Origin of the sequence: Desulfosporosinus metallidurans (genome assembly GCF_001936615.1) — a bacterium.
GTDB lineage: Bacteria > Bacillota > Desulfitobacteriia > Desulfitobacteriales > Desulfitobacteriaceae > Desulfosporosinus > Desulfosporosinus metallidurans.
In genome coordinates, this window is the sequence record NZ_MLBF01000032.1 from 1 (window position 1) to 54,623 (window position 54,623).

General features: G+C 44.5%; 49 protein-coding genes, 3 pseudogenes and 1 other annotated feature. Of the genes and pseudogenes, 6 read left to right on the forward strand and 46 right to left on the reverse strand.

Features of this window, described 5'->3' with window-relative positions:
• The 4 genes and pseudogenes from DSOL_RS16705 to DSOL_RS16725 form a co-directional block, all read right to left on the reverse strand.
• Window positions 1-352 (reverse strand): DUF2284 domain-containing protein (locus DSOL_RS16705; RefSeq protein WP_218959006.1); only part of this gene is annotated, 352 nt, incomplete at its 3' end.
• A 194-nt stretch (window positions 353-546) separates the two neighbouring features.
• On the reverse strand, window positions 547-951 hold the full coding sequence (locus tag DSOL_RS16710; RefSeq protein WP_139314503.1) for an MFS transporter: 405 nt from the start codon (window positions 949-951) through the stop codon (window positions 547-549).
• Between the two features lie 349 nt (window positions 952-1,300).
• Window positions 1,301-1,474 (reverse strand): annotated as a pseudogene (locus DSOL_RS16720) (B12-binding domain-containing protein); the annotation flags it as partial.
• Window positions 1,475-1,588: 114 nt separating this feature from the next.
• Window positions 1,589-2,266: pseudogene (locus DSOL_RS16725) on the reverse strand (dihydropteroate synthase); the annotation flags it as partial.
• Window positions 2,267-2,322: 56 nt separating this feature from the next.
• On the opposite strand from DSOL_RS16725, the gene DSOL_RS29575 reads away from it, so the two are divergent.
• On the forward strand, window positions 2,323-2,616 hold the full coding sequence (locus DSOL_RS29575; protein ID WP_075365970.1) for a helix-turn-helix domain-containing protein: 294 nt from the start codon (window positions 2,323-2,325) through the stop codon (window positions 2,614-2,616).
• A 150-nt stretch (window positions 2,617-2,766) separates the two neighbouring features.
• Here the strand turns inward: DSOL_RS29575 and DSOL_RS16735 are convergent, their stop codons facing one another.
• The 15 genes from DSOL_RS16735 to DSOL_RS28950 form a co-directional block, all read right to left on the reverse strand.
• On the reverse strand, window positions 2,767-3,108 hold the full coding sequence (locus DSOL_RS16735) for a DUF6951 family protein (RefSeq protein ID WP_075365971.1): 342 nt from the start codon (window positions 3,106-3,108) through the stop codon (window positions 2,767-2,769).
• Window positions 3,109-3,169: 61 nt separating this feature from the next.
• Window positions 3,170-4,591: an MFS transporter gene (locus DSOL_RS16740; protein WP_075365972.1), complete on the reverse strand. Its 1,422-nt coding sequence runs from the start codon at window positions 4,589-4,591 to the stop codon at window positions 3,170-3,172.
• 51 nt (window positions 4,592-4,642) lie between these two features.
• Complete coding sequence (locus DSOL_RS16745; protein ID WP_075365973.1) at window positions 4,643-5,497, reverse strand: methyl-accepting chemotaxis protein; 855 nt, start codon at window positions 5,495-5,497, stop codon at window positions 4,643-4,645.
• A 140-nt stretch (window positions 5,498-5,637) separates the two neighbouring features.
• Window positions 5,638-6,993 (reverse strand): MFS transporter, encoded by a 1,356-nt coding sequence (locus DSOL_RS16750; RefSeq protein ID WP_075365974.1) that lies wholly within the window; start codon window positions 6,991-6,993, stop codon window positions 5,638-5,640.
• 272 nt (window positions 6,994-7,265) lie between these two features.
• Window positions 7,266-7,409 (reverse strand): hypothetical protein, encoded by a 144-nt coding sequence (locus DSOL_RS28055; RefSeq protein WP_170871541.1) that lies wholly within the window; start codon window positions 7,407-7,409, stop codon window positions 7,266-7,268.
• 20 nt (window positions 7,410-7,429) lie between these two features.
• The gene (locus DSOL_RS16755) at window positions 7,430-8,584 is read right to left on the reverse strand and encodes a uroporphyrinogen decarboxylase/cobalamine-independent methonine synthase family protein (protein ID WP_075365975.1); all 1,155 of its coding nucleotides are present in this window, start codon (window positions 8,582-8,584) and stop codon (window positions 7,430-7,432) included.
• A 1-nt stretch (window position 8,585) separates the two neighbouring features.
• A complete protein-coding gene (locus tag DSOL_RS16760; RefSeq protein ID WP_075365976.1) occupies window positions 8,586-9,224 on the reverse strand; it encodes a cobalamin B12-binding domain-containing protein in 639 nt (212 codons plus the stop codon).
• 57 nt (window positions 9,225-9,281) lie between these two features.
• Window positions 9,282-10,094 carry a methyltetrahydrofolate cobalamin methyltransferase gene (locus DSOL_RS16765; protein WP_075365977.1) on the reverse strand — a complete coding sequence of 271 codons (813 nt, stop codon included), beginning with the start codon at window positions 10,092-10,094 and terminating at the stop codon, window positions 9,282-9,284.
• A gap of 282 nt (window positions 10,095-10,376) precedes the next feature.
• A complete protein-coding gene (locus tag DSOL_RS16770; RefSeq protein WP_139314504.1) occupies window positions 10,377-12,227 on the reverse strand; it encodes an ASKHA domain-containing protein in 1,851 nt (616 codons plus the stop codon).
• 44 nt (window positions 12,228-12,271) lie between these two features.
• Complete coding sequence (locus tag DSOL_RS16775) at window positions 12,272-12,970, reverse strand: GntR family transcriptional regulator (protein WP_075365979.1); 699 nt, start codon at window positions 12,968-12,970, stop codon at window positions 12,272-12,274.
• Window positions 12,963-13,643 (reverse strand): cobalamin B12-binding domain-containing protein, encoded by a 681-nt coding sequence (locus DSOL_RS16780; protein WP_075366009.1) that lies wholly within the window; start codon window positions 13,641-13,643, stop codon window positions 12,963-12,965. Before DSOL_RS16780 ends, DSOL_RS16775 begins: the two co-directional genes overlap by 8 nt.
• Window positions 13,644-13,929: 286 nt before the next feature.
• Window positions 13,930-14,709 carry a tryptophan synthase subunit alpha gene (gene trpA / locus DSOL_RS16785; RefSeq protein WP_075365980.1) on the reverse strand — a complete coding sequence of 260 codons (780 nt, stop codon included), beginning with the start codon at window positions 14,707-14,709 and terminating at the stop codon, window positions 13,930-13,932.
• On the reverse strand, window positions 14,702-15,886 hold the full coding sequence (trpB, locus tag DSOL_RS16790; protein ID WP_075365981.1) for a tryptophan synthase subunit beta: 1,185 nt from the start codon (window positions 15,884-15,886) through the stop codon (window positions 14,702-14,704). The genes trpA and trpB overlap by 8 nt, the downstream gene beginning before the upstream one ends.
• Window positions 15,887-15,960: 74 nt before the next feature.
• Window positions 15,961-16,214 (reverse strand) — a binding site (T-box leader).
• Window positions 16,215-16,254: 40 nt separating this feature from the next.
• Window positions 16,255-16,977 (reverse strand): efflux RND transporter permease subunit, encoded by a 723-nt coding sequence (locus DSOL_RS28945; RefSeq protein WP_083642672.1) that lies wholly within the window; start codon window positions 16,975-16,977, stop codon window positions 16,255-16,257.
• Window positions 16,881-18,068 carry an efflux RND transporter periplasmic adaptor subunit gene (locus DSOL_RS28950; protein WP_486598769.1) on the reverse strand — a complete coding sequence of 396 codons (1,188 nt, stop codon included), beginning with the start codon at window positions 18,066-18,068 and terminating at the stop codon, window positions 16,881-16,883. Before DSOL_RS28950 ends, DSOL_RS28945 begins: the two co-directional genes overlap by 97 nt.
• Before the next feature lie 784 nt (window positions 18,069-18,852).
• On the opposite strand from DSOL_RS28950, the gene DSOL_RS29580 reads away from it, so the two are divergent.
• Window positions 18,853-19,167: a pyridoxal-phosphate dependent enzyme gene (locus DSOL_RS29580; RefSeq protein WP_075365984.1), complete on the forward strand. Its 315-nt coding sequence runs from the start codon at window positions 18,853-18,855 to the stop codon at window positions 19,165-19,167.
• The gene (locus DSOL_RS16810) at window positions 19,094-19,651 is read left to right on the forward strand and encodes a PLP-dependent cysteine synthase family protein (protein ID WP_075365985.1); all 558 of its coding nucleotides are present in this window, start codon (window positions 19,094-19,096) and stop codon (window positions 19,649-19,651) included. Before DSOL_RS29580 ends, DSOL_RS16810 begins: the two co-directional genes overlap by 74 nt.
• Before the next feature lie 193 nt (window positions 19,652-19,844).
• Here the strand turns inward: DSOL_RS16810 and DSOL_RS16815 are convergent, their stop codons facing one another.
• The 19 genes from DSOL_RS16815 to DSOL_RS16905 form a co-directional block, all read right to left on the reverse strand.
• Window positions 19,845-22,958, reverse strand: coding sequence for a molybdopterin-dependent oxidoreductase (locus DSOL_RS16815; protein ID WP_075365986.1), 3,114 nt, complete (start codon window positions 22,956-22,958; stop codon window positions 19,845-19,847).
• A complete protein-coding gene (gene nrfD / locus DSOL_RS16820; protein ID WP_075365987.1) occupies window positions 22,951-24,252 on the reverse strand; it encodes an NrfD/PsrC family molybdoenzyme membrane anchor subunit in 1,302 nt (433 codons plus the stop codon). The genes DSOL_RS16815 and nrfD overlap by 8 nt, the downstream gene beginning before the upstream one ends.
• 47 nt (window positions 24,253-24,299) lie before the next feature.
• Complete coding sequence (locus tag DSOL_RS16825; RefSeq protein ID WP_207649641.1) at window positions 24,300-24,968, reverse strand: 4Fe-4S dicluster domain-containing protein; 669 nt, start codon at window positions 24,966-24,968, stop codon at window positions 24,300-24,302.
• Window positions 24,969-25,181: 213 nt separating this feature from the next.
• Window positions 25,182-26,588, reverse strand: coding sequence for a sigma-54-dependent transcriptional regulator (locus tag DSOL_RS16830; protein WP_235838859.1), 1,407 nt, complete (start codon window positions 26,586-26,588; stop codon window positions 25,182-25,184).
• Window positions 26,589-26,608: 20 nt separating this feature from the next.
• Window positions 26,609-28,735: a PAS domain-containing sensor histidine kinase gene (locus DSOL_RS16835; protein ID WP_075365988.1), complete on the reverse strand. Its 2,127-nt coding sequence runs from the start codon at window positions 28,733-28,735 to the stop codon at window positions 26,609-26,611.
• A 21-nt stretch (window positions 28,736-28,756) separates the two neighbouring features.
• Entirely contained in the window at window positions 28,757-29,758 is a 1,002-nt protein-coding gene (locus tag DSOL_RS16840; RefSeq protein ID WP_075365989.1) for an ABC transporter substrate-binding protein, read from the reverse strand.
• Window positions 29,759-29,896: 138 nt separating this feature from the next.
• Window positions 29,897-29,998: an SHOCT domain-containing protein gene (locus DSOL_RS30080; protein ID WP_427854422.1), complete on the reverse strand. Its 102-nt coding sequence runs from the start codon at window positions 29,996-29,998 to the stop codon at window positions 29,897-29,899.
• Window positions 29,995-30,165, reverse strand: coding sequence for a hypothetical protein (locus DSOL_RS29750; RefSeq protein WP_345788394.1), 171 nt, complete (start codon window positions 30,163-30,165; stop codon window positions 29,995-29,997). The genes DSOL_RS30080 and DSOL_RS29750 overlap by 4 nt, the downstream gene beginning before the upstream one ends.
• 1,341 nt (window positions 30,166-31,506) lie before the next feature.
• The gene (locus tag DSOL_RS16855) at window positions 31,507-31,779 is read right to left on the reverse strand and encodes a hypothetical protein (protein WP_235838860.1); all 273 of its coding nucleotides are present in this window, start codon (window positions 31,777-31,779) and stop codon (window positions 31,507-31,509) included.
• A gap of 11 nt (window positions 31,780-31,790) precedes the next feature.
• On the reverse strand, window positions 31,791-32,063 hold the full coding sequence (locus DSOL_RS30085; RefSeq protein WP_083642679.1) for a transposase domain-containing protein: 273 nt from the start codon (window positions 32,061-32,063) through the stop codon (window positions 31,791-31,793).
• Window positions 32,045-33,034, reverse strand: coding sequence for an IS66 family transposase (locus tag DSOL_RS16865; RefSeq protein ID WP_075365991.1), 990 nt, complete (start codon window positions 33,032-33,034; stop codon window positions 32,045-32,047). Before DSOL_RS16865 ends, DSOL_RS30085 begins: the two co-directional genes overlap by 19 nt.
• Window positions 33,035-33,368: 334 nt before the next feature.
• Window positions 33,369-35,192, reverse strand: coding sequence for a glutamine--fructose-6-phosphate transaminase (isomerizing) (gene glmS, locus DSOL_RS16870; protein WP_075365992.1), 1,824 nt, complete (start codon window positions 35,190-35,192; stop codon window positions 33,369-33,371).
• 646 nt (window positions 35,193-35,838) lie between these two features.
• The gene (gene glmM / locus DSOL_RS16875) at window positions 35,839-37,176 is read right to left on the reverse strand and encodes a phosphoglucosamine mutase (protein WP_075365993.1); all 1,338 of its coding nucleotides are present in this window, start codon (window positions 37,174-37,176) and stop codon (window positions 35,839-35,841) included.
• A gap of 83 nt (window positions 37,177-37,259) precedes the next feature.
• Window positions 37,260-38,861, reverse strand: a complete 1,602-nt coding sequence (locus DSOL_RS16880) for an NAD(P)/FAD-dependent oxidoreductase (protein ID WP_075365994.1) — start codon at window positions 38,859-38,861, stop codon at window positions 37,260-37,262.
• A gap of 5 nt (window positions 38,862-38,866) precedes the next feature.
• Window positions 38,867-40,105 carry a CdaR family protein gene (locus DSOL_RS16885; protein ID WP_075365995.1) on the reverse strand — a complete coding sequence of 413 codons (1,239 nt, stop codon included), beginning with the start codon at window positions 40,103-40,105 and terminating at the stop codon, window positions 38,867-38,869.
• A 3-nt stretch (window positions 40,106-40,108) separates the two neighbouring features.
• The gene (cdaA, locus tag DSOL_RS16890) at window positions 40,109-40,921 is read right to left on the reverse strand and encodes a diadenylate cyclase CdaA (protein ID WP_075365996.1); all 813 of its coding nucleotides are present in this window, start codon (window positions 40,919-40,921) and stop codon (window positions 40,109-40,111) included.
• Between the two features lie 209 nt (window positions 40,922-41,130).
• Window positions 41,131-42,159 (reverse strand): DUF1786 domain-containing protein, encoded by a 1,029-nt coding sequence (locus tag DSOL_RS16895; RefSeq protein WP_075365997.1) that lies wholly within the window; start codon window positions 42,157-42,159, stop codon window positions 41,131-41,133.
• 28 nt (window positions 42,160-42,187) lie between these two features.
• A complete protein-coding gene (locus DSOL_RS16900) occupies window positions 42,188-43,336 on the reverse strand; it encodes a DUF362 domain-containing protein (RefSeq protein ID WP_075365998.1) in 1,149 nt (382 codons plus the stop codon).
• Window positions 43,337-44,068 (reverse strand): PIG-L deacetylase family protein, encoded by a 732-nt coding sequence (locus DSOL_RS16905; RefSeq protein ID WP_075365999.1) that lies wholly within the window; start codon window positions 44,066-44,068, stop codon window positions 43,337-43,339.
• A 328-nt stretch (window positions 44,069-44,396) separates the two neighbouring features.
• Here DSOL_RS16905 and DSOL_RS16910 point away from each other — a divergent pair, with 328 nt between their 5' ends.
• Window positions 44,397-45,314 (forward strand): CAP domain-containing protein, encoded by a 918-nt coding sequence (locus DSOL_RS16910; protein ID WP_075366000.1) that lies wholly within the window; start codon window positions 44,397-44,399, stop codon window positions 45,312-45,314.
• Window positions 45,315-45,457: 143 nt separating this feature from the next.
• On the opposite strand, the gene wecB is transcribed toward DSOL_RS16910, so the two are convergent.
• From wecB to DSOL_RS16935, 5 genes and pseudogenes are all read right to left on the reverse strand, one after another.
• Window positions 45,458-46,546: a non-hydrolyzing UDP-N-acetylglucosamine 2-epimerase gene (wecB, locus tag DSOL_RS16915; RefSeq protein ID WP_075366001.1), complete on the reverse strand. Its 1,089-nt coding sequence runs from the start codon at window positions 46,544-46,546 to the stop codon at window positions 45,458-45,460.
• A gap of 19 nt (window positions 46,547-46,565) precedes the next feature.
• Window positions 46,566-46,637 (reverse strand): annotated as a pseudogene (locus tag DSOL_RS30090) (hypothetical protein); the annotation flags it as partial.
• Window positions 46,638-46,712: 75 nt separating this feature from the next.
• Window positions 46,713-47,417: a glycosyltransferase gene (locus DSOL_RS16925; RefSeq protein ID WP_075366002.1), complete on the reverse strand. Its 705-nt coding sequence runs from the start codon at window positions 47,415-47,417 to the stop codon at window positions 46,713-46,715.
• Complete coding sequence (locus DSOL_RS16930; protein WP_075366003.1) at window positions 47,417-48,337, reverse strand: NAD-dependent epimerase/dehydratase family protein; 921 nt, start codon at window positions 48,335-48,337, stop codon at window positions 47,417-47,419. The genes DSOL_RS16925 and DSOL_RS16930 overlap by 1 nt, the downstream gene beginning before the upstream one ends.
• 87 nt (window positions 48,338-48,424) lie before the next feature.
• Window positions 48,425-49,483, reverse strand: coding sequence for an NAD-binding protein (locus tag DSOL_RS16935; RefSeq protein ID WP_075366004.1), 1,059 nt, complete (start codon window positions 49,481-49,483; stop codon window positions 48,425-48,427).
• A 195-nt stretch (window positions 49,484-49,678) separates the two neighbouring features.
• Here DSOL_RS16935 and DSOL_RS16940 point away from each other — a divergent pair, with 195 nt between their 5' ends.
• A complete protein-coding gene (locus DSOL_RS16940) occupies window positions 49,679-50,674 on the forward strand; it encodes a glycosyltransferase family 4 protein (protein WP_075366005.1) in 996 nt (331 codons plus the stop codon).
• Here DSOL_RS16940 and DSOL_RS16945 read toward each other — a convergent pair.
• The gene (locus DSOL_RS16945; protein ID WP_075366006.1) at window positions 50,660-51,250 is read right to left on the reverse strand and encodes a methyltransferase domain-containing protein; all 591 of its coding nucleotides are present in this window, start codon (window positions 51,248-51,250) and stop codon (window positions 50,660-50,662) included. The genes DSOL_RS16940 and DSOL_RS16945 overlap by 15 nt on opposite strands.
• Window positions 51,251-51,382: 132 nt before the next feature.
• Between DSOL_RS16945 and DSOL_RS16950 the strand changes: the two genes are divergently transcribed.
• On the forward strand, window positions 51,383-52,369 hold the full coding sequence (locus DSOL_RS16950; RefSeq protein ID WP_075366007.1) for a glycosyltransferase family 4 protein: 987 nt from the start codon (window positions 51,383-51,385) through the stop codon (window positions 52,367-52,369).
• Window positions 52,370-52,900: 531 nt separating this feature from the next.
• Here the strand turns inward: DSOL_RS16950 and DSOL_RS16960 are convergent.
• Window positions 52,901-54,031: a glycosyltransferase family 2 protein gene (locus DSOL_RS16960; RefSeq protein WP_075366008.1), complete on the reverse strand. Its 1,131-nt coding sequence runs from the start codon at window positions 54,029-54,031 to the stop codon at window positions 52,901-52,903.
• A 171-nt stretch (window positions 54,032-54,202) separates the two neighbouring features.
• On the reverse strand, window positions 54,203-54,623 hold a 421-nt coding region (locus DSOL_RS28065; RefSeq protein ID WP_427854421.1), incomplete at its 5' end, for a BclA C-terminal domain-containing protein.

Consider the following 54,623-nt stretch of genomic DNA (forward strand, 5'->3'; position numbering starts at 1 on the left):
GTATTTCTTTAAAGTTGTAATTATTCTCCATACACTCAAGTATTTTTCTAAATAGTTTCGTATGATTAACCCCTCCCTCTAGCATGCCTTTCCAGTCAAGAGAACTTGCTATCGGATGGACTGTCTGGAACAAAAGACCCTGCTTAAATCCCAAGGCCCGTTCTTTCAAATCGTTAATCGGACCCACTGCTGGGGGACACATCCAGTTTTTATTGTAAGATCCACATGAATTCTGTTCACACAGCTTTCTGAAATCTTCGTTAAACTTGATCTCAGCCACTTCAGCTATTGAAGCATGCGTCGCGTTTAATGCCTTGGCGTCCCTGACAAGATCGCTTAAAACCGTTTCCATATTTATTGCCCCCTTGTTATTTCGTCACGCTAATACTAGCATTTTGCGACAGTGAATAGCTGCTTTCACTCCTCTCTTGAGAAAACTATCGATAATTGGCTTTTAGTGCGGAATCGCTTGTCTCGATCCTATTAGGCCTATTTTAAGGAGTCATGATCTACTATTTCGATAATATCGTTCCGTCTACGGATATCCTATGCTTGCATAGTTGGGGGAGCGATGTTGATCGGTGTTGCTTTGCCAACAAGGAAAATCACCACAGCGAATACAAGCATTCCAATTGCACCAATTATGAATGGGAATCTTTCAGGTCCTTGATGAAGCATGTTTAAGATTACATCAAAAACCATCGGTTGAATAAACCCACCTACACCCATACCCAAGAATCCAGTTCCAATTACTTTCGTTGCCAATTCATAAGGAACCAACCCTGTAAGTTTGGTCATCGTTGCCGGAACGACCGTACCTAATCCCAGACCGAAAACAGCTATTCCCAATGTAAACGTCCAGAAGGTAGCGCCCGTATAGCACAGATAGAGCCCGATTGCACCAAGAATATAGGAGATCGGAAGAATGACAAACTTAAGACGTTTGAACAATTGCCCAAAGCCGCTGAGGTTATAAAGGAGGTAAGCGTTAGAAAAGAAAATGCTATGCCGATTTGGCCTGGGGTCCCAAGTTTTTCACCCATAATAACAATCGCGGCGTTTGTGATGATAATGTACATGAACAAAAAGAAAAATGCAAACACAAGTGAAATCAGGTAAACGCTTCCCGGCACTTTCTTCGTTTTGACATTAGAATCTTCGGTAGCCAGTTTTTGTTGCTTATCCGGTTCAGGCAGGTAGATGATGGCAAATAGAAAGAAAACCACTGCAACAAGATAAGAGTAGAAACAATATGTCCAATTGATACCTGCAAGATAGCCACCTAGCAACTGGAACACGACTCCGCTGATTCAAACAAGTCCCCGACGATTGCCATGCCTTGCTGACAGGCGAAAACAATCTTCTGAGCCTCTTCCCCACTGGGGTTTGTTGCAACGAAATCGTTGATCATAGTTAAAATAGTTTTTTCATCAAGATCTCCTACTGCTTGAGTTAGTACCTGTAAATCAATCAAAATTAAACCTCCTTAAATAATCCAATAATTCGCCAATTGAATTGGGATATATACCGTCATCTAGTTGTATATACAAACTTCATCTAAAAAATAGTTCTCCTAGATTTCGCTAAATTACGCGTCAACTTTTACGGGGCCAATCTTGTTTTTGCGGTAAGCATTCAAGTAATTTCTGCAAAAGCGATCTTTCCCCAGTAACGCATCTGTTACATACAGTGTCGTCACCATATCCCGATTACAAGGATCTAAGATGGCAGAATCCATTCCTGCATCAATTGCCAGGGTTAAGAAGTGTTGATTAACAACTTTTCTTAAAGGCATTCCAAAGGATATATTGCTTAAACCAGACGTTACTTTAATAGTAGGATATAAGGTTTTCACTTCTTTTAAGGTCTGGACAAAGTTTAGTAGAGATTGATTATCTGCTGATAGGGCCATTACGAGAGGGTCAATGTGGATCCTATCAGGGGTAATATCATACATTTTCGCCTTTTCAACCATAACCTTTGTGATATCCACCCTTGTTTGAATGTCCTTTGGGATACCCCGATTATCACACGTCAGGGCAATAACTTCCCATTTTGTCCCTTTAATGATCGGGTAAATTATTTCGCATTTTCCGCCTTCTTCCGATACGGAGTTAATCAACCCAGGGCGTTTGGCATACGGGAAAACCTTCTCAATAACGAGTGGATTTGGACTATCAATACATAACGGCGTATCCACTGCGTTCTGAACGATGTCCATAAGCCAAATTAGAGTTTCTACTTCGACGTCTGGTGCTGTACTAGCATAAAGAGGCGGTTCTTTTCGAATATGAGGATTATGCCATATACCATTTTACGGACATGTGTTCTAGCGCTGGAAATCTAAAAGAGAACTGCCATCCATCGCTGTTAAAACTGGTCGAATATGACAGACAGAATAATACCAACTATGCACGTAGCCTTTATACATACATCATCAGTTCTAAAAACATGACTGAGTCTGCCAGCACCTTGAACATTCACCGCAACACAATGTTTTATAGAATTGAAAAAATCGAAGCTATTATGAATGTTGATTTGAATAACAGTAATATACTGCTTCATTTGCACCTATCGTTTAAAATCCTGGATTTTTTTGAAATATCCTTGCCATAACTGAAAATTGCATCAGTAATGGGATCAATATAACTCCGCCACTGATAAAAATCCATACTAAAAACCTGGTCCCACTACTTTATGGACCAGGTTTCTCCAATAACATTCTTATAGTACGCCTGAAAACCAAGCGCCAAAGGTGACCCCGCTTTAATTATCCTTCGTGATGCTAATACTAGCGGTTTGCGGCAACGCCAAACCTGCTGCCACTTCCACCGTTTTCAGAATCCCAGAAACTCCAGGGCAGCTGGGATGCGGGCTATGTTTAGCAAACGTTTCATAGACTTTCCCCATATGAAGTTTATTAAACATTTCTTTGTAGGCATCAACTTCCGTTAACTCTTTTGCAATCTTTTGGTAATTAGGACAATCGCTTGTTATCTCCAATTTTATCATCTTGCTTCTTCGAGAATTTGTTTGACTGTCATCGCTCACCGCTTTGACATTAATAGTAAAACCACAGGCCCCACAGTGTATAATCCCTGTCGCCATTTTTATCCCCCCTATACTTCAATTTACTGGTTTGACCCTAAACTTACTTGTCACATTTCCTCTATCCCTTTGATACAATTTTTGAACTTACTCCCATTACCATGATACAGCTTAGACCCATTAATACTCCATCTAAAATCAAGGGCGTTCCCCAGCTTCCAGTACTATCGCGTATGGCACCGGATACTACTGGCGATAATACTGCTCCAATTTCAGACACAAGATTCAGCATACCAAACGCTGCTCCGCGCAAATGAACGGGTGCAATTTCTGAAGTAAGGGCGTGGGCAACCGCTTGCAACGCGAAAAAGATTAAACCTGAAACAAAGAGAATAGCCGATTGCACAACCATATCTTTTCTTCCTGACATGACATAGACTGCAAAAACAAAGATAAACACCGTTAAAAGTGCTTCCATCATGATTAAGACATTGCGTCGACCATTGGTTTTATGGGCTACCATATCGGAAATTTTTCCGCCTAAAGGAAAACCGATTACCCCAGCTATAGCATTAAACGAAATAACCAATAGCGCCGACGCTAGAGTACCGCCACCAAAATCTTTTATTACGGCGCCCCCCCAAAAACCATAAAACCAGAGATGCCATAACACCGCAATATACGAGATATAGATAAGCAGAAGATTTTTGTCCCTTAATATCGGGCTAACTTCATTACCTTTCTTGATAAAGATAAAGGCGATTAATACAAACGCTAAACATGTTAAGATGACTGCAATCATCACATCGTTTAAATGCAGAGCATTTGTTATAAAATAGACAGCCATAATGGCCACCAAGAATACAATAGCATATTTAAGCAAACTGAACAAAGCCTTGCCAAAATTCTCAGAACCAATTTTTCCTTGTGGTTTCAGAGCCTGGCGAATAAAGAATGCAGCGATAATTGTGACTGTCCCCAAGATAAGAAAGGGCGCTTTCCAAGCATTGACACCCATCGAAGGTTGAGCCCTCTCTATTAAGTATACTGTTCCTACCAAAGCGGCAGACAAGCCCACAGTAAGTCCGCCCATTACTACCCCCATGCCTAGACCAAGCTTATTAGGAGGAGTTACTTGGGCAACCAAGGAGCGGTCATTTGAATAAAGAACTCCTTCACCAAGTCCGGTGAAGATCCGCAAAGCAATAAAAGCCACTAAGCCACCAGTTAATCCCGTTAATAGGGTGGTAATGCCCGCCCAAAAGATGCTAATAACAACGATTGTGCGATAACCGAATTTATCTCCAAAGTACCCTCCCGGGAATTGTGTCAGCATATATCCAGCAAAAAATAAACTTCCTAGTAGTCCGCCAAGGGCATGAGGATTACTGGCAGCTTGCAGAAAACCAACCTTGTTAGTAATCATCCAGGTAATTACTGGGCCAGTTAATGTTCGATCAGCATAGGAAACTACCCAACCAATAAACAGCATTACCCAGATCGTATGATACCTTTGCCATCCTCTTTCTTTCTGTACTGACATGTAAGCATCTCCTTTGCATTGAGCGTCCCTTTGTGATAGGTAAGCAGTCATTTATACTTTTTGACTTATTAATTCATCGACTGTTTTAACCTTCGCTAACTCAGATAGCTGCTTCGCAATGGAAACAACCTCATCAGTCGTAGCTGCCATCTCCTCAGTTGCTGCAGCTTGGTTCTCCGACGAAAGGCTTGTTTTTTTGATTTTCTCACCAATAAACTCAATCGCCTTTTTTATATCTAAAAGCGACCTCGACACCTTTTCTGCTGATTCCTTACTTGAGCTTGAGAGTATACCCATTTCTTTAGCTACGACACTGAATCCTCTTCCTGCCTCCCCCGCCCTTGCTGCTTCTATAGATGCATTTAAGGCTAGGAGGTTTGAATGTTTTGAGATATTTTTAATATCCTCAATAATGCTGTCGATGTCCATGATTTTTTCTTCAGTCTGCGAGCTGAATTCGTCTATTTCTTTGATAAACGTTGATAGTTGCTGTGAACTCGAAGCAACTTCCTCGATACCAGCGTTTAATTGCTCCATAGAGGAGAAGAGCATAGAAGTACTTTCTTCAATTTTAGCCTCTTTTTCGATGCTCTTAGAGACCGATACTATGGCAACGACCTCTCCATTTTCATCAAAAACTGGTGTAAGCAGTCCTTTGGCAGGAACTCCGAAGAATCTTGTGGGAACAACCGACGGTAATTGTTCTTTGGTTTTCTTTACAAAATTATAAGTTTCCATATTTTTTATTGGATCCCCAACTTTTGAGGGCATTTTGAGTTGGCCCGGTGCATAAGCCGAGATAATCTCTTTTCTAAGATCAAACACAACAATGGTGATATCGTCCTGCATAACTCCATTTAAGCTTGGCATTATCTCAATAAATTTTTGAAGATATCTTTCTTCCATTTACTTCAGCTCCTCTAGATAACCATTGACGTAACATTAGGTCATAAAATCACTTAGCTAGTTTCAAGCGAAATAAGAGAGATGAGCTCAATCATCTCTCTTATTTTGGAGTCTTCATTAAGCACTTTTCTAGGGATTGCTTAGGCTTTCCTCGCAGCGATTTCACTTTGCATTTTTACAAGGCTTTGAGGTGTGATTTTATAAAGCAAGATAATAAACAGCAACCCTACTAGCATTATGACTGCAGGAACTAGAGTTAATCCGTTCTTTACAGAGCTTATTAGTTCCGGTGTAGCCTTCATATTTGCAACATATCCTGCTCCCGCAAGCACAGCCGTGATCACAACACTTCTTACAAGAATAGCCGTCTTGATCGGAAAACTAATTAAGGACATGATAAAACCTCTGGCATTCTTGCCTGTTTTCCATTCGCCATAATCAACCGTAGATGAGTACATCGAAACGCCCAAGGCATCGGGCATGCCATATCCTAGATAGGCGATGAACATTACTATCATGAAGGAAACATAATTCATTGGCAAGGCCCATACCGCCAAAAGCCCGATTATGAATAATGAGAGTGACAGAATATACGTATTTCTTTCTCCGAATTTCTTAGCAAGTGGATTTGCAATCAAAGCTCCAACGAACGTTACCACGTTAAGTCCCGTCATGAAAACCGCAATGATTGCTAAATTATTGACAACATATTTAAAATAATAGAACGCCAGACCAAAGATAACAAACCTTCCTAAATACCTTCCAAGTTCACCTAACATCAAGCCGATAAGTGGCGGGTTGACTACAATCTGTTTTAGCATCTCGCCAATAGACATTTTCTCTTCTGTTTTACCTGATTGAACAGAAGTTCCGTGAAAAGCATAGTCTTTGGTCATAAAGAACAACGCATAATAGCAAGCAATCATAACAGCCCCTGTGATTACAACAGTAAGTGTGTACCCCATCGCAGGATTGCCTTTACCAAGGGCCAAGATCATCGGCATGCCGATCAGAGAAAAAGCAATAGCACCTAATGAATTAAACATTCCCCTGTTTGTCGACATGGCAATTCTTTCTTCTCTTACGGTTGTCATCGAGGAGTTCAATGCAACATGTCCAGCATAAAAAATGTTCCAAATTAAATGACTAACAACAAATCCGATTGTAATGATAATGGCATTCGTTGTTGGGGAGCCGATTTTAGAAAACTGCAAAATAAAAAACAATGCCGCAAAGGGTGGTCCTACAAGTAGCCATGAACGGTATTTTCCCCATTTCATATTACTCTTTTCTAATAGAACCCCTGCAGTCGGAACCCATAAAATATCAAAAATACTCGTAATCATCAATACAGTTCCAACCAACGCCATTGGAAGCTTAGCAAAGTCTGTTAAAAATGCTGCAAAATAAAATACCTCCATATTTACAAATAACTGAAATCCAAATGACGGTAATCCGTAAAGATTAATAATTGACTTCTTTAATCTCGTTTCCATAACAATCTCCTCTCAAAAATCAATTTCCTCACTCTGCTTTTGCAAAAATTACTTTCCCCTCTTGTCACCTCCATTCTATTTTAATTAACTCTCGGCATACGCCGTGCAAGAAGGACACCGACTAAAGAATATTCAGAAATATCTCAGGGCAATTGAGGGCAATTGAGGGCAACCTCGGACCTCCGATAATTCCGTTTTGCAGCACGTGCATAGTGGTTCCCTACGAGGTCCGATGTTGCCCTTAAATTACAGCCCCTGAAAACAAGATCGACTTACAATACTAAATCCATAATAAAGGTAAACAATACGTCTTCATATTTTTCAATTTTAGGTGCGATTGCTTGCGCAGGCTTTCCTTCTAATTCCGGGTGCTCTGCTAAATATTCTTCCCAAGTCGCGTAATATTTCGAGTCCATTTTATCCTCTCCCCTCAGCATTAGTAGGTTCCGTTTTCATGAACATACTCCAAGACAGCTCTGAGATTTTCCACCACCGGACCATTTGCTTCCAAATTGATAATACTCTTGTCCGCTTGCCACCAATACCTTCCACCTGGAGCAAGAATGTCCATCAATTCTTTGGCCTTATCCACACACTGTTGCTTGGTACCTGTTTGCAACAATGTCACAGGATAGAATCCAGAAATGATATGCTTTTTGCCGAGCTTTTCCTTAACAAGTTTTGCATCTCCGTATTCAAACCTCATAATCGTATTTTCTGGTAACTCATACAGATAATCGAGGTATCTCATCCAGTCCTGTTCTACAAACAATTGGACAGTCTGACCCATATCAGCCAATGTCTCGACCAACTTTTTGAAGGTTGGCCAGTATAACGTTGCAAAGTCTTTATCCCTCAAATAGGGAGCCATGTGAAGGGGAATAAACGTATAGCCTAGCATCGAAGGATTCGGTAAAGTACCTTTCTTAATCATCAATGGTAATACCGCTTCACAGGCTGCCTCTATCTTATCTGGATACCGTCTAACATCACCCGAAATTCCTTTAAAACTTCTGAGGAAGTCAGACATAAAGTCAAATGGAGCTTCCGTTAAAGCAGCGCCCATGGTTGCATAGCCATATTTTGCATTCATTTTCGTTCTGATCGCGCCTAGGTATGCAAGGTCGTCGGACTGGGCCCGCACCGCTTTAGCTAAAGCCATAGCCACTTTACCTGGTGCCCCGTTAAACTCGGTGTACAACCGTGGCAAAACCGTTTCGATAATACAGTCATAAGGCGAGGCGATAAACTGGTCATATTCCTCCGCCAGCAAGCCCACGACTTCTGGATGCTGCATGAATCCGCTGGAACTCATGACAATAGGAGTCGACCCTAGAATCTGATAGTGTGAAGGAAGTCTGATGGAACCACCAGGATAAGTGTCGGTATAGAAATCTTGACAAAACTTATCGTAGACTGGCTCTAATTTGGTTAGATCCCATTGAGCTTCGGCCAAGTCAAACCCGGCATATTGGATCGCAAAATCCTGGGTAGCCGGATTGCTGATCGGTACTCTTTTTGGGGTTTTTCCGCTGAATAGCTCGCGGAACATCTGGTTTCGTTCATTCGTCATAGCTACGGCATCTGTCATGTTATTTCACCCACCCTTGACAAGTTTTCAGACCTTCAGCGGCATTTGTCGTAAAAGCGTCCGCACCGATTTGTTTGCAAGAAGCTTCATTGACAGGATTCCCGCCAATAATTATTTTCACGGTATCTCTTAAGCCCGCTTCGTTGAGTGCTGTAACCGTATTTTTCATGGAATCAATAGCAAGGGTCAGAACGCCACTCATCCCAAGGATCTGTGGTTTTACTTCTTTCACCTTTTCGACAAACGCGCTGGGTGATACGTCAATCCCTAAGTCGTACACGTCAAAGCCTGCTGCCTCTGCCATACTACCGAAAATATTCTTCCCAATATCGTGCAAGTCGCCCTCAACAGTACCAATTACGATAGCACCAACTTTTTGCGAGGCTACACCACTTAACACAGGTTTTAGTATCTCGATTGTTTTGGATAACAATTCTCCGGCAAAAATTAAGTCTCCGACGTAGTATTCGTTCTTTTCAAACAAGTCGCCGACGATTGCCATTCCTTGCTGGCAGGCGAAAACAATCTTCTGAGCATCTTCCCCACTGGGGTTTGTTGCGACAAAATCGTTGATCATAGTTAAAATAGTTTTTTCGTCAAGATCTCCTACTGCTTGAGTTAGTGCCTGTAAATCAATCATAATTAAACCTCCCAAATAATTTAAATAAGTCGCCCATTGGACACTATTTTGCCTTAATTATGCGTCAACTTTTACGGGGCCAATCTTGTTTTTGCGGTAAGCATTCAAGTAATTTCTACAAAAGCGATCTTTCCCAAGTAATGCATCTGTTACATACAGTGTCGTCACCATATCCCGATTACAGGGATCTAAGATGGCAGAATCCATTCCTGCATCGATTGCCAGGGTTAAGAAGTGTTGATTAACCACTTTTCTTAAAGGCATTCCAAAGGATATATTGCTTAAACCAGACGTTACTTTAATAGCAGGATATAAGGTTTTCACTTCTTTTAAGGTCTGGACAAAGTTTAGGAGAGATTGATTATCTGCAGATAGCGCCATTACGAGAGGGTCAATGTGGATTCTATCAGGGGTAATATCATACTTTTGAGCCTTTTCAACCATGACCTTTGTGATATCCACCCTTGTTTGAATGTCCTTTGGGATACCCCGATTATCACACGTCAGGGCAATAACTTCCCATTTTGTCCCTTTAATGATTGGGTAAATTACTTCGCATTTTCCGCCTTCTTCAGATACCGAGTTGATTAATCCCGGACGTTTCGCATATGGAAAAACCTTCTCAATAACAAGTGGATTTGGACTGTCAATACACAACGGCGTATCCACTGCGTTCTGAACAATATCCATAAGCCATAACAAGGTATCTACTTCAACGTCTGGTGCTGTACTTGCACACACATCAAGATAATCAGCGCCTGCTTCAGCTTGCCTTATAGCAAGGTTTCGAATAAACTCCTCGTCCTTTTGCTCTATGGCCTTTTTAACGCTTGGTATGGTTCCATTAATTTTCTCACCAATAATAATCATTAAAAATAGCCCTCCCTCTGTTTCTTATCTATTCCTGTATATACATGTCTTTTGAAGTTATATTATCAATATTCAATTACTTTGTCAAATAATTATTTTCACTAATCCGACTAATAAATAATTTTTAATTCTCTCGAAACTTACTCCAAAAAGAAGCTTAACCACCAACCAATGTAAATTGTAAAGTTGTGATAATAAAGCTGGCCTAGCCTAAACTACAAGTAAGCACAGAACCAATATAAGTCCTGTGCTTACTTTATTTACGTCCACTTCTCCAACATTTTATTGGATGTTAAAATATGTGCATTCCCCGAAAATACTATTGAATCTTGGATAACTGCCCAATTCAACAAATTTCACATGCTCAGCAATATCCTTCGACCTGCGGAATTTGCTCGAAGAAAGCAATGCCAATTTTGCGCCAGTGCCGGCCGCATTGCCGATCATTTTGATTTTACCTTCCAGTTCAAGCGGAATTAATCCTATGACACAGGCACTATGCGGGTTCAAGTAGTTTCCGAAGGCCCCGGCCAAAAGGACTTCTTTAATGTCCTGTACTTGGATACCATAGGTTTCTATCAAAACTCTGACTCCTGCCGCCATGGCGCCCTTGGCCATCTGAAGTTCCCGGATGTCACTCTGGGTAATCATAATAGGCCTACCATGACCGGTTATACTTGCTTCAGCAATTAAAAATGCTCCTTGGCCCTCATGTTGTATAAGATTTTCCTTAAACCTCCTAGCCACAGGATTTGTTAATTGCTCGTAAGCTAAGAATTTTCCTCTCTTATTAACAATACCAAGTTCCACCAATCCCGCTACCGTATCGAGCAAGGCAGATCCGCAAATCCCCAGAGGCTTTCCTCCTCCAATTACGGAATAGTCAAGTTTGTCTCGATAATAAACATGGTCGATTGCCCCTACAGCGCCTCTCATCCCGCTACTTATTTGCGCCCCCTCAAAGGCAGGGCCTGCGGCAGCCGAACAGGCAACCATTTTTTCTCTTGAGCCAAGCGCGATTTCCCCGTTAGTACCAATATCAATGACGAGCTTGATATCTTCGCTTTGGTCCAACTCTGTGGCCAACAGCACCGCTACCGTGTCGGCTCCCACAAAACCAGCAATATTGGGCAGCATGAAAACTTTCCCGGCCTGATTTATGCTAATCTTAAGTTCTGAAGCATCTAATACCAAAGGTTCACTGAGGGCAGGTACATAAGGTGCTACCGCAATACTCTGTGGATTTATGCCCAGAAAGATATGATGCATACAAGTGTTCGCTGCAATAGAAACGCCATAGATTTGGTTTCTGAAAACAGAAGCTTTTTGGACCGCTTCTACAATAAGTTTATTAATTGCCTCAATCACAGTACTCTGCAGTTTTATTAGGCCATTTTCTTCATGGCTCGCAAAAGTGAGCCGAGAAATGACATCTGCCCCAAACGCGGTCTGGGGATTAAGGGTAGAGACCACACTTAACTCTTTCCCGGAATAAAGATCGAGCAAATAACCTACAATGGTAGTGGTTCCGATATCGAAGGCCATTCCAAGCATCGTCTTCGTGGTATCCTCCAGCTCTATTCCAACTACTCTACTATTATACATAACTGCAGTGATATGGTTATTGGCACCCCTAATCGCATCTGGCATCTGCCGCAAAATGGAAACTGACGACTCTAATTTGCTATCCTCATACCCTTGCTTAACTAGACTCTCCTTCAGGCGACGCCAATCAGAACTCTGAGTCTCACGCGAAGGCTTTTCTACTTCAACGAACACTTTGTTGAGTTGTGGCTCAATTTCCAACGCCCCTTCTACTGACTCAATAAGAATGTGATGCTGAAGTTTTTTTTGGTTTGGAAGCTCCACTGTTAAGTCATTGCGTACTATAGTCATGCAAGCTAAACGTATACCTTCGTCTAATTCCTTCGCCTGAATCAGTTCTTGTTCCCTAGTAACCGGAGCACCCAATCCCTCAGAAATCCTGACTCGACATTTTCCGCACGTTCCCCTCCCTCCGCAGAGAAAGTCAAACTCTAGGCCCGCATCATTCATTGCTTCCTTAATTGTGTTACCTTCCACCACTTCTACCAATACGTCCCCAGGTTGGAAAACTACTTTATGATAGTTCAAGAAAATCCCTCCACTTGGTGTCATTAAACCGCTCTTACTTCGGATTATTCACTATTTCCCTGCAATTTTATATAGTCACCTCGATAACTAGTGACACCTATGCCTATAGGCTTGTTTTCATTATTGTAAAGTTTCTGCTCAACAACCAATAAGGCAAGCTCATCATAAATATTTAAATATCGTTTAATCTCCTCGTTAGGTATCTGAGCACTAATACTAATTTTCTTCTTTAATGCAAAAATGGGCGTACCATTTGATACCATTTCCTGAAAGGTTGCCTGTTCAATTTCCTTTTCTACAATAGGCATCCCCTTGCTATAAAGCAAATATTTAACATCATAAGCCACTGGGGTTCCATCTGTATAGAATAACCTGCGAATCATAATAACATGTTTGTTTCTGGTCGTTTGTAACTCATCCGCTAACTTTTCATCAGGCATAATAATAGTTACTTCTAAGAGTCTTGCTTTATCAACACTGTTAATAGGGTTATTCATCTCATCATAGAGTAACGTATATTTGTTAACTTCAGGTTTTTGAACGTAGCTCCCTTTACCAGGAACAGAATAAATGTATCCCTCATTTGCCAAAATAGCTAAACCTTTTCTAACCGTCATTCGACTGACGCCATATTCTTTACAAAGTGCAGTTTCTGGCGGAACAGTATCACCTGGAATTAACTCCGCGCTGTTGACCTTTTTCTTGATATCTTCGACGATTTTAATATAAACCGGATTAGCCATTACCTATTACTCCCTGTCCATTACCAGCGTTCATCCATTCCCTACACATTTTGGCCCCAACGGAAGCATCCGTAGCAAAGCTATCCGCACCAATATATCTGAACGCATCTTGTGTGAGATGGTTAGCACCTATAATAATCTTCACTTTATCTCTCAAGCGTGCTTCTATCAAAGAATTTACGACTTCTTTCATTTCTACTACAGTGCTCGTTAATACACCGCTAAGCGCCACAATATCCGGTTTATGTTTTTCAACATTTTTTACAAAGATTTCTCTCGGCACGTCTACCCCGAGATCAATCACATCAAAGCCGTATGCCTCTAGCATATACCTAAGAATATCCTTTCCAATGTCGTGAATATCCCCTCTCACTGTTCCGATCACGATTTTCCCAGTTTTTTTATCGTACGTTCCATGGAAAAAAGCAGTCATTTTTTCCAGTTCTAAGACTTGTCTAAATATTAGTCCCGCCATAATCAGATCAGCAATATAATAGTCCTTACTATCATAAAGTTTCCCTACCCGTTTCATTCCTTCATTCATTAAATCTAACAAGTATAATGGGTCAATTCCTTCATATAAGGCTTCATCGGCAAATTTAATGGCATTATCTTCGTCTAGCTGCTCTACAAACTTTATTAATAATTCATCCGTTTTGCTGAAGTCTTTCATTTTCCCCTCCACCAAACCCATATTTAGGCTTTTAATAGCATTATATTGCATGAAGTTCATTTAGACTATCCTCTCAACTCAATTATTGAAATAGTAGCAACCTTAAACCTTTATATATACAAGAATATACATTTAATATTATAATCAGAAAATAGTTTTGTCAAACAGATCACAGAATAGTGCTATACTTCTTAAAATGAGAAATCGACGGTCAAGGCGTAGCCCTACCGTCGATTTCTCTTATTTGTAATTTCATCGTTTTATTCATGCGATTATAGCGCTGCTATCATTTGACTGTTTGTACCGCCTTCTTCATCATCTGTACATATTCCGCCACATAGGGCACACAGTCCACGCCATATTGCTCCACAATTTTCACAATCGCGCTTCCAACAATCACGCCGTCGGAAAACTGAACCATCTTCGCCGCCTGCTCAGGCGAGGAGATGCCAAAGCCGATCGCGCAAGGGATATCCTTGGCCTCTTTGACAAGTTTGACCATTTCACCCACTTCAGAGCTGATCTCCTGCCGCACGCCGGTCACGCCCATTGAGGATACGCAGTAAACAAATCCCTGCGCCTCCCTGGCAATCATGCGGATGCGGTCGTGGGAGGTCGGCGCGATCAGCGAGATCAAGTCAACGTTGTATTTTGAGCAAAACGGCATGAGCTCTTCTTTTTCTTCAAACGGCACGTCAGGGACAATCACTGCGTCAATACCAGTCTCCTGACAGTTTTTCATAAACCGGTCAGTACCGTAGGTAAAGATCGGGTTCACATAGGTCATGAACGCCATTGGGACATTGCACACCTTTCGGATGCGCCGCACCATGTCAAAGAGTTTGTCGGTCGTTGCGCCGCCCGCCAACGCACGTTCATCCGCGCGTTGAATGACGAGTCCCTCCGCGACCGGATCGGAAAACGGAATGCCCAGCTCGATCAGATCCGCGCCCTCCTCCGCCATCTTCAGCACTAGCTGTTCGGTTATTTCCAGAGAGGGATCGCCCGCCGTGATAAAGGGAATAAACGCCTTACCATTTGCAAAAGCCTGCTGCACCTTATTCATAGATCTGTACCCCCCTGTAACGGGCTATCGCCGCGACATCTTTATCCCCTCGGCCCGAAAGATTGACAACTAGGATTTGGTTTTTGCCCATCGTCGGTGCAAGTTTTCTCGCGTAGGCCACCGCGTGTGCGCTTTCGATTGCCGGAATAATTCCCTCCGTACGCGAGAGGTATTCGAAGGCCCCCACCGCCTCGTCGTCGGTAACCGGCACATATTCCGCCCTGCCAATATCATGCAAATAGGCATGTTCGGGACCCACGCCCGGATAGTCAAGCCCCGCTGAAATGGAATAGACTGGCGCGATCTGACCGTACTGATCCTGACAGAAATAAGACTTCATGCCATGGAAGATGCCTACCGTTCCAGTTGCCATTGTTGCGGCGGTCTTGTCTGTGTCGATGCCATGTCCCGCTGCCTCACAGCCGATCAGGCGAACGCCTGGATCTCCAATAAAATCATAAAACAGTCCCATCGCGTTGCTACCGCCGCCTACACAGGCGAGTAGCGCGTCGGGCAGCCTGCCCTCTTTTTGTAGCATCTGCAGTTTTACTTCGCGACCGATCACGCTTTGAAAATCACGAACAATGGTCGGAAACGGATGCGGTCCCATTACAGAACCGAGTACATAGTGAGTGTCTTCCACCCGTGCCGACCATTCACGCATTGTTTCGTTCACTGCATCTTTGAGCGTTTGCGTGCCACTCGTAACTGAATGCACCTTCGCGCCCAGCAGCTCCATGCGGTAAACGTTGAGCGCCTGACGGTCGATGTCCTCTTTTCCCATGTAAATCTCGCAGTTCATCCCCATAAGTGCAGCGGCGGTCGCTGTGGCAACGCCGTGCTGCCCCGCGCCCGTCTCCGCAATCACGCGGGTCTTGCCCATTCGTTTTGCCAGAAGCACCTGGCCGAGAACGTTGTTGAGCTTGTGCGAGCCGGTGTGGTTGAGATCTTCCCGCTTGAGATAGATCTTCGCGCCGCTCAGATCATGGGTCATCTTTTCAGCGTAATAGAGCAACGAGGGTCGCCCCGCATAATTATTGAGAAGATCCTCTAATTCCACTTTAAAATCAGGATCGTTCTTATAGCGGTTATAGGACTCTTCCAGCTCGATCACTGCGTTCATTAACGTCTCGGGAATGAATTGTCCGCCATGGATTCCAAATCGTCCTTTTAACATCTACACCTCTCCTTTTTCTCATTAACTCCTACGGTGGTTTAACAAAAAATATAATAAAAAAGCCTTTGTCCCCATAAAGGGACAAAAGCTTATAACTTCTGCGCTACCACCCAAATTGACGATAAAATATCGTCCACCTCATTTTGCATACTATCATATGCACCTCACTGATAACGGACGAGGTTCCCGTCAGCGTCTACTCCTGCATCACAGTTTCAAGCTGCCCTCGCAAGTCCATTCGGAAAAATCTGTACTGCTGCATTCACACCAACTAACAGCTCTCTGGATATACCCAATTTTTCGTACTTCTCTTGCTCAACGGTTTAATATATTTTCCATATCATAGCTTAGATTGTTCCGGTTGTCAATCAGTATATAGTGTGGAGACGAGTCCGTCCGGCAATCACCAAAGCCTCATTTCTCTCTACCCCTCGGGCACGTTGCTGCTTGGTAAAGTCTACAAGTAAGATCGCATTTTTGGTTACCAACCCCATTAGCATAATGACTCCAATGTTAGCCATCATCCCAAAATCGTCATTGGCCAAGAACAAGGCCATAATCGCACCGATGATTGCCAAGGGGAGTGAAAACATGATGGAAAAAGGATCGATATAACTTTCAAACTGAGCCGCCAAAATAAAGAAGATAAATAAGACACCCATAACGAGAGCTAGCCCCATGGATGTAAAACTTTCCCCCATAAAGGATGACTGACCGCCAGCAACGAGCTTATAGCCTGGAGGGAGCCCAAGCTCTTGGATGACCGGATTAAATTTCTCTTCGAATTTACCCAAAGAAAGATTGGCTAAATTTGCCGACAGTTGAATCTCCCGTTTGCGGTCCGAACGACTGATCTCACTGGGCGCCGGAGCAAACACTTTGTCTGTCACTTGATCCAAGGAGATCATTGCTTGCCCATCAGGCGTACTGTTTCCCCCAGGGATATAAATCTTATCGAGCCCTGTCAACGTTTTCCTTTGAGCAGGGTCAAGAATTAAACGCACATCATAGTTATGGTCGCCCTCCCGATATTGACTGATAACCGTTCCACTATAAAGAGTATGTAAGGTACCGGCAACCAGTCCAGAAATTTACCAAAGGGTCCCCTGGCTTTACGCTTCTCTTGTTGTTTTAAATAACGAGAAGAGAATAAGGGAACTAACGTAAAAGAAACAAGGAGAGAGACCAAAACTGCTACAACGACAGTAATCCCAAACTGTTTAAAGAACTTACCTGTAATTCCGTTCATCATACCTAATGGTAAAAATACAGCCATCAAGGTAAAGGTCGTTGCCATGACCGCTAACCCAATTTCAGACGTTGCATCCTTAGCCGCCTCCAGCGGTGACTTACCCATACGCAAATGCCGTTCTATGTTTTCGATGACCACGATGGCATCATCAATAAGTAACCCCACTGATAGAGACAAGGCCATTAAAGACATCATATTCAAAGTATAACCCAAAACCCTCATTGCAAAAAACGTTGAAATAATCGAAGTAGGAATCGCAATGGCGCTGATAATGGTCGTCCGCCAATTGCCCATAAATAAAAGCACGGTCAGGATTGCCAAGATTCCCCCCTCGGGAAGAGTCGGTTTCAACTCCTCGACCACTTTTCGTACATCATCGGCGACGATAACAGTATTACTCCCTGACTGTTTGATAACATCCACACCAATTGATGGCTTGCCCTGAAAAAAGGAGATGCTCTCAGGATCTTTTACCCCGCTCATGACTTTAGCGATATCTCGGATGTATAATTGTACTCCACCCCGTTTGGCAATCGGAATATTGTTGAAATCCGCCATTTTTTGAAGCTTACCGCTGGTACGCAAAGAAATCTTCCGATCATTAGTCGTAATATTTCCTACCGGAGCTTCTAGGTTCTCATAACCTAGGGAATTCATCACGACATCAACAGGACTACCTAAGGTAATCCGAGTTTTCACAAACATCCCCGGTTTAAGGATACCGCTATCATTTTTGACCTTGACCCTCGCTTCGAACACTCGAGCGGCTTGATTAGCTACTGGGCTAATGAGAGACACTTCCCCTGATAAGACTTTTTTTTCATCATCACTAGGCATAACCTGCACAGCCAACCCCTCTTTGACTTGAGGAAGGTCCATCTGCTTAACATTTACCATAGCGTAGACGGACGAAACATCCTCCAAAGTCATTAAGGGGACTCCCGGGGAAACCATCTGACCTAGATTTACTGAACGATAAGCAACCACTCCAGCCATCGGAGCGGCAACTACCGTCTCTTTAATAGATAATTGAGCATTGTCTAGAAAGTATACTTTCCCATAAAAAAAATCCAGCTGGAAAGCTGGATTTTTTGAGTAGTAAATTTATACAATTCCTCAACATCAATATAATTATTTTGGCTTGTTCGCTGGCTCTATTGAAGAGGATATTGGAGCAATAGCTTTCTTTTCAGCCTTCTTCTTCTTTTTCTCCTTGTTCTTAGGACTTTTATCTCCCATAGTAACTACCTCCAATCACTCATTAGATTAAGTATACTCTCTTGCAGATATTACCGCCATCAGCCGTATAGCTGAAAAACCTTGTATATCGCTTAACAAGCATTCTGATGGTCTCTTACACAGCCCTACCTCAGTATTGTTGGCTAGAGAAGCATATTCCGACCACAGACAGCCCCAGTGTTTTTCAAATGCATGGATACCGCTTTTCTAAGCAGAAAGCCTGAATCTATTTCGATTCAGGCTTCCTATCTTATTTAAGTGACTCTATTTTCACTTTTAAACAGTAGCATCAATATTGTATTGGACCACACACACCTGTTGTCGGATAATAATAGTTGTAACTAAAAAACCCTCAAACCCTATTACACTGGCAAGGAGATTTTGAGGTACGATAAAAGAATATTGTAACTGGCTTTGGGATTATTTTACTGATAGTAAAATATAAACTGTAACTGAAGGAGATTCTCAAAGGTAAGTGTCAAAGGATCGGGCCGCCTTGAATATGATTCTTGAGGCAGAGAAAGTAGGACTACTCAAACCCGGAGCAACAATAGTAGAGCCCACGAACGGCAATACCGGGATTGGCCTGGCGATGGTTGGAACAGCCCGGGGGTATCATACAATTCTGGTTATGCCCGACACCATGACCAAAGAACGGCTCGCCATTCCTCAAGGCTTATGGCGCAGAGGTCGTTCTGACACCTGGGTCGGAACGGATGCCTGGATCTATAAAAAAAGCACAGGAAATTGCGGCCGGAATTCCGGGAAGCTTTATACCCAACCAATTTGAGAATCCGGCTAATCCGCAGGTGCATCGGACTACGACCGCACTTGAGATCATTGAGCAAATGGACGGGAAGCTTGATGCTTTCGTCTGCACGGCTGGGACACGCGGGACGGTAACCGGGACGGGCGAGGTTCTTAAAGCACGTATACCTGGAATCAGATTTTCGTCTTCGAACCGGAGGGCTCACCCGTTCTCTCAGGCGGCAACCCAGGTCCCCCACAATATCCCGGGAACCAGTCCGGGCTTTATACCGAACACGCTCAACACAATCGTTTACGATGAAATCTTCTTGATTTCCGATAGTGAAGCCGCAAAAATGACCCGAGACCTTGCCCGGTTAGAAGGAATTCTCGTCGGTATTTCAACTGGTGCGGCCGTTCATACTGCATTAAAAGTCGCCAAACGTCTCGGCCCAAGTAAAAAAGTATTGGCCATTGCGCCGGATACTGGTGAACGCTATTTAAGTACGAATGTCTTTCGGGATTAGGAAAAAAGGCTTTCCGTAGAAAGCCTTTTTCAAAAGGAGAAAAGGAAGGATGCTTATCTAATTCTATACAATCATTTCAAATAATCTATGAAAAACCTATGAAGATTCATGAAGGGAACAAACTAAATGCTGTCGTCAATAATCCGTTTTAACGCCTCATCAATCATACGTGCTAAACCATTTAAGGCTTCTCCTACAACCGGGTAATCTCAACTTTTGTATCCAACGAAGCCACACCGCCGCCAATGGGATCGATCAAAGAGGTGTTTTTAAGCTTCGGATCCATGACCAGTAATCCATTCGCCGAAAATCCGGTATCCCGACCGAGGGCATACCCGGTCTTCTGTTGGAGAGGCTTTCTAACATGAAACGGAGTATGATTGTAATCTTTCAACACCGGAGTCGATTTTCCATCGATAATGACGGGTTGAGCACCATAGGCCGTATTTCCATAGTTATAAGCGGTACCGACCGTACCAGGGCGGATTCCTTCGGTTACCATAATGTGCCCACTCACTTCGATAAAATCGGACTTAATCTTAACCTGATCTCCATCTTTCAATCCCCGCCTTTCAGCATCCAAGGGATTGATCCAAAGGAAATTCTCCGGTTTTATTTCTCGCAACCAAGCATTACTGATTGTCCGGTGAGTGGCAATATTTCGAGCCTTCCAGTTTAAAAACTGTAGCGGTTGGTTTTGCCTGAGTTCTTGCTGATCATACGTTTGGACGGTCTCAAATTTGGGTAAGCCGTCAAAGTACTGACCGGTGTAGGAATGCTTGGAACTTGCGACTTTTTCATCATAGAAGAGCGCTTGTCCATTTAGACGATATTTGAGGAGAGGGCCTACATATTCAGTTCCCGGTGCCTCAAAACGTCCTCCGCGATTAAGAATATACACGACTTTGGCCCATTCTTCCGGTTTAACGGATTGACGCCAACTTTGTTCATCAAAGAAATGGCCTAGGGCCTTCTGCCGAGATTCCGTAAAGACTTTGAGTTCTTCCGTTGTCGCACTAGGGACCGGAGTTTGGTCATAGGCAATATTGGTAATCATTTTGAGATAAAAATCCTCAACCCGATTCAAGGAACTGCCATCAGCAAACGATTTCTCTCCGACACCTGGCAATCCCATTTTTTTAAGAATCTCGATAAAGACCTCTTGAATATCCCGCGGTTCGGGATAAACGCGGGTTACTGGCTGAATAAAATGTGTAACCTTCAACGGAAAACTCGGCGTTATAGTCTTCCGACCCCACCGTTCTAGATAACTCAAGTCAGGTAGGACAAAATCTGCACACGAAGTACTCTCCCCCAAGACAATGTCCGACGCGACCAGTAACGGAATTCTTTTCGGGTCGGTTAAGGTCTGACGTGTCATGTCTCCGGCCGGAAAAGTAAGAATGGGATTCATCCGATAAATAAAGAGAGCATTCAAGGAATAAGGATAACCCTCTGCCGCACTGGGGATCACTTCTTCCGAAGAATTCCCGGCAACTGGGAACCACGGACGTTTCGCTGGATACCCGTCTTTTTTAAAGAGACTGCTCTTCTCATAATCGGATTGCCGACGACTGATCGGTATCCCCCAGGCTGCGTGACCGTTTGGAACCTTCTTCAAATCATAGCGTCCGGCCAAATCCTTATGCCTTGCTCCACCAGTGAGGCTTCCGCCCTGCCAGTCATGATTTCCAATTAAGTGATTGAGCATGTTAATCGCTCGAGCGGTATAATATCCATTCGTATGCATCGCAACCCCACGGAAAGTCATAATCGCTGCTTTTTTCCCATGGGAAGTAAATTCCTGAGCGAGTTGAACGATTTGATCTTCTGTAATCCCAGCCAGCTCAGCATATTCCTTCGACGAGTGTTCCATGACCCGTTCTTTATAGAGGGTGAAAGCTGATTTGACCTGAATTCCGTTGATCACGGTATCCACTTCCAAGTCGGCGTCTGTCGCTTGATCGTGAGGAACCGGTTTCCCATTAACCATGACCACAAATTGGGTATCCTCCCCGATTCCGAGGTCCTTCGCCCGCAGCTTGGGTCTCTTTTCGTTGGATACTGCGACTAAATAAGAAGCATCACTCCAGGTCGGTTCCCCATCCGCCTCTGCCGCCTTTGGATTCGGGTTTCTTAAATAGCGTTCATCATAGCGTTTGTTTTCAATAATCCAACGCCCCATACCAAGTGCAAGTGCAGCATCCGTACCGGATTTAATCGGCACCCAAAAATGAGCTTTTTCAGCCGTTCGACTCATCCGAGTATCGATCACGGCCATTTTCATGCCTCGTGCGAGTGCATTGGTTAGGAGTGGTGCCAGCCACGTTGGTCCCCGGTTCGCAACCATGGGGTTTGTACCCCAAACCATGACGAATTCCGCGTGATTAAGGTCAGCGTAAAGCCGCTTCTTGGGTTGTTCCGTCTGAAAAGACCGGACATTACCGATAACCCCGTTAGCCCCACAGGCTCCGCCATGATCATCAAAATTAATACTGCCCAAGCCTTGGAACCAGATTCGATCGCGCATAAAATCCCGTCGGTCTCCACCCAAGCAAGCGATTTGATTGGCTTTAGGGCCGAAATCCGGATGTTTCGTATCAATCAGCACATCCTTATATTTCGCGTCAAAATCCGTGGGACTCATCTGTCCTTTTTTCACGAGATCCCAATCCGCCATGACCGCATCTTTCGCCGCATAGGCCCAGATCGCCTTTAAGCCGGGAGTCCCTAAATCCGGACTTCCCTGCACGATTTCTTGAAGGGCCTGTTCCCAGGAGATGCTTTTCCATTCACCACTCCCTCGCGGGCCGACCCGTTTCAGCGGTGTGCGTACACGTAAAGCATCATAAGCCGTCTGGAGACCAGCTTGTCCTTTGAGGCAAGTCCGTCCACCCCGAAACCCTCGTCCCTCCACAGCCAAGGTATCCTTGCCATGGGCTGCGGTCTGCGCACCTGTCCCATAGGTTAGCGGTCCAAAGGGTATGGTCGTAATCGTGCTGTATGGATTGCCGGCAATTTTTCGCACTAGGCTGGTATAGGGCTGACCTTTCTTTCCTTCCTCGATCACGGTCTTAATCGTACAGTGGGTATTGCACTGTTCACAAGTGCTATAGATCACGTTCGCTGCGGTATAATCTTCATCTTCGGTATTTACTCCGTGAGGAGCGTCAAGCCAAGTGTTCGTTGTCAATTGTCTAAGGGGATCGCCGAGGAACGGTCCACCAAAAGCAACCGCACCTAAAATCCCGGAAGCTTTGAGAAAATTACGGCGGTTAAGGTTTAATTTATCTTTCTTCTTAGTCATGGATTCGCGCTCCTCTCTCCATAGAATAATCGTCTAAATCATTTTCCGCGCCTACAGAATATTGGTCTATGGGTAAAAGTTTCTCACCTAAGGTATAGATGATCAGTCCCATCGCAATCAGTCCAAAGCTCGTCACCCACTCCGAAAGGGTCGGATAGTAATTTCCTGGCGGAAGTCCGTCGAGCACCGGGACGACAAACGGGGGAACTACCATATTGAAGCGAACTCCTACGATTCCTACAATTGTCATCAGTGCAGCCGCAAAAATCCAGCGAACCGATTGCCGGGTTTTCTTATAGAAGACAATCACCAGGGGGATAACCATCGCGAGCGCCATTTGGAAAATCCAGAAGGTCCACCACCACGGACTGGCAGTCATCGTTTTAATGGTCAGGATTTCTTCGGCCTTAAGCCCATACAGGCCGATTAAGAATTCATACCATTCGAGCCCTAGCTCAATGGCCAAGAACATCCCCATTAAAGCACCTAAGGAACGGATCATACCCTGATCATGGGAACGTTTGAACACCCAATTTTTAATAACATAAAGTGCAATCGATAGCGCCGTACCAGAGACCAACGCCGAAAGGACAAAAATGACGGGAAACAGTCCGCTGTTTAAAAAAGGGCGAGCTTTATCAACAGCAAAGATTGAACCGGTCCCACCGTGTACCCCAAAAATGGCGAGAGGAATTCCTATACTACCCAAAATCTTCAACGTACGTTTGTCCCACGCGAGGGATGCCTCTGACAGATCGGTATATCCAAAGGTCAAAAGCTTTGAAACTTTGGCCAAACGGCCATCGCCTTCCGCCCGTTTCACAAGATCCGTGCGCATCGAATAATAGAGTTCAGTGACCAAGAGTAAAAGATAAAGAATATAGAAGTGAATTTCCCACGCCATCGTGCTCGTAATATTCCAATGAATGAGCGAGTTCAAAACATGGTCGGGACGACCAATGTCTAGAAAAATAAATGTCATCCCCGTGAGCATACTGGCAATAGCGGATAGAAGTGCAGACCGCCCAATCTCTTCATATTGATGCATTCCAAAGGCGAAAATCAGTGTTGAAAGGAGAAAGGATCCGGCACTCATCCCAATAAAGTAGATATAAAAAGCAACCCATGCCCCCCAAGGGACGGTGCTGGTCAGGTTCGTCGAACTCATCCCTTCTAGAAAATATCCCTTGACCAAAGAAAACATACCCACGATGAACACAACCCCTAAAGCAACCCACCAGAACCGTTCCCAGCGTAAAATCCTCGAACGCTCGGTAGCATTTGTCGTTTGCATTGCATTTCCTCACTTTCTCGGTATTCCCTTTTTATTACATTGAGCATTTAACGCAGATAAATCACGCGAGGTTCTGTCCCCTGTTCCTCTTTCAACCGGAAAGCCCGCGGACTGGCCGCCAGCTTGGAAACCATGCTATTCGGGTCATTCAGATCTCCAAAATATCGAGCATCACCGATACACGTTTCCACACATGCCGGCTCCTCGCCCCGCTCCAACCGGTGAAAGCAGAACGTGCATTTCCGCACAACTCCTTCTGGCAGCTTCCCTTTTTCCCGTGGACCGCGCCGTTTCCCATATTCCGGTGCTTGGACATCATTGTAGCCTAACATTTCCTGTTCATAACTTTGACCCTCATCATAAGAGCGTGCTCCGTAAGGGCAAGCGCTGATACAATACCGACAGCCAATGCACCGGTCATAATCAATCACAACAATCCCATTCTCTGCTTTATAAGATGCCCTGACAGGGCAAACTTGGACACAAGGCGGCTTATCACACTGCATACAGGGTCTGGGAATATTCACCCGTTTAACATTAGGGAATTTCCCGTCCTCCAGTTCTAAAAGGACATTATAAGAAACTCCCGGTGGAGTGCGATTTTCTGCTTTACAGGAAACGGTGCAGGTATCACATCCAACGCATTTCGCGAGATCAATTACCATACCCCAGCGCGGTTGCATTTGGGTCGTTTGGGTTTGTTCCAAACCGCTCATTTTTTTGACCTCCTCTTTTATCAAATTCATTTCGTTAAGACTTTTATTACTCTGAACCCTTTAACCCCTTTGTTCTCTAGTGCTCAAGTGAGCATGAAATTAATATAGCAATTTTTGTGCCAACGAAAAAAGCCTTAAACTCAGGGCTTTTCTGGTTTAAGACTTCTTTAGTCTTTGACATTATGTCAGAAATGCTATGACAAATTGTCAAGGTTAGTGAATTGAATTTGACGCATATTCATCAAGCTTCCGGTAAAGATGCCGAACACTCACACCCAGAATCCGTGCCGCATGGGTCTTATTTCCTTTGCAATAATCCATAACCCGTTCGATATGCTCTCTTTCTAATTCATTAAGGGAAAGAAGACGTTCTTCTTTCCGCTGACCTGGTCCTTGAGGCTGTGGAATCAGAAAGTCTTTCACATTGATTTCCTCCCCTTGGGCGAGGATTATGCCGCGTTCAATCATATGAGACAGCTCGCGCACATTTCCCGGGAAGGGATAACTTTGTAACGCCTTCATGCCTTCCTTGGCGATCTTTACCGATTTCCCCCGACTTAATCTCTTTAAAAAATGGTTAACCAATATCGATATATCTTCTGGGCGCTCCCGCAAAGGAGGGAGAGTTAATTTCATAACATTAAGCCGGTAGTAAAGGTCTTGCCGAAAGGCACCTTGAGCCACTTCCCTTTCCAAAATGCGATTTGTTGCCGTAACCATGCGCACATTCACCTTTCGTAATCTGGATTCCCCGACCCGCCGAAATTCACCGTTCTCTAAAAAGCGTAAAAGTTTCACTTGCAAATTGAGGGGCATTTCTCCGATTTCGTCAAGGAATAGCGTACCTTGATCAGCGACTTCAACTAAACCCTTTCTCTCCTGTGAGGCACCGGTAAAGGCTCCTCTCACATGTCCAAAAAGTTCGGCTTCCAGCAAGTTTTCGGGGAGTGCCCCAGAATTAATAGCAATATAGGGTTGACCTGACCTATTTCCCCATATATGCAAGGCCTTGGCAAACAACTCTTTGCCCGTGCCACTTTCCCCCTCGATCAAAACTGGAATCTCACTGTCGGCTAAGCGCCGTGTAAGTTCAATCAGATGCTTCATTCCCGAACTTTGACCGATAATCTGAAAGTTCTGCTCTACACCCATGATGCCTGAAGTCGTTAAGGCTTGGTTAAGAAGAGCTTGGCGAAGTCCGATATTAACCTCCTTAAGGCGCTTTTTCTCCCACGCCTTACTAACCATGGTTTCAAGCTCAGCGAGTGCATAAGGCTTTCTCAAGTAATCATAAGCCCCTAACTTCATCGTCTCGATCGCAGTCTCCACGGTTCCATGACCCGTTAGCATAAGGATCTCCATTTCCGGGTTCACCTCTTTACTCCAGCGTAACAGTTCGACCCCGCTCATTTGAGGAAGATTGATATCATAGATTCCGATATCCAAGTTTCGAACCTGTAAGGCCTTTTGGGCCTCAATACCTGAAAGATAACCTTCTACGAAGCAGCCTTTCCGTTGAAAACGATCTACAAGAAGGTTTAACAAATCCTCCTCGTCATCGACGATGATTAAACTCAAATTTTCCCATTCAATGCTTTCGGGAGTGTTTCTTTCCATCATGTTCCTTTACCCTGCTCCTTTCACTCCTCGTTTCTTCCCTGACTATTCACGACCGGAAGGGTAAGAAGGACTTCGGTTCCCTGACCGGGCTCACTTTCAACCCGAATCGCCCCCCCCAAACGCGCAATAATTCCGTAGCTAATCGCTAAACCAAGTCCCGTCCCTTTTCCCACTTCCTTGGTCGTAAAGAAAGGATCGAACACCTTCGGTAAAAGCTCTGGCGGAATGCCTTGCCCATTATCTCGAACCGAGACCGTTATATCCGAATGGCGTTCACTTTCAACCTCGATCCGAATCTCACCTTGCTCAGGCAGTGCGTCCACTGCATTGTTGATTAGATTGACAAAGACTTGAACGAGTTGCAGCGCATCTCCCTTGACCTTAGGAAGTTGATTAGCCCATCTCTTAACGATGATAATCTGTTTCTTCTTGATGATAAACTGCATAAGGGATAAACTTTCCTCAATGACACGGATAACATCCATTTCCTCAACCTTCCACTCTGATTTTCGGGAAAAATTGAGGAGACTTTGGGTAATATGCTGCGCTCTCATGATGTGCTTCCGAATTGTTCGCAGATATCGCTCAATCCGTTCAGCTTTTGGTAATTCTCCTTTACCGGATTCTAGCTGCTCCTCCAAATCTTCGGCATAACCTTGAATGATGGCTAAGGGATTATTGATTTCATGCGCAAACCCTGATGCCATCAGACCTAGGGCCGAAAGTTTATCGGCTTGAATCATTAGATCTTCCATGCGCCGCCGTTCCGTAATATCTTCAACCACCATTAAATAGCAAGGTTCGTTAGACCGGGCATATTCTAATGGATAGACTTGATGTCTATAGATCTTCTGTGGGATGGAGCGATTTAAATAAGAAGTAATTTCCTCCATCGATTGAAGAATTTCTTGGTTAACCCAGCGTTCTAAGACAGGATTCATCCAAGTTACTCCAAAATGATCGTTTAACAAGGCCATACCTGCTCCAAGTCCATGAACAATCGTATCTAGGCGTTCCTTTTCTTGAAGTAAATCTTCAGACTGGCTCTGAATACGTTCCATCATTTCGTTAAATGTCCGAGCCAATTGTCCTAATTCGTCTTGCCGTTCTTCCGGCACTCGTTCATCTAACCGACCGCGGGAAACCGTTCGCGCCGCTTGTTCGAGGCGCTCAATCGGTCGGGTGATTGATAAACCATAAAAAACACTAAGTGAAATTACGAAACCTAAAATAAACAAGATAAAGAGAAGAAACCGGGTAAATAATTGGTTGATCGGGGCAAATGCAACAGCCACTGGCTGTTCAACCATCACTGCCCAGCCATTCCGAGGCAAGACTGCATACCCTCCCAAAACGTTTTGACCGGAATAGCTCTGATACTGATTCAGAGCGGGTAGACCTTGTGGATTTCTATATTGAAGAAAATGTTCAACCGTATAGCTCTTTCTTACATCCATTTTCTCTAAGACTCGCGTGACATCGGAATCAGCAATTAACCTGCCCAAAGCATCGACCACATAAAGATCTGTTTTGGATAGCGGATCAGTTGGTTTTAATGCGGTCAGTAACCCTCTTAACCTTAGACGTATCCCATACCCGCCTGAAAAAGAATCCCCATAAGCTGTGCCCAAAGGAACCACAATCTTAACCGCAGGAATTCCACTTTTTAAAAAACTGACGGGACTATAATATGGTTTTTCAAGGGTTAACCCCTTCAACTCTATTGGATCAATCCAGTTCGTGACCGGGCTAAAGATCTGAAAGCGGTTGATTCCCGTAATTGCTTGTCCCTTCGAATCAAGGACAACCACTTCATCCACGAGGGGGAATTCATGCAAAAACCGGTAGAATTGATGTTGCATGACTTCCCCTTTTGTATCACGCATATTGGTATCACTGAGATTTACGGCTAAATTCTTAAGCGATTCTTCCGTATGGGCGAGCATTACATCGACTTCTTGGGCTATGCGCTCGACTAATAAATTATTCTGAATTTGAACACTTCGTTGTAAATCAAGCCTTGCAAAATAAAGATAATAACTACTAATGATGAGTACTGGAAGTGTCGACATTAAAACCCCGAAAAGAAGGGTGCGGACCCGGATTCGACTCCACCATGGGATGAAAAAAGAACCAAAAGGTCTCATTATGACTGCAATCCTCCCAAACTAATTTCCGATCGTATCCACTGGCTCGGCAAAACTCTGTGCTACGGGAGCTACCTTTTCCCCGATTTTTTCAATCGCTTGCCGATTGATTCTCAGTTCAACAGAGTCGGGCATATCGAATGGTATCGACTTCTTCTCCTTCAGCATCCTTATGGCTATGCGTGCACCTTGGTATCCTTGATCAAAGTAGGAAAGGCCATAGGCTGCCGTATACCCCGCGGATACTTCCGTATCGTAAAACCCCATGACCGGAGTACGGTACTTAAGTTCGAGATCCCGAATTTCACGATAGCGATTTTCGATAAAATAACTGGGTAAAAGAAAAATCGCCTCATTTTTTTGAAAGGAATGTTCTTGCAGTTTACTTAGTCCGATATCTTCGCTCACAGGAACAGCCTCATAACGAATATGCTCTGACCCTAGTACATCTCGGATTTTCTCTAAAGCCTGGAGACTGGCCTTGATGTTCGGATCGTAAACCACGATGAATTTGGACCGATCCGGGAAAAGAAGCTGTAAAAGTTCGAGTCGCTTCCCTGTCAGCTCCACATGTCCATTATCGACTCCAGTAACTGATATTCCCTTTGCCTGAAATCGGTCCACAAGCTCCGAAGCTGCGGTTACACCAATCATGATCACGGGAATTCTTGACTTTGGGGTCAACGACAAAAGAAAGGCCTCCGCTTCCGCAACTCCAGTAGCCACTAAAAGATCCGGAGCTTGCCGGACGAGTTCTTGAGCGTCCATTACCAATTTTTTTGAATCCCCCGATGCGTTTAAAATTTGAAAATGCATTCGATCTTTTCCATAGCCTAATTCCGATAATCCTTGCTTTAATCCCTCAAACTTTACGATTCTAGTTTGATCTGCAGCTAAAACCGCAACATTCGTTACTCGGGAAGGAGGGCTCAACGGAGAGCAACCGGCGAAGACGATCATTCCGAGTAAGCTCAAAACCAAAATCCTGCTCCACCTAAATAATTGAACCTTTGTATTTTTCAAAGTAACGAACTCCTCAGAAAATTATTATTTGCAGTTTCATTATCTCCGATTATTTTATTGGCTAAACAAACCTTCCTGGCTTCGAAGGCCTTTGAAATCAGTTAAAAAAAGATAGCCTTGCGGGCTGCCTGATCTCATTCAATCGTCTTTTCGACGTTCATATTCGTCTTTGTCGATTTCTCCTCGAGCATAGCGCTCACGAAGGATATCTAACGCACTTCCATTTCTTGAAGCATTCACCCCAACTGTTGAGCCGTAACGCCGGAATAAATAGACTCCCAAAACGATGATCGCGACTCAAAAAATGAGTTGCATCGCCATGCCAAGGATTCCCCCCCATCCATAACCATTTCCTCCTGCGCCATAATAACGCCGATCCCTGGGCCGTAACCCCATCCACCCATCATTATAAATTGCCCCTTTCAGATAAAATATTTTAAACTCTCACGCAACGTATTGCTCTAGGGCTGCTCCTCATTCATTTCTTTTGACTTAGTATAAACCTCTGTAACCTATACAACAAACCATTTCATCCATTTCATCATCAATATCCATTAATTGTACGAGCAGCTTCACTTGATTTGGACTGGTTCTTAAATTTCGAAACAACCTTTCGCGTTCTAATTTCAATTGAAGGAACCGTAATTGAGATCCGTTTGGCTTCATACTCCACCTCTTTTATCGTTATTTAAACGAGTATCACAATTCTTTAATCATCTTCCCTAGCCTTTAACCGTTCGATTGAGTTTTTCACGTTGACTTAGCGCTTTTAAACTTAAGAGTTGCTCATAAACTGATTCATTTTATTCAGAGTATCTTGCCCCAGTTGGGCTTTGATTTGGGGGTCAGAATTCATAAGCTCTTGCATCTTGCTCACATCACCCGATTGCATGGCTCACAGTTTTTTTGTAAATCTGATAAAATTGCTTATAAATTTCCTCTTTCTTACGATTTGAAACCTTCGATCCTCCCAATTCTTTAAGATTTTCTGGTTTTAGTTATATCAACCTCCGATCGAGCATTCTCAAGAAATCCCCTGCATAGTGCTGTAAGAAAGCTTCATGCAAGTTATCTTGATAATGCATTAAGCCCCCTGGAGTAATGAAATCAGCATCATGCAATTTTGCATTATATATTTTTTTACAATTGCAAGGTCTCCCAATAATTTGCTGTTCTTAATTAAGAAGTCTACATGGCACGATAAGTCATACAACGCGTCAATTAAACAGGTTGGAATTTCATATTCCTTGGTTTCCTTCTCAATCCATAGAGTTTCTACGTCATATAAAGCATTAAGTCTTGGTTTACGCTGGAAAAGCGTTTCTCTTAATGGCTCTTTGTGCTTGCAACACATGAATACACCTTGTACTTGATGAACTCGATGAATATAAGCTTCCCCATAAGTTCGCCTATCTTTCTTGAATACATTTTGAACAGACCTTAATATCGTAGGATTTACATATTGAACCCATTCTATATCCTAGATTTAGGTGTACAAGTCCGAGAGAACCATTCTTCATGTTTTCACGAGCCAAAAACAGCCTATCAAACGGTACAAACGGCTGAAATATTGGAAGTAAAGTATGGTTCTGAATAAAATACTCAGTCGTAAAACCCGATTCGGTAGGTAAATTACTAGATAGGTAATCCAATTTTCCGCTGAAATAGTAAGCGGTGGAACAAATAGCGTTGCACAAAAAATTAGCCCCGATTTTCAGCTATTGAAAATCGGGGCTAATTTCGCGTTCTTATAAAAATCCTTCACTTGCAACATCTTTAATGTATTTATACTGTTTCTTGATCAGCCTCTTGAACTGGGCATCGGACAGCTCATTAAACTTATCGGTTCCTTCTTCTACTAGACATTCCAAAATCAGATCTGCATAGTCTCTGTCTTCCCGGACCATCTTTCGATAGCGCTTTTCCACCTCATAGGGGAAGTCCAGGAAATAACTCATGCAGTTAATTTCTCCATCTAGAAACGATTTCGTCATATCCATTACATAGTTAATATTCGTCATGTCCATCCTGCTTATTTTCCTTCCTCAGCTTCCTTACTTATTTTCTTTGCATAACATAATGCCGGCAGCGTATCCGCCCATGGCATGTGGCTGTCTAATAATTCCGGCTTGTTATGAAAATCCAGATTGGGCAGATTTCTGAATATGTGGACTAGATATTCAGAAGGATCCAAACCATTGGCTGTCGCCGTTTCTATGATGCTGAAAACCAGTGCACTGGCTTCGGCACCCTGCGGGGTGTCGGAAAAGAGGAAGTTCTTCCTTGCTACAGCGACAGCTCGGATGGCATTCTCCTGTTATTAGAAATCGGAATACGCCCATCCAGTAGGAAGTTCGTAAAGTACTCCCTGTGATTCAGTGTATACTTGATGGCTTTCTTTAACGGCTCTTGATTTGTACTCACATTTTCAGCCCATGCAAAAAAGGCATTCAGAACAGGAATACTCTGTTCCAGACGCTTCTGTTTACGCTCTTCATGCGGTAGATGTTTCCATTGCCGTTCAAGCGCAAAGAGCTCTGGACAAAGAACGATCGTTTTCTTATCTTCTATCGTAAAACTACTGTAGGGAAGCTTACCACTGGAGGTCTTACGACCCGTCATATCTGTGAAGTGCATCATAATTCCATGAGTTTCCGCCTCTTCCACAACGTTGGGACTATAATAGCCCCCATCAGTATATAAATCTTTAACCCCCTGCCCTGCAATAGTTGCTAAGCTCTGATTCAGCATTTCGACGTCGCTGGTCGTATTTGGGGCTACATCAAAGTGAGTCACGACTTGAACAGGATTATCATTGGCACAGGTTTCCGTTAGATTTAAGGCATAGCCCACATGCTTTTTACCGCCTTTGTTGCGGTAGGTCGCATCCGTGTCATGCACCGACTGAAGAGAATTCGAAGAAATTTCTCGATCCCCTTTGGCGATCCATTGGTTTTGTTGTTCGTTGAACGAGGCTTGTTCTTTCAAGAAACGGTCAATAGTCTGTACTGCGGGAGTTTCTTTCAGTTCAGGTTGTCCTTCAACTAATTGAAGCAATTCGGCGCAATGATTGAGGATTGTTTGAATTCGGGATTGGATATCCGTTGCCTTAAGTTGATAAAGAAGCGTTGTCTTGTAATCCGCTTTAAGAAAGATCCTTAATGAATCATTTAAGAGAGTTTCTGGAAGAGCCTTTGCTCCACAGACTAAGACATCATAGGCAAGAGAGAGCCGCCCACCCAACTTGATGTTGGACATGATCTGAGTTGAATCCATGCGTCCTTCACTAGTACTAAGTCCGGCAGCTTTGATGAAGTGATCTGTAAGCTTTTCAAACTGTGCGAAGATATATATTTTCTATTTTGTAAAATATTTTTACATAAGCAAATAAAAAAATAAGAACTAACATCGCTAGTCCTTATTATGATAATTCTTTTATAATAATTTCTATTTATTTATTCGAACCATAATTTGTATTGTTTCTAGACAAATGGTTCTGTTCAAACTATTTTACGTTTCTGTTCAATCTTTTTTACCTGTGTTCAAACATTTTTAATACTGTTCAAACTTTTTTACAACGCTACAACAACCTTGAGCTATCAACCCCATCCTACTCCACAGTAACCGATTTCGCCAAATTCCTCGGTTTATCGACGTCACACCCTCTGGCTACGGATACATAGTAGGACAGAAGTTGAAGCGGTATAACGGTGAGAATCGGAGCCAGTTCATCTAGGGTCTCTGGAATATAGATCACATGATCGACGGACTTGACCAAACTTGTGTTTCCCTTATAGGTCAGCCCGATCACTTTGGCATCCCGTGCTTTGACTTCTTTGACGTTTGAGACCGTTTTATCGAACACATCCCGTTGAGTCGCCAGAGCAATGACGGGCGTATCTTCCGTGATGAGTGCGAGGGTTCCGTGTTTTAATTCACCTGCCGCATAGGCTTCGGCGTGGATATAGGATATTTCCTTCAGCTTTAGGGAGCCTTCCATGGCAACGGCCCAGTCTAAGGAGCGACCAATGAAGAAGGCGTCTTCTACCTTGACGAACGACTTAGCTAACTCTTTGATCAGGCTTTCTTGATCCAAAATCTCCTGGACTTGAGCAGGAATCCTCTTCAAAGCATTGATAATCCCCCCGATTTTATCCGACAATAAGGTCCCCTTGACCTGGGCTAGATAGAGTCCAAGCAAAACCATTCCTTCGAGTTGAGTTGTATAAGCCTTCGTAGATGCAACCGCAATCTCCGGGCCTGCCCACGTAAAGATTACATCATGTGCTTCACGTGATACCGTGCTGCCCACGACATTCGTTACTGCGACTACGCGTGCTCCTCGGTTTTTAGCTTCCCGTAGCGCTGCTAAAGTATCCGCAGTTTCTCCGGACTGGCTCACCACAACCACTAGAGTATGCTCATCCACCAGGGGAGAGCGATAGCGGAACTCTGAGGCAATGTCCACTTCCACCGGAAGATGTGCCCAGCGTTCGATCAAAGTCTTGCCGACCAACCCGGCATGCCAGGCTGTTCCACAAGCGACAATATAAACCTTGTTTATTTGCGCTAATTGATCAAGGGTTAAATCCACTTCTTGGAGAACCACTCTCTCCTCTTCCAAACGACCCAACATCGTATCTTTCAAGGCACGAGGTTGCTCATGGATTTCTTTGAGCATGAAGTGCTCGTATCCGCCTTTTTCAGCGGCTACTGCATCCCACTTCACATCATAGATCTCTTTCGTATGGGGGTTTCCTTCGAAATCTGTGACCTTTATCCCATCGTCCGTAATCACGACCATCTCGCCATCGTCTAAGATATAGACTTGGCGCGTATAGTTCAAAATTGCCGTGATGTCGCTGGCTACAAAGAACTCCCCGTCTCCGAGTCCCACCACCATCGGACTGTCTTTACGAGCGGCAACGAGCTTATCCGGATCCTTACGGCTGAGGACAACCATTGCATAGGATCCGTGAATCGTCTTCAAGACTTTACGGACTGCGTCCTCAAGGTCTCCTTCGTAATAGTCCTCAACTAAGTGGGCCAAAACTTCGGTATCGGTTTCAGAAACAAAATGATGTCCCTTTTCGAGGAGCCCATCTTTTAATTCCAGGTAATTCTCGATGATTCCATTATGCACGACAACAAAATTCTGACCGCAATCACAGTGCGGGTGGGCATTGAGATAAGAAGGACGACCATGAGTTGCCCACCGAGTATGTCCAATCCCAATGGAAGACTGGGAATAATCCGTCCCCAACTCCTCTTCTAAAGCAACCAGCTTACCTACACTTTTGGTAACCATAATTCCTTCTGGATCCAACACGGCAACTCCAGCCGAGTCATACCCCCGATACTCTAGTTTTTTTAAACCATTGACCAAAATAGGAATAGCCGCCTGTTTCCCGATATATCCAACAATTCCGCACATATGCTTATGACTCCTCTCAAAATAAGCGATCTGTTCATCCCTGAACAATTCTCGATTTTCTTTACTAATGTCCTTTTCTTACAAAGGACCTTGTAGTGTTCGTAGCGTTTTCGGTTTTAATTTTTGACTAAAATAAAAAAGCCGCCCCAAAATAGACGACTTCGTTGCTTCAGATTCTGGGCATCCCAACAAAGGGGGCCAATTGGGCACACTACCCCCTTGTCTTGTCAGCTTTCCTTTTGTCCCGAAAATTGCTCTTCGGTTTTAAGTAAGCTTTACGGTGACAAGCCACCGAGAGGGATCCGCCGAATCGTTCGATAACCCTCTTCCTCGTCAACCTCAGTCTACTTTAGATTGAGGTCCTGGCGCTTAAATTATCTTCTGCAACAACTGTCCATTCTTTTAAGGATTATATCCTTTTGTTGTTTATCTCGATTCTTTCTTCCTTTTCCTATCGACATCACCTTCTTTCATTTTTCATTTCAATATCAGTGAAGGAACTAAACCAGAGTCGTCCAGGAAAAAATTCCAGGGAAAATTCCTTGGAGTATGGTTCATGTGCTGACGTAACCACATTATGTGAATTTATACACTCAAACACATGAACCATTATACGCGAATTCTTAAAAGTTATCCAATGGTATCTTTATGCATCACATTCCACAATGATGTCAATAACTCCTTGCGCAAGTTGCCTTAATTTTTCTTGGTCAGTGCCTTCGACCATCACCCGAATCAGCGGCTCTGTACCAGAGGGACGCACCAACACTCTCCCTCGGTCGCCGAGAACTCGCTCAGCTTCTTCTACTTTAGCTAGTACCTTCTCATCCAACATTAAGCGGTCTTTATGTTGGACCTTAGCATTAAGTAGTACCTGGGGTAAGCGCACCATTTGCGCAGCAAGCTTAGAGAGTGGAACTTTTCGTTCCTTAATAACGGCCAACAAATGAAGGGCGGTCAATAATCCATCCCCTGTTGTGTTGTGGTCTAAGAAAATAATATGTCCGGACTGCTCTCCACCGAGCTTCGCTCCTGTTCTAAGCAATTCTTCCATGACATAGCGATCCCCAACTTGCGTCTGATGGATCGTGATTCCGGCCTCTTTGAGGGCAAGATGTAAACCTAGATTACTCATGACGGTGACGACAACGGCATTATTAGCTAAGGTCCCCTTCTCCTTTTGGGCCAAAGCACAAATAACCATGATAAAATCTCCATCTAAAATGGTACCGTGTTCATCCACCACGATGAGACGGTCAGCATCTCCGTCATTGGCCAGCCCCAAGTCGGCACCATGTTCCAAGACTACCCGTTGTAATTGTTCAGGATGAGTTGAACCGCAACCAACGTTAATATTCACGCCGTCTGGCGTATTAAAAATGGGAATGACCTCGACTCCGAATTCTCGCAAAACCTCTGGTCCTACGTAGGATGCTGCTCCGTTGGCACAATCCAAGACGACTTTAAGCCCATCCAGACGTCCCACGGCACTTTTAAGGAAATCCATGTAACGTCGTCCCGCATCGGTTACCTCAATTACCCGACCGACCTCGCCACCAATCGGAACCTCCCAAGGTTTTTCCTCACTTAAAACAATACTTTCAATTTCATCTTCGATGGCATCCGGTAATTTATACCCGGTCGAATCAAAGAATTTAATTCCGTTATCTTGGACAGGGTTATGGGACGCCGAAATCACAACCCCAGCACTAACACCAAGGGTTCGTGTTAAAAGGGCAATTCCCGGGGTTGGTAAAACACCCACCCGCAAAACATCCGCTCCGACAGAGCAAATTCCGGCGATAAGTGCCGACTCCAGCATATCTCCAGAAATCCGGGTATCTTTGCCGATCACAATTCGGGGGTGTGGATGCTCCTTACTCAAGACATAGGCACCTGCTTGCCCAAGGCGAAAAGCGAGGTCCGATGTCAGTTGACTGTTGGCCACGCCACGTACCCCATCGGTCCCAAAGAGTCGACCCAAGTCATTTCCCTCCTTTCCTCTCTAGTTTATTTATCTGCGACCTAAATGTTCTCAAATCTCAACCCATCGATAACATTTCTATTTTACTCTACCTTGGCATATTGCGCCATAAGATTCTCCGCCATTCTTAATCCATCCACGGCAGCACTTGTAATCCCCCCGGCATATCCGGCTCCTTCCCCCGCTGGATATAGCCCTGCCATGCTTAAAGATTCCCCCTGCCCATTGCGCACAATGCGAATGGGAGAACTTGTCCTTGTCTCTATTCCAGTCAAGGTCGCCTTTTCTCCAGCAAACCCTTTAATTTTACCATTGAATACCCGGAGTGCACGGTTTAACACATCCCCTACTGGAGCCGGCAGGACGGAATGTAACTCACATGGCACAATACCAGGGGTATACGTGGCTGGCAGGTCAAAGTGCTCCGACACACGCCCTGCCAAAAAATCGACAACCCGTTGAGCCGGAGCCCGATATTCCTTTCCGCCTGCCAAAAACGCCTTGTGTTCCCATTCCCTCTGAAACTCCAGACCGGCCAAGGGATGTGCTGTCGGAAAGTCGTCCGCACCGACGGTTACAACGATCGCACTGTTAGCAATGTTCGTATCCCGAGCATATCCGCTCATCCCGTTTGTGACAACCCCGCCCTCTTCCGAAGCAGCTGCCACGACCCTTCCGCCGGGACACATGCAAAAAGCGTAAGCTCCTCGACCTGTCCTCACATCCTGAAACGTCAACTGATAATCGGCTGGTCCCACATGAGGATGCTCCTCAACTCCATACTGAGACAGATTGATCAGTGCCTGAGGGTGTTCGACACGCAGGCCTATGGCAAACCCTTTTTTCTCTAGGGCAATATTAGAATTAAATAGGAATTCATAAACATCTCGCGCACTGTGCCCAATAGCCAGAATAGCAGCTTCTGTGGGGATTTCTTCCCCACCGTTTACGACGACCCTTTGCAGACGGTCTCCCGACGGGATTAAGCCGGTTACTTTAGACCGGAAACGGATTTCGCCGCCTAAAGCTTTGATTTCTTCCCGAATCCCTCTGACCACTTCTTTCAGAATATCCGTTCCGATGTGCGGCTTAGCTAAGAAAAGGATCTCAGCGGGGGCCCCGTGCTTGACGAATGTATCCAAAACGTCCGCAATTCGTCGATCCTGAATCCGAGTGGTGAGTTTACCATCTGAGAACGTTCCCGCTCCGCCTTCTCCAAATTGAACATTGCTCTCAGTGTCCAACGTCCCAGCATCCCAAAATTCCTGAACTTTGCGAGTACGTTCCTCGATTCGATCACCGCGTTCCAAAACAAGCGGGGCATACCCTCTGCGGGCTAAGGCTAAGGCGGCAAAATACCCTGCCGGTCCAGCTCCGATCACCACAGGACGAGATTTGAGCTTTTTACTGGGCTTAGGCCAAAGCACGGGTTCCTCAGGCTGAACTTCCTTGATCCCCGGAACCCGTGCTAAAATGCGACTCACTTCAGTGTTCGGCACATTAAGAGACAGCTGAATCGTATAGACGAAAACGAGATGGGGTTTTTTACGGGCATCCAAGGAACGGCGTGCAAAGCGAAGACCGCTAATGCTTTGTTCTGGTACGTTTAACTTACGAGCGATGGTTGTCAGTAGCAGGGAATCCTCTTCGACAGGAATCCTCAAATTTGTCCATAGTAAATCCACGAAAATTATTCTCCTTTTGCCAAGTGAGCTTTGAGACTGTAGCTCACTTGTGGGGTTGTAGGCATGGTTACCCCCGGTGGGAGTTGCCAATAAACTTTGGTATCCGGATAACTTCCAACCGCCTGTCCAGAAGCGTCCACCCACAGTTGAATCTGATCTGGAGTTAAATTCTTTAAACTATCTGAAAGACCTTCCACTACAATATCAATGGGGGGCACAGACTGGCCTATGTCTAAGCCAGTGCCAACATTTCGGATTTGAACCGGTACGCCGGAAATCCCCTTCTGGATCACCCCCGGCCCAATTTGCGCAATAATACTCAAAGTGGTTCCATCAAAAAACGAAACCCCCTGTGGTAATATCACCTTATCAATCGAAATCTGAAACGTCTTATCTTCCGCAAGATTACTAATATCCACGGGTCCAAGGTTCAAGGAATCAAACCCTTTCAAAGCCTGAGGAGTACCTAAAACCTGGACACTAGTTGGGGAGGGAACTAAGGAGCGTAAGGCCTTACCTTGAGCTGGTGTTCCTGTACTGGTTACTTTCAAAGGAATCATCTTCGAGGAAAGCCCTTTGGTCATGACCGGAACAATCACGTCGACCGTATTTGGATAAGCACTCAAAATATCAGCACTCGGATTCGGCCCGAAAATAGGTTTACCCTCTTTATCTCGAAAACTTACGGGCCTGGAAACTTGAATCGTATCTTTGGCACCGGTCACACTGATTTCCGTGGTCACCTTGTCTAGCGTGCCAAGAATAGAACTTGGTCCGCGCACATTGACCGCCGAAGGCCTGACAAGAGTGCTACCCACCTGATAACCGTCTGCAGGGTTACCCGTCACCGTAGCCACAACTGGAACCATCTTCTCTTGAACACTATCTAGGAGCAATTTAATGCTGGACGGTTGAAGGTCAACTACATTGGTTCCCGGCGGGGAGTTGACTTTAATGATATAACTGCGTTCCCCTGGCACTCCACCTGAAAGATCAATCTGAGCATAGATGTCTTTAATATTGGCACTAGGGTTGATCCCTTGCACACGAACTCGAACCAAAGGAAGCTGGGTCATAACCACCATATTCTGATGCAATCCATTGGCTACGAGCGGAATCGTCAAAGTCTGATCTGCGATGAGCTTATCCGTTGCCCCTTGGTTCATGACGAAAAGCCAAAAGAGAATCGCAAAAAGAAACGAGATTATCTTGATTCCGAGGTTTCGCCGAAACATTTTATGCATGGGCTACCACCTCCAAAATGGAATGATTGATAAGGGGGTACTCTTGATCTCCAGTTCCCTTAACAACAATTCTCGCAACATTTTATCATCCATAAAGCGCGTCAGTGCTCCATCAATCCCGACAGAAATTGCCCCGGTTTCCTCGGAGACCACAATAGCTAAGGCATCCGTAATTTCCGTCAACCCTAAGGCCGCCCGATGACGGGTACCCAAGTCTTTTTGGATATTGGGATTTTCGGATAACGGCAGAAAGCACCCCGCAGCCGCTACACGATCTTGCCGGATAATCACGGCTCCATCATGAAGCGGGGTATTCGGGATGAAAACATTGACCAGAAATTCTGAAGAAACCATCCCGTCGATCTTAATTCCGGTTTCTACAAAGTCTTGCACTCCTGTTTTCCGTTCAATCACAATCAGAGCCCCGATGCGTGTTTTAGAAAGCACTTGCGTGCAACGCACCAATTCTTCCACCACTTGTTCCAGAGTATCGATTCCAGGAGTCGAGGGATGACGAGTCAAAAATCTCCCTCGGCCTAGTTGTTCTAAAACCTTTCTAAGCTCAGGCTGAAAAACAACCGGTATAGCAAAGACAAACATCTGGAACAGTTTATCCAATAACCAACTGATGGTTCTAAGCTGAAAGTACTTGGCCAGCAAAGAGATAGCCAGAAGAACCATCACTCCCTTCACCAACTGCACAGCACGCGTACGTTTAATGAGCATGTAGAATTGGTAGAAGACCACTGTCACTACCACAATGTCGATAGCGTCCAGCCATCCGAAATTACGAAATTGAGATAAGAATTCTGCCACGGTCTCCCCCCCTTTCTTGTGCTCATAAAGAAAACTTGGCTGGCGTCAAGCCTTAGCGAAGGCGACCGCCTTAGTTGCACTTATGCCACCAGAAATTAATACTTTCTGACTGGCATAAAGAATACGTCACGAATCCGCCGACTATTTATACTTGATTCTCTGTTTATGTAAAAAACCCTTGCCGATTTAAATATTTTTTTAAAATAATCCTAAATTATCCCCATACCAGCCAGCAGCCCAAAACACCCTGTTAACATCATATCCCCAAAGGGGGCTGCTTCATACCAGCAGAGTGGTTTTGCCAGACTTCTGCGGGGACCGGTTACCACGACAAAGTCCCAGCCAGGCTGCATTTGTGGATGAAGGGTTGCACCATGCCCCCCTTGTTCGAAAACTTCGGCATTGGTTAATTCAGTGGCTTGAAAACGCTGAATGCATTGGGCGAGAGACTCTAAATTAAGCATACTGGTGTGTTGTTCAAAAATCCCATAGACCCGATCCCCGCGAATAGCTGCGGCGAGGGTATGAGAATTTCCAATATTGACGGCTAAGATTCCTTGGTTCAGGTGAGGCTTTACTAAGGGATCAGCCATGATTCCCAAGAGCGCTGCTGTCCCAGTATCTGTCACGATGCTCTTAGGCACAATCTCCCGGACCGCACGCATCCGAGTGTATACCTCAGGAATATCCTGGGTGAACACAAGCTTGCGTAAATCTCCCCCTTGCAGCACAAACTCCTCCCAGAGCCTGAAGCGCAGAATTCGGTTGCTTTCGGTTACACTGAAACCGTGATCTTGGAGAGCAACTGCCAGCTTCTGAGGATACTCCAAGCTAAACGCTTCGATAGCCTGTCTCAAAGAAAATGTATCAACATCCCCCAACCAAATGGAAGTGACGGATTCCGATTCAGAAACGTCTTCGCGCAGCACGATTCCCATACCCTCTACGCGAGCCAAATTATCATTAAACGTTAAGGCTGCCTGAGGAGTGACATAGGCTTTGAGACCTGACGTTAAATGCTTTTTTAGGGCTAGAGCGCATGCTCCTCCACCCATCAGATGACCCTTTAAAAAGATATCCTTGCCTTGAGCTGTGGCTTTTCGAATCTGCGCCGCCACAGTCTGGGTTCGGCTCGGAACGATAAACTTTGGACAGTTTTCTATCGTCTTCTCCGGCTGATAGAGAAGGATATCCTGGGTGCCGGATCCGACATCAATCACTAAAACACTTTCTGTCATTTACATTTCCTCCCCTGGCATGTTGAGACTATTTGATTAGTTTTCTCCCGATCCAAGGTTTGTAAATCGTTACAGCTTGCCGCGGGCAAAGCTCCTGACAGCAAAAACAGCGAATACAAGCTTCCAAATCAACGATTGGACGCTTATTCTCGTCAACAGTTAACGCCTTGGGCGGGCAATTATTAACACAATCCAAGCATCCCACACACATCTGATGTTCGAAGACTGGTCGAGGGCGCACACGGTTGAGCACAAATCCCTTTACCTTGCGGGGAAGGGGAACCATATCTAAGAAATTAGTGGAAACCGCTTTGGGAATCACAAAATCTTGAATTCGCCACAGCGAGCGTGCATCCCCTATTAATTGAAGTTCATCTAGCCGACTGATAAGGCCTCGACCGCGAGCTGCCATCACGGTCGGAACTTTTTCTGGCTTTAAGCCGATCAGATCCGCGGCTACGACATCGAGGGCGAAGGGATCCGTACTTAAAATTAAGGCACCGATGTTGCGAGGTTTACCAGCCGAAGGACCATCCCCTTCCATCCCCACAATTCCGTCCATAATACTTAAGGAAGGTTTTACCCAAGTCGCAATATCCACCAAAAGGTCCGCAAAGTCTGGAATCTTGAACATTTTCAAGTGATATTCTGCTTTAAGCAGGCCGGGAATAACCCCAAAGAGAATCTTCACAGCTCCGGTAAAGGTCATCATGCCATGCGTCTTTAGTTTAGAGAGGGGAATAACGACATCAGCATTGAGAACACAATTAGTCACGGTCATACTTTTAGCTAGTTTCCCCTCGGGGTACTGGATTGTCGTTTGTCCTACATCTTCATTGAGCATTGCTCCAGTCCGTTCAGCAACTTCAAGAAGACCCGAGCGACTGTAGATGGCCTGAAGTGCACTTACCGTATAAGGCCCACCCGGACTATCCCCAATAATCGGAATCCCACCCGCCTCCTGAACAAGCCGAACCACGGCCTCTACAACACTGGGATGAGTCGTTACCGCTTCTTCCGGTCGTTTCTTCATGAGCAGGTTCACTTTCAGCAAAACCTTTTGGCCCGGCTTCACAAACTCAGACATCCCGCCCCATTCCGCCAGCCCCTCCCGCAAACTCTGTTCCACATTGGCTGTATAGTCTGGGCAATATTTTAAAACAACTTTTGCCTGCACTTAAGATTCCACCCTCTCTAAATCCTGAAAGATATCCTCTCCTCGTCCTGGCAAGGCACCTAATTCCTGATCACATCGAAAATACTCCCGGCTCAAATAATCCTGCTTTTGCCTTTCTTCCAGATTCTCAAACTTCTGTCGCGATCCCATTTGAGTCCGATGCTCTGAAATCGCCTGCCATTTTCGCTCCGCCCAGGGTGCAATCGAGATCACATAATCCACATCTTGAAGTTGTTCCTTCGTAAACTTCCAGCCGGGCTTGACGTAGCAAAGCCGGGGCAGAGTATAGGCTTTCCCCCACTCCGGCTCCACTGGCTCCTGGGCAAGTTTAATAGCTGCTTTCGTAAAGTGGTGAATCGCCCGATGATCCCGGTGTCCGGATGCACCGTCTTCGCCAAACGTAATGATCACTTGAGGACGAATATCTCGTATGATTCGAACGAGACTTTCGACGATTTTAAGCGGGGGCGCAAAGGGGACTTCCTTATCACGATACCCTAAAAAGATCACCTCTGAGATTCCTAGGACCTTTGCCGCGCGCCGTAATTCCTGTTCTCGCACAAGGCCCACTTCTTCAGGCTTACAGATCCCCGCAGTCTTGCCAGCTTCTCCCTTTGTTGCGGCTACAAGGGTAACCTCTACCCCTTTTTCAGTGTATTTAGCGATTGTTCCACCCAAGGCAAATGATTCGTCATCTGGATGGGCAAAGATCAGTAGCATTCTTTTTGCCATAGTTTACGCCCCTTCTTTTCATGGACATTTAGTATCTTCAATAGTTTAGGTGTTAACAACTCATCAATTTTTCTCCGCAGTTTGTCAATATAGCAATCAATCATTGATTTGAATTACAAGCCTTATTATAGCCTTTTTTTTTCATAGAGGGAAATTTGACGCCCATCTCCAATGTGCCCATGAGCTATCATTTTGAAATTCATTGAAGCAGCCATTTAAAAGGTTTTTTACTTGGAATAAATTACCGTTTCCAGAGACAACTTACCATGTTATACTGCAGTTGTCTCCAGCAAGAACAAGCATTAATGATCACAAGGAGGATTCACTCATGAAAAAGAAGACTTTAAAATTCATAATGGGACTTCAAATTGGTATTCTGATGACCGCTGTCGCTTTACCAGTACAAGCCGCCGTTAATATAGGCGCTCCACAGACCTTATCAGGCTCTGTGGTTATACTTCGGTCTTCCGTTCCTACGACAACTCAGGTCACTTCCACTCCGATTTCCGCTCCAACTACTACTGCCGCTCGAGGAACCCAAACTACGGTTTCAACGCCAACCACCACGATCATTCAAAACTCGACACCACAATATCAGATGATCAATATCGGTACTTTGCCGAACAACCGCAGCGGAAGTGTCGTGTCGTTGAAAACGATTCTTAACCAACCCAATACTCTTCCTATAGCTTCTACTCCCTCTTCTACTCCAACTCCAACTCCAACTTCTACCACTATTCCTATCGTCCCTACCACAACTACTACCGTTCCTACCACTACAACCACTACTTCGCCCACCGTCTCTTCTTCTACTCCCCCTTCGACGACACCCGCTATCCCGGTCATTCCTACCATTGCTGCATTAACAGCCGATGAGCAATCCATGGTGGACATGATTAATCAAGAACGGATCGCTGCCGGTGTAAGTCCAGTTAAGGTAGACCTTCGCCTAGGCGCAGTGGGCCGCGCTAAAGCGAATGATATGAAGGCAAACAATTACTTTGACCATACCTCTCCAACCTACGGCAGCCCTTGGGCTATGATGCAACAAGTAGGGCTAACCGTCGGCTGGGCTGGAGAAAATATTGCTGGAAATAAATCCGTTTCAGGGACTATGGCAGCGCTTATGCAAAGTCCTGGCCACCGAGCTAATATTTTAGACCCACGCTTCACACATGTCGGCGTAGGAATTGCTTATGGAAGCGCTTACGGTAATCTATTCGTTCAGGAATTCTTACAAGAGTAGGTCAAACAATAATAGAGTAGGTGCGATCTTGCCTACTCTAGCCACTATCACTTGCGTTGCATTTAATTGGAAATCAGTTGTCAAGCTTCTCTTGGTATGTCCCATAAAAAGGCAGAACCTTGGTTCACCCAAGGCTCTGCCTTTTACGTGTATTCGAGCCCGCCCAAAAGAAGTTTCACGACTTTCCGGCTTACGTTTTTCACCAAATATTCCGGCGGAGGCTCCCAATCCCACCCCTGCCCCAAAACCATTTTCACGGCTCGCGAAATGGCTGCTGGTTCACAACCGGCAATCAGATTACTTCCAGCCTCTAATGTTTCCGGTCGCTCGGTCACATCCCGTAACGTCACATTTGGTATTTTATAAAGACAACACTCTTCTTGAACTGTCCCACTATCGCTCAAAACACAGTATGCATTTTGCTCCAAACACACAAAATCAAACAGCCCTAGAGGTTCCACGACCTGGATGCCGGTTCCTACGAAAGTCTTGTTTTGCTTCTCCAACTGAGAACGAGTACGGGGATGAAGACTGCAAATAATTGGCAAGCCGTATTCTTCATATAACCTATGAAAAGCGGTTATGAATTTTGCCAGACGTTCCTCGTCATCAACATTTTCAGCTCGGTGTAAAGTCACTAGAAAATAGCCTTTGCAGACCGCTCCCACCGTCTGCAGAGCCTGGCTTTGTGCAATTCTATCTACGCAATGGGTTAGAACTTCCCAAATTGGGTTACCCGTTACATAAATGCGTTCCCCTTCAATCCCTTCCCTCAGCAGGTTGGCCCGACTTCGTTCAGTGTAAGGCAGTAATATATCGCTGCAATGATCCACCACTCGACGATTGATTTCCTCCGGTACCCGGTCATCATAACAGCGGTTACCCGCCTCCATATGATAAACCGGAATCCGCAGCCGTTTAGCAACCATCGCCGCCAAGGCGCTGTTGGTATCCCCTAAAATAAGCAGGCGGTCAGGTTTTTCCTGGAGCATCACCTGTTCACACTTGAGGAGTATCTCACCAATTTGGCCCATCAACGTCGACGCCTGGCAGTCAAGCAAGTAATCTGGAGACCGCAGCTTTAGGTCAGTAAAAAATATATCGGTTAACGTCCGATCAAAGTTCTGACCGGTATGCACGAGGATATGCTCACAAAGGGTATCTAAGAGAGGTAGAATCCGGCTTAAACGAATAATTTCCGGACGTGTCCCCAATATGGTCATAATCTTCATCCCAGGGTTTCCCTTCTACTCATAGTTTGCCACCTAACTCAACGGTGGCAATGACAGTATTGGTGCTTTCGTCAATGACTGAGACATTATTGCTGCCTTACTCCGGAGACTGCGATATTCTCGATCAATCCGGTTGTTAATAAAGCAATTGCTCCACCTCCTTGCCTTAATTCAGCCACTCGGGAAAAAGTCGTTTTGCTCTCTCTCTGACAATCACAGAACACGCTTCGTTGGGGTTTTGACTCATATTTTTACCGTGCCATCGATAAGCCAACAGACGATCCTCCAGAAATCCGCAAGCATAATGGCGCAGAAAGCGGAACCACAAATCATAGTCATGGGCTTGGGGCAAGCTTTCGTCGAAATTCCCTATTTGCTTTAATGCAGAACTTCTCATCATCACGGAAGATCCGTTAATAAAACAGCCCTCCATGAGCTTTGTCACCATTTCCTGTTTGTCGGAATAATAAGGTGAATTCACCTCATATTGCTTTTTGCCGTTGGCATCAATGACCACAAAGCTCGTGTAGCTAAAACCTAGGTTCGGATCACTTTCCATCTGTCCAACCTGTTTAGACACTTTTTCATCCATTAAAATGTCATCTGCACTTAACCAGCCAATATACTTACCTGTCGCCAGAGATAACCCAAGATTTAAGGCGCTGGGTGTTCCCCCATTTTCTTTATAGATATAGTTAATTTTTGAACGATAGGGCTTCACAAGTTTGGCTGTTCCATCGGTGGAACCATCATCAATGACGAAAACCTCCAGATTTGCATAACTCTGATTGATTACACTGTCAAGCGCAAAGCGCAGATACCGGGCGTGATTATACGTGGGGATGACGACACTAACTTTAGGCGTCAACATTAGCGACCCTCCTGGTAAATCTTCTTCATCCACTCCACGGTTATGGGTAATCCTTCTTCTAGCTTCACCTTAGGGTCATGTCCAAGATCAGCCGTCGCTTTGGAAATATCCGGTCGTTTACTTACCGTATTGTGCTTGTCTTCTGGAAGATAATTGACTAATTTCGGATCACCCTCCGTATATTTGAGCACCAAATCGCTTAAATCTTTGACACTGCGGTATTCCGTTCCACCGATGTTATATACCTCACCTGGTTTAAAATTATTAGCGACGTTGGCTATTGTCGGGATTAAATCATCGACATACATAAAGACACGGTAGTATCCTTCGAAAACATCATAAGGCATACCCTTTAGGGCCCGATAGACAAAAAGGCAAATAACACTGCGGTAGGGATGATAATATTCCCCCGGACCGTAGGCATTAAACAAACGCAATCTAACAATGGGGGATTGGTATTTCTTTTCGAAATTTAAGATCTGTACTTCATTGGCCCACTTGCTTAAGGCATAGTCATTATGCTGAATAATGGTCTTTTTCAAAGGTAAATCTTCGGTTAAAAGAGGTTCTGCTGCTTCCCCGTAGATTTCCGAGGAACTAGTAAAAATCAGCTTAAAACCTTTTTTCAATTGCCATTCTAAAATGTTCCGCGTCCCGATGACGTTTGTCTTCCAAAGCGTGTCATAATAATGTTCTCCATTAATGCGGCCAAATTCGGCCGCTAAATGAAAGACATAATCATAGCTTTGCTCAAAAACACGTTCCAACTGGCGATATTCAGCAATATCTGCCCTAAAATACGTTTCCCCAGGTTGATGTTGTAGATCAACTTCCCAAACCTCATGCCCTCGATTTCTCAATACCTCTGCTAAACGTCTGCCTAACGTCCCTTTACTGCCCGTTACTAATATTTTGGCCATTATCTTTGCTCCCTTTTAAACTAATTATTTTTTGGCTATAGAAATTGTCCAACTTTGAAGCTGTTTCTCAAAACAACCAATGGGCCCTTATTTTGGGTTTAAAGCTTTTTGCCGCTCCAACACAACTCTATACATCGTCACATCCTGTTTTTCAATCCCCAGGTCGCTCTCATCATAGGCCTTAAAACCCGCTCCACTTAGTTCCTCAACCGTAAACAAGGGATCTTCCACCCAGACAGTATTTCCGGCAGCTTCTAAAGCTCTGACTAAGCCAACCCCTCTGCTATGCTTAAGATCCTTAACCCCCGTTTTATAACTCAACCCTCTGACTAAGACCTCCTTACCACTGCCTAACTGGTGCACTATCCTATCTCGATAGTCCTGATCCGCCTGTTCTGCCCCTTCCAACAAAGATGAATGACAAACCGTTCGTAAGAAACCCATGTCCTTGGGGAGACACTCCCCACCAATGCCCCAGTCGGTACCTAGCAGTTCGACGTTATTTTTACTATTTACAGCCCGTCTTAGCTCGTCATAATCCATTCCCTGGTCTACACAATAACCGTAAATTTCTTGAGCAAAGGCAACATCAACATAGCGCTTGACATTCTCAACCACCTTAGACAACTCCGCCACCCGGATATCGGAAACTTCAACTAGAAGGGGAACCAACGGGGTATAAAACTGACGTCCCCTTTCCAGACAAGCACTTGTAAAGGCTCCTATCACCCGCGGGGTATCACAAACGGTTTTATCAACCCCAAACATCACCCTATGGGGTACATGGATCAAGAAAATATCCGTTCCTATAGTAAACTCTTTTTCCTCCAAAAATTCACGTACGCGCCTCATGGTTCCTGGAGGCAACGTAGATTCAATGGAAATCAAAGAGCCTGGACAGATTATCATTTGTTCTAAAGCCGAAAATAAGTTTTGTCCCTGATTACCAGTGGAAGGAGCCATTAACCAAACATCGATCCCTGTTAACTTCCGATAATCCGCAGTCACCCTGTAACCCTTGGACCGTAATTCTTTGACCCTACTCTCATTCACATCCACCCCGATGACCTCTCCTGAGAATTCCTGGCAAAGGTAAGTGAAAAGATTAAGGCCAATATTACCCAAACCCACAACACAAATCTTCATTTTTGATCAATCCTTCCCCAAGCCTATCACTATAAGTTATGCAGTCCTCTCAATGTTGACACAACAGCGCTATGTTTCTCATTGAGAGAATAAATGCAATATCGAGTTTAGCTGCCGTTATTGCCACCTTGATGCCGAGCGTAACATACACTGAAAGGAAAACGAATTGCACATCAAAATTAGGAGGGCAAAATTATGAAACTAGTTATTCCCGTACTAAGCTTGGAAACAGGGGGAACACGCTTTATTTATCAGTTAGCCAATGAACTGGTGGATAAAGGACACAACGTGGAAATCGTACTGCCTGAAAACGCCTCCGTAGCTTGGCCTCTGAGGACACAAATTACCCGGGTCAAAGAACTTACCCCAGGTACACTACCGCCTGCGGATTTCCTTCTCCCGAATTTCTATCCCACTGTTTTTCCAGCTTGGGAATCCAAAAAAGGCCGAGTCGTTCGACTTAGCCTTGGTTATGAACCTTTATGGGTGAATGAAACAGAAAAAGCCCGGGCTTCTTATCTTATCGATGCGCCGATCATTTCCATATCTCAATGGCATCGTCAATTGATCTTACAAGGAACGGGGCGGGACAGCACAGTAATACCTGGAGGGGTTGACACCACTGTTTTTAAGCCCCTTCCCAAACTATCCCAATCCACCGACCGCCTAACCATTGCCTATATCCTGCGCTCGAAGGACCATGGCTATACTTGGAAGGGCGCCGAGGATTTTTGGGAAGCCTGTCAGCATTTATCACAGTCCGTTCCTGACTTTGACATCCGAGTTGTCACCCCAGAGAGGATACATTCCCACGCACCTCTACCCTATAAGATCGTAAAAGCTGATACTGACATTGAGATGGCTAATTTCTATGCTCAGGCAGACATCTTCGTTTCGACCTCCTACTTCGAAGCATTTGCCCTCCCCCCTTTAGAAGCCATGGCCTGTGGTACGGCAGTCGTTACTACTGATAATGGCGGTAACCGTGATTACACAAAAAACAAGGAGAACTGTTTACTTGTCCCCCCCAGCGATATCAAACAACTCACCCAAGCTCTAGCTCAATTGTTAACCCAAGAAACGTTACGCAATCAGCTTGCTCTCGCCGGCTCACAATTCGCCCTCCCCTGGACCTGGCGGCATACAGCCGATAAAGTAGAAGCCTTACTTCTACAGTTAACCTATGACTAGGCTGCAATCCTTCCAAGCTAATAGGGCATCGATAGGCTCAGCGTTTTCGCCATAGACCTTCACGAACGCTGAATTTCTCTGATCGTGAAACTTATTAAAAACAACAATATTGTAACCAAGTTTTTGAAAATCCTCTACCTCCCATCCCGATCGATGCCGTTGATAGCTTTCTCCCCCTAAACCGTAATGATCAACGTCTATCTGTTGAAAAAAACCCCTTGGTGTAAAGACAATGACTTTTTTGGAGGCTATCTCCTCCACCTGGCGCAGGACACTAAAAGCAACCTCCTTTTTAAAATGCTCAATCACATCAATTAAAGTTACACTATCTAGGGACTTTGGCAGAAATAGTTCGCTAAGGTGCTCTGCCGTGAAATTGAGTTTGATAAACTGCTCACCCAACTTAACATTCTCTAAATATGGTCGATGCGCATCAACACCGATCTTTATAGGACAATGAAATTCTTTCAGGGTTGCACCCACACCGCAACCAACATCTAAGAGCGTCTGAGAATCTAACAGAAGTTCATTAATCGTAACGAGGAAATCTTGATGGTTTACGACATTGACTGTCACTGGCCGGACACCCTTCCATTTTTAATTCCATTAATATGTTATTCAAAGTTTCTCCTAAAGTGCCTTCCGACACACAAAGCGCCTACTTAAACGCATAATCTGTAGTACCGTAAAGCAAAGGGAGGACAAACCATGAAGATAGTGTTTCCCGTTCTTAGTTTAGAAACGGGCGGGGGTTCTCGTTTTATGTATCATTTAGCTAATGCCCTAGTAGATAAAGGACATGATATTGAAGTGGTCATGCCCGAAAATGGACCCCAAGTCTGGCCATTGCGTGCAAAACTAAGACGAGTGAAAGAATTAACCCCTTCCTCCATTCCTTCAGCCGATTTTATACTACCTAATTTTTATTTAACGGTTAGGCCGGCCTGGGAATCCCAAAAAGGCCGGGTAGTACGCCTCAGTCTTGGGTATGAACCCCTCTGGGTCCCCGATTCGGAAACAGCCAAGCAGACCTATCTAATCGGTGCCCCAATCATGTCTATATCTCAATGGCACCGCCAAATACTGCTCCAAGAAACCGGCCTAGAAAGCACGGTTATCTCCGCTGGAGTAGACACTTCGACATTTCATCCTTATCCTAAACCATCTGAGCAAACAGGCTGTAAAAACATCTTCTACATCATGCGCGACCCCGCTTCTGGCTATACTTGGAAAGGAGGCGCAGACTTTTTAAAAGCCGTAAACCGTTTGAAGGATCAGGTTAATTTTGAGCTAACCGTTTCAATTCCTGAGAACGCCATTTTTACAAGCCCTTTTCCTTGCAGAATTAAGACCACGGCAACAGATCAAGAGCTAGCCCAGCTATATGCTGAAGCAGACCTCTTTGTTTACACCTCTTACTTTGAAGCGTTTGGTTTACCTCCCCTTGAAGCGATGGCTTGCGGTACAGCCGTAGTGACCACCGATTGTGGCGGAATTCGTGACTACGTTAGAAACGGTGAAAACTGTCTGTTGGTCCCCCCAAGTGATATTGAACAACTAAGCACAGCTATCTATGACCTATTGACAAAGGATGCCGAACGTCAGCGTATAGCCGCCACAGGCCATCTTTTCGCTCAAGCTTGGTCTTGGCAACGCACTGCTGATCAAGTAGAAGCTTTCTTGCTGAGCCTTTAAATACAGCAAGGGGAGCATATCGAAACTCTCAACAATCGTGCTTACCGCGTAGCGTTTTTGTTCTCTTTCTTTAGCAAATTAAAAAGACTAGAAAACCCCAATCGAACATTTCTCTGTCGTCAGACCGTTTTTCTTTATAGTCTCTCCGTCGTTTCCACTTGAAAATCCGAGAAAAACCTAGCGGATCTCCTGAAATTTTGGCAACTGATTCTTTCTATCAAGTGATAGACAAACAAAAAAAAGGGTCGAGTTTAGTGCTCTGCCCTTTTTTACTATGCAATAAATAATTTTTTACTCTCGCCACGATAATTGCCCCTGACGTTTACGGAAAATTGTTAAACCAGGGGGAACCGGAATAGTCATTAATTCATACGCGCTTGTGTCCTGTGCTAATATTTCAACCACTTGACAGGCCGTCCCGCTTAAGCCGGGTTGCATCATTTCTTCTTTTTCCGGATGAGTATCATGCAACAAAATTAGACCGTGTGGAGCTACAAAAGGGAAAAAATCATGGAAGTCTTGTACCCTCTCCTACTCATCCCCTATTTCCTTGTTAATTTCTCCCTTTTCTACCCTTCCTAATCCCAACACACCCTCCAAATAATTCTTGTTGTGAATAATCTGAGGGTCCTCCGGACGAAATGTTCTAGCTATTTCGTTATGTTCATAAGCCAACGCATACTGACCTAAACGATCGTAACAAACACACAATTGGAGGTGCGGAAGCCATGTCCAACAAGCATGAAACATATGTCCCCAACTGTCCAAAGGCTTTTCTATCTGTGTTGCTAATTTGTACCAAAACGTGGCTTGTTTAAGTTTTCCGCCTTGCAGGTTATAAAAACCTAAACGACAACAAAACTCAGCCCTTGGTGTATCAAATTCGAAGGATCTGAAAAGGTAAGCCTGTTCGTTTTCATGATCTCCAAGATTTTGAAAGCAATCTGCAAGTTTCCCACAGGTAGATATTTGATCTTCAACCCAGCCCTTACCCGTATCTAGAAATTTCTTGTAAAATTCAACAGCTCTCTCATACTGACGATGATCGAACAACTCATTGGCAAAATAATAAAGGTCACGTGGAGTGAAGAATTTCCCTAGTGCTAAACGTTTTTCATAAATGTTGAGGTTTCGGTCAGAGTTATGTGCTTCTTCTTTATGGGCCACCTCAACATCACTGTTAAAGACATGTCCGCTAACCTCTAAATATTCATGCACGGATCCAATCCATTGAAAGTTTCGGCTACGTTTAACCAGCCTATTTCGACGAAGACTGAAGGTCACATTCCCAAATTGATCAAATGCCAAAAGGTAAGGCATATTTACTGCATCAATCATTGGATCAAGATTTTTTTTCAGTGCTAAGAATTTTAAGCGATCTGGTTCTAATAAAACATCGTCTGCATCCAGCCATAAGATATATTCCATCGTGGCATGGCTAAAAGCATCGTTCCGAGCCGCCGCAAAATCGTCAATCCAAGTAAAATCAAAGATTTTATCGGTGTACCTACGAATAATTTCTTTGGTATGGTCGGTTGAACCAGTGTCGACAATAACGATTTCGTCAACGATATCTTGAACAGAATCTAGACACCGGGCAACAGTATTTTCCTCATTGCGAACAATCATACACAAACTGATAGTTATGTGATTATCAGCCATATTTCTAACCACCTCAAAGTAATAATCTTAGTCATACTCTATGGTATTCAACGAACTGAAAAGTGGAAGCTTATCCAACTCTAGATAGCAAAGAAGTAGCCCTCGGGCTATTTACTCCTTTCGAACCAAAAGAAGCCTTCCACTGAATGTAGAAGGCTTTCCGAAAATAGGTTAGTTCAAACGTATAATAGTAAATTGAGCTCCTACGGATGGAGATAAAGCCAATACCGCTGAAATAAGCGAGTTATTCCGCAAGGTAATCAGGTCCCCAGCTACAAGGGATAAAATAGCCTGACCAGCGATTTCTCCAACACTTACTAGAGCGGGAACTGGTGTGGATGCATCTACCGTTCCATTTACTGTTAGTGCGAATGAAGCATTCAGCCCAGCCGTGAAGCTTACGCTGTAAAATATCTCGTAAATACCCGTAGTAACAACAGTAATCGTGGTTGATCCAGCGACGTGTGTGATATTCGTCAGAGGACCATTATCACTAAATGGTACATCACTACCGCCAGCGATTGTCGCATTCGCCAAGATAGCAAGGTCGTATACATAACCAAAGCTAGCTAGTCCTGACCCGGTTGGGCCT

Excerpts from the sequence above, each read along its gene's own strand:
- DSOL_RS16775 (WP_075365979.1), bottom strand. The coding sequence starts at position 12,970 with ATGGCTAATCCGGTTTATATTAAAATCGTCGAAGATATCAAGAAAAAG.
- DSOL_RS16855 (WP_235838860.1), bottom strand. The coding sequence starts at position 31,779 with ATGACGAATATTAACTATGTAATGGATATGACGAAATCGTTTCTAGAT.
- DSOL_RS16830 (WP_235838859.1), bottom strand. The coding sequence starts at position 26,588 with ATGATGGAAAGAAACACTCCCGAAAGCATTGAATGGGAAAATTTGAGT.
- DSOL_RS16925 (WP_075366002.1), bottom strand. The coding sequence starts at position 47,417 with ATGTTGACGCCTAAAGTTAGTGTCGTCATCCCCACGTATAATCACGCC.
- DSOL_RS16910 (WP_075366000.1), top strand. The coding sequence starts at position 44,397 with ATGAAAAAGAAGACTTTAAAATTCATAATGGGACTTCAAATTGGTATT.
- DSOL_RS16895 (WP_075365997.1), bottom strand. The coding sequence starts at position 42,159 with ATGACAGAAAGTGTTTTAGTGATTGATGTCGGATCCGGCACCCAGGAT.
- DSOL_RS29750 (WP_345788394.1), bottom strand. The coding sequence starts at position 30,165 with ATGATGGGTGGATGGGGTTACGGCCCAGGGATCGGCGTTATTATGGCG.
- DSOL_RS29575 (WP_075365970.1), top strand. The coding sequence starts at position 2,323 with ATGTGTTCTAGCGCTGGAAATCTAAAAGAGAACTGCCATCCATCGCTG.
- DSOL_RS16780 (WP_075366009.1), bottom strand. The coding sequence starts at position 13,643 with ATGAAAGACTTCAGCAAAACGGATGAATTATTAATAAAGTTTGTAGAG.
- DSOL_RS16745 (WP_075365973.1), bottom strand. The coding sequence starts at position 5,497 with ATGGAAGAAAGATATCTTCAAAAATTTATTGAGATAATGCCAAGCTTA.
- DSOL_RS16950 (WP_075366007.1), top strand. The coding sequence starts at position 51,383 with ATGAAGATAGTGTTTCCCGTTCTTAGTTTAGAAACGGGCGGGGGTTCT.
- DSOL_RS28055 (WP_170871541.1), bottom strand. The coding sequence starts at position 7,409 with ATGGACTCGAAATATTACGCGACTTGGGAAGAATATTTAGCAGAGCAC.
- DSOL_RS16960 (WP_075366008.1), bottom strand. The coding sequence starts at position 54,031 with ATGGCTGATAATCACATAACTATCAGTTTGTGTATGATTGTTCGCAAT.
- DSOL_RS16740 (WP_075365972.1), bottom strand. The coding sequence starts at position 4,591 with ATGTCAGTACAGAAAGAAAGAGGATGGCAAAGGTATCATACGATCTGG.
- DSOL_RS16735 (WP_075365971.1), bottom strand. The coding sequence starts at position 3,108 with ATGGCGACAGGGATTATACACTGTGGGGCCTGTGGTTTTACTATTAAT.
- DSOL_RS16885 (WP_075365995.1), bottom strand. The coding sequence starts at position 40,105 with ATGCATAAAATGTTTCGGCGAAACCTCGGAATCAAGATAATCTCGTTT.
- trpA (WP_075365980.1), bottom strand. The coding sequence starts at position 14,709 with ATGAATAAGGTGCAGCAGGCTTTTGCAAATGGTAAGGCGTTTATTCCC.
- DSOL_RS28950 (WP_486598769.1), bottom strand. The coding sequence starts at position 18,068 with ATGACTTTGGAGGATGTTTCGTCCGTCTACGCTATGGTAAATGTTAAG.
- DSOL_RS16935 (WP_075366004.1), bottom strand. The coding sequence starts at position 49,483 with ATGAAGATTTGTGTTGTGGGTTTGGGTAATATTGGCCTTAATCTTTTC.
- DSOL_RS16940 (WP_075366005.1), top strand. The coding sequence starts at position 49,679 with ATGAAACTAGTTATTCCCGTACTAAGCTTGGAAACAGGGGGAACACGC.
- wecB (WP_075366001.1), bottom strand. The coding sequence starts at position 46,546 with ATGAAGATTATGACCATATTGGGGACACGTCCGGAAATTATTCGTTTA.
- DSOL_RS16825 (WP_207649641.1), bottom strand. The coding sequence starts at position 24,968 with ATGAGCGGTTTGGAACAAACCCAAACGACCCAAATGCAACCGCGCTGG.
- DSOL_RS16765 (WP_075365977.1), bottom strand. The coding sequence starts at position 10,094 with ATGATTATTATTGGTGAGAAAATTAATGGAACCATACCAAGCGTTAAA.
- DSOL_RS16905 (WP_075365999.1), bottom strand. The coding sequence starts at position 44,068 with ATGGCAAAAAGAATGCTACTGATCTTTGCCCATCCAGATGACGAATCA.
- DSOL_RS16815 (WP_075365986.1), bottom strand. The coding sequence starts at position 22,958 with ATGACTAAGAAGAAAGATAAATTAAACCTTAACCGCCGTAATTTTCTC.
- DSOL_RS16760 (WP_075365976.1), bottom strand. The coding sequence starts at position 9,224 with ATGATTGATTTACAGGCACTAACTCAAGCAGTAGGAGATCTTGACGAA.
- nrfD (WP_075365987.1), bottom strand. The coding sequence starts at position 24,252 with ATGCAAACGACAAATGCTACCGAGCGTTCGAGGATTTTACGCTGGGAA.
- glmS (WP_075365992.1), bottom strand. The coding sequence starts at position 35,192 with ATGTGCGGAATTGTTGGATATATCGGGAAACAGGCGGCTATTCCTATT.
- DSOL_RS16930 (WP_075366003.1), bottom strand. The coding sequence starts at position 48,337 with ATGGCCAAAATATTAGTAACGGGCAGTAAAGGGACGTTAGGCAGACGT.
- DSOL_RS16810 (WP_075365985.1), top strand. The coding sequence starts at position 19,094 with ATGCCTGGATCTATAAAAAAAGCACAGGAAATTGCGGCCGGAATTCCG.
- DSOL_RS16755 (WP_075365975.1), bottom strand. The coding sequence starts at position 8,584 with ATGACAGATGCCGTAGCTATGACGAATGAACGAAACCAGATGTTCCGC.
- trpB (WP_075365981.1), bottom strand. The coding sequence starts at position 15,886 with ATGTTAAAAGGACGATTTGGAATCCATGGCGGACAATTCATTCCCGAG.
- DSOL_RS16835 (WP_075365988.1), bottom strand. The coding sequence starts at position 28,735 with ATGAGACCTTTTGGTTCTTTTTTCATCCCATGGTGGAGTCGAATCCGG.
- DSOL_RS16750 (WP_075365974.1), bottom strand. The coding sequence starts at position 6,993 with ATGGAAACGAGATTAAAGAAGTCAATTATTAATCTTTACGGATTACCG.
- DSOL_RS16865 (WP_075365991.1), bottom strand. The coding sequence starts at position 33,034 with ATGGATTCAACTCAGATCATGTCCAACATCAAGTTGGGTGGGCGGCTC.